The sequence below is a fragment of the Paenibacillus sp. sgz302190 genome, assembly GCF_059820445.1.
Map to the genome: position 1 here is coordinate 1 of NZ_JBZYAO010000018.1, position 57,671 is coordinate 57,671.

Annotated in this window: 46 protein-coding genes (1 of these 46 running past the window's edge); 26 read left to right on the forward strand and 20 right to left on the reverse strand. The window is 53.2% G+C overall.

Going from position 1 to position 57,671, the window contains the following annotated elements; genetic code table 11:
* Positions 1 to 507: 507 nt before the first annotated feature.
* Positions 508 to 1,458 carry a GDP-mannose pyrophosphatase NudK gene (nudK, locus tag AC6RNO_RS19920; protein ID WP_497106503.1) on the forward strand — a complete coding sequence of 317 codons (951 nt, stop codon included), beginning with the start codon at positions 508 to 510 and terminating at the stop codon, positions 1,456 to 1,458.
* Between the two features lie 118 nt (positions 1,459 to 1,576).
* On the forward strand, positions 1,577 to 2,695 hold the full coding sequence (locus tag AC6RNO_RS19925; RefSeq protein ID WP_474679609.1) for a GerAB/ArcD/ProY family transporter: 1,119 nt from the start codon (positions 1,577 to 1,579) through the stop codon (positions 2,693 to 2,695).
* Here the strand turns inward: AC6RNO_RS19925 and AC6RNO_RS19930 are convergent.
* The 4 genes from AC6RNO_RS19930 to AC6RNO_RS19945 form a co-directional block, all read right to left on the reverse strand.
* Positions 2,684 to 2,911 (reverse strand): hypothetical protein, encoded by a 228-nt coding sequence (locus tag AC6RNO_RS19930; RefSeq protein WP_488434939.1) that lies wholly within the window; start codon positions 2,909 to 2,911, stop codon positions 2,684 to 2,686. The two genes, AC6RNO_RS19925 and AC6RNO_RS19930, sit on opposite strands and share 12 nt — an antisense overlap.
* Positions 2,911 to 4,095 (reverse strand): Ger(x)C family spore germination protein, encoded by a 1,185-nt coding sequence (locus AC6RNO_RS19935; protein WP_497106504.1) that lies wholly within the window; start codon positions 4,093 to 4,095, stop codon positions 2,911 to 2,913. The genes AC6RNO_RS19930 and AC6RNO_RS19935 overlap by 1 nt, the downstream gene beginning before the upstream one ends.
* On the reverse strand, positions 4,092 to 5,642 hold the full coding sequence (locus AC6RNO_RS19940) for a spore germination protein (protein WP_497106505.1): 1,551 nt from the start codon (positions 5,640 to 5,642) through the stop codon (positions 4,092 to 4,094). Before AC6RNO_RS19940 ends, AC6RNO_RS19935 begins: the two co-directional genes overlap by 4 nt.
* Before the next feature lie 208 nt (positions 5,643 to 5,850).
* The gene (locus AC6RNO_RS19945; RefSeq protein WP_474679605.1) at positions 5,851 to 5,997 is read right to left on the reverse strand and encodes a sporulation protein YjcZ; all 147 of its coding nucleotides are present in this window, start codon (positions 5,995 to 5,997) and stop codon (positions 5,851 to 5,853) included.
* A gap of 347 nt (positions 5,998 to 6,344) precedes the next feature.
* Here AC6RNO_RS19945 and AC6RNO_RS19950 point away from each other — a divergent pair, with 347 nt between their 5' ends.
* The 8 genes from AC6RNO_RS19950 to AC6RNO_RS19985 all read left to right on the forward strand — a co-directional run bounded on the left by AC6RNO_RS19950 (position 6,345) and on the right by AC6RNO_RS19985 (position 17,435).
* Positions 6,345 to 7,460 (forward strand): glycoside hydrolase family 88/105 protein, encoded by a 1,116-nt coding sequence (locus AC6RNO_RS19950; RefSeq protein WP_488434935.1) that lies wholly within the window; start codon positions 6,345 to 6,347, stop codon positions 7,458 to 7,460.
* Positions 7,457 to 8,962 (forward strand): response regulator, encoded by a 1,506-nt coding sequence (locus tag AC6RNO_RS19955; protein WP_497106506.1) that lies wholly within the window; start codon positions 7,457 to 7,459, stop codon positions 8,960 to 8,962. The genes AC6RNO_RS19950 and AC6RNO_RS19955 overlap by 4 nt, the downstream gene beginning before the upstream one ends.
* Position 8,963: 1 nt before the next feature.
* The gene (locus tag AC6RNO_RS19960; protein ID WP_497106507.1) at positions 8,964 to 10,712 is read left to right on the forward strand and encodes a histidine kinase; all 1,749 of its coding nucleotides are present in this window, start codon (positions 8,964 to 8,966) and stop codon (positions 10,710 to 10,712) included.
* A 176-nt stretch (positions 10,713 to 10,888) separates the two neighbouring features.
* Positions 10,889 to 11,806, forward strand: coding sequence for an ABC transporter permease (locus tag AC6RNO_RS19965; protein WP_488434932.1), 918 nt, complete (start codon positions 10,889 to 10,891; stop codon positions 11,804 to 11,806).
* A 24-nt stretch (positions 11,807 to 11,830) separates the two neighbouring features.
* Positions 11,831 to 12,712, forward strand: a complete 882-nt coding sequence (locus AC6RNO_RS19970) for an ABC transporter permease subunit (protein ID WP_497106508.1) — start codon at positions 11,831 to 11,833, stop codon at positions 12,710 to 12,712.
* A gap of 64 nt (positions 12,713 to 12,776) precedes the next feature.
* Positions 12,777 to 14,384 (forward strand): extracellular solute-binding protein, encoded by a 1,608-nt coding sequence (locus AC6RNO_RS19975; protein ID WP_497106509.1) that lies wholly within the window; start codon positions 12,777 to 12,779, stop codon positions 14,382 to 14,384.
* A 103-nt stretch (positions 14,385 to 14,487) separates the two neighbouring features.
* A complete protein-coding gene (locus tag AC6RNO_RS19980) occupies positions 14,488 to 15,657 on the forward strand; it encodes a pectate lyase family protein (RefSeq protein ID WP_497106510.1) in 1,170 nt (389 codons plus the stop codon).
* A 251-nt stretch (positions 15,658 to 15,908) separates the two neighbouring features.
* Positions 15,909 to 17,435: an extracellular solute-binding protein gene (locus tag AC6RNO_RS19985; RefSeq protein ID WP_497106511.1), complete on the forward strand. Its 1,527-nt coding sequence runs from the start codon at positions 15,909 to 15,911 to the stop codon at positions 17,433 to 17,435.
* 164 nt (positions 17,436 to 17,599) lie between these two features.
* Here AC6RNO_RS19985 and AC6RNO_RS19990 read toward each other — a convergent pair whose 3' ends face one another.
* The 4 genes from AC6RNO_RS19990 to AC6RNO_RS20005 all read right to left on the reverse strand — a co-directional run bounded on the left by AC6RNO_RS19990 (position 17,600) and on the right by AC6RNO_RS20005 (position 23,576).
* Positions 17,600 to 19,516 (reverse strand): DUF2334 domain-containing protein, encoded by a 1,917-nt coding sequence (locus AC6RNO_RS19990; RefSeq protein ID WP_497106512.1) that lies wholly within the window; start codon positions 19,514 to 19,516, stop codon positions 17,600 to 17,602.
* Between the two features lie 1,671 nt (positions 19,517 to 21,187).
* Positions 21,188 to 21,868 carry an MBL fold metallo-hydrolase gene (locus AC6RNO_RS19995; protein WP_497106513.1) on the reverse strand — a complete coding sequence of 227 codons (681 nt, stop codon included), beginning with the start codon at positions 21,866 to 21,868 and terminating at the stop codon, positions 21,188 to 21,190.
* Positions 21,869 to 21,953: 85 nt separating this feature from the next.
* Complete coding sequence (locus AC6RNO_RS20000; RefSeq protein WP_497106514.1) at positions 21,954 to 22,556, reverse strand: AAA family ATPase; 603 nt, start codon at positions 22,554 to 22,556, stop codon at positions 21,954 to 21,956.
* Positions 22,557 to 22,691: 135 nt separating this feature from the next.
* Positions 22,692 to 23,576 (reverse strand): 3-hydroxyacyl-CoA dehydrogenase family protein, encoded by an 885-nt coding sequence (locus AC6RNO_RS20005; protein WP_488434926.1) that lies wholly within the window; start codon positions 23,574 to 23,576, stop codon positions 22,692 to 22,694.
* Positions 23,577 to 23,846: 270 nt separating this feature from the next.
* Between AC6RNO_RS20005 and AC6RNO_RS20010 the strand changes: the two genes are divergently transcribed.
* From AC6RNO_RS20010 to AC6RNO_RS20050, 9 genes are all read left to right on the forward strand, one after another.
* On the forward strand, positions 23,847 to 24,749 hold the full coding sequence (locus AC6RNO_RS20010) for a fumarylacetoacetate hydrolase family protein (protein ID WP_488434925.1): 903 nt from the start codon (positions 23,847 to 23,849) through the stop codon (positions 24,747 to 24,749).
* Between the two features lie 24 nt (positions 24,750 to 24,773).
* On the forward strand, positions 24,774 to 25,652 hold the full coding sequence (locus AC6RNO_RS20015) for an SMP-30/gluconolactonase/LRE family protein (protein ID WP_497106515.1): 879 nt from the start codon (positions 24,774 to 24,776) through the stop codon (positions 25,650 to 25,652).
* Positions 25,653 to 25,704: 52 nt separating this feature from the next.
* Positions 25,705 to 26,802: an alanine racemase gene (locus AC6RNO_RS20020; RefSeq protein WP_497106516.1), complete on the forward strand. Its 1,098-nt coding sequence runs from the start codon at positions 25,705 to 25,707 to the stop codon at positions 26,800 to 26,802.
* Between the two features lie 18 nt (positions 26,803 to 26,820).
* Positions 26,821 to 27,225, forward strand: coding sequence for a RidA family protein (locus tag AC6RNO_RS20025; RefSeq protein ID WP_474679589.1), 405 nt, complete (start codon positions 26,821 to 26,823; stop codon positions 27,223 to 27,225).
* 5 nt (positions 27,226 to 27,230) lie between these two features.
* Positions 27,231 to 28,556 carry a M20/M25/M40 family metallo-hydrolase gene (locus AC6RNO_RS20030; RefSeq protein WP_497106517.1) on the forward strand — a complete coding sequence of 442 codons (1,326 nt, stop codon included), beginning with the start codon at positions 27,231 to 27,233 and terminating at the stop codon, positions 28,554 to 28,556.
* The gene (locus tag AC6RNO_RS20035) at positions 28,556 to 30,046 is read left to right on the forward strand and encodes a M81 family metallopeptidase (protein ID WP_497106518.1); all 1,491 of its coding nucleotides are present in this window, start codon (positions 28,556 to 28,558) and stop codon (positions 30,044 to 30,046) included. Before AC6RNO_RS20030 ends, AC6RNO_RS20035 begins: the two co-directional genes overlap by 1 nt.
* A gap of 18 nt (positions 30,047 to 30,064) precedes the next feature.
* On the forward strand, positions 30,065 to 31,378 hold the full coding sequence (locus AC6RNO_RS20040; RefSeq protein WP_497106519.1) for an aminotransferase class III-fold pyridoxal phosphate-dependent enzyme: 1,314 nt from the start codon (positions 30,065 to 30,067) through the stop codon (positions 31,376 to 31,378).
* Between the two features lie 65 nt (positions 31,379 to 31,443).
* Positions 31,444 to 32,202, forward strand: a complete 759-nt coding sequence (locus AC6RNO_RS20045) for an SDR family NAD(P)-dependent oxidoreductase (protein WP_474679585.1) — start codon at positions 31,444 to 31,446, stop codon at positions 32,200 to 32,202.
* Positions 32,203 to 32,244: 42 nt separating this feature from the next.
* Positions 32,245 to 33,036 carry an IclR family transcriptional regulator gene (locus AC6RNO_RS20050; RefSeq protein WP_474679584.1) on the forward strand — a complete coding sequence of 264 codons (792 nt, stop codon included), beginning with the start codon at positions 32,245 to 32,247 and terminating at the stop codon, positions 33,034 to 33,036.
* A 116-nt stretch (positions 33,037 to 33,152) separates the two neighbouring features.
* Here AC6RNO_RS20050 and AC6RNO_RS20055 read toward each other — a convergent pair whose 3' ends face one another.
* On the reverse strand, positions 33,153 to 34,073 hold the full coding sequence (locus AC6RNO_RS20055; RefSeq protein WP_497106520.1) for a helix-turn-helix domain-containing protein: 921 nt from the start codon (positions 34,071 to 34,073) through the stop codon (positions 33,153 to 33,155).
* 124 nt (positions 34,074 to 34,197) lie between these two features.
* Here AC6RNO_RS20055 and AC6RNO_RS20060 point away from each other — a divergent pair, with 124 nt between their 5' ends.
* The 5 genes from AC6RNO_RS20060 to AC6RNO_RS20080 are packed head-to-tail and all read left to right on the forward strand — an operon-like array spanning position 34,198 to position 39,375.
* Complete coding sequence (locus AC6RNO_RS20060) at positions 34,198 to 35,046, forward strand: TIM barrel protein (protein ID WP_497106521.1); 849 nt, start codon at positions 34,198 to 34,200, stop codon at positions 35,044 to 35,046.
* On the forward strand, positions 35,046 to 36,068 hold the full coding sequence (locus tag AC6RNO_RS20065) for a Gfo/Idh/MocA family protein (RefSeq protein ID WP_474679581.1): 1,023 nt from the start codon (positions 35,046 to 35,048) through the stop codon (positions 36,066 to 36,068). The genes AC6RNO_RS20060 and AC6RNO_RS20065 overlap by 1 nt, the downstream gene beginning before the upstream one ends.
* A 46-nt stretch (positions 36,069 to 36,114) precedes the next feature.
* Positions 36,115 to 37,119, forward strand: coding sequence for a Gfo/Idh/MocA family protein (locus AC6RNO_RS20070; protein WP_474679580.1), 1,005 nt, complete (start codon positions 36,115 to 36,117; stop codon positions 37,117 to 37,119).
* Positions 37,116 to 38,417: an enolase C-terminal domain-like protein gene (locus tag AC6RNO_RS20075; protein ID WP_497106522.1), complete on the forward strand. Its 1,302-nt coding sequence runs from the start codon at positions 37,116 to 37,118 to the stop codon at positions 38,415 to 38,417. Before AC6RNO_RS20070 ends, AC6RNO_RS20075 begins: the two co-directional genes overlap by 4 nt.
* 31 nt (positions 38,418 to 38,448) lie before the next feature.
* Entirely contained in the window at positions 38,449 to 39,375 is a 927-nt protein-coding gene (locus AC6RNO_RS20080) for a Gfo/Idh/MocA family oxidoreductase (protein WP_497106523.1), read from the forward strand.
* A gap of 52 nt (positions 39,376 to 39,427) precedes the next feature.
* On the opposite strand, the gene AC6RNO_RS20085 is transcribed toward AC6RNO_RS20080, so the two are convergent.
* From AC6RNO_RS20085 to AC6RNO_RS20135, 11 genes are all read right to left on the reverse strand, one after another.
* On the reverse strand, positions 39,428 to 40,453 hold the full coding sequence (locus tag AC6RNO_RS20085; RefSeq protein WP_497106524.1) for a Gfo/Idh/MocA family protein: 1,026 nt from the start codon (positions 40,451 to 40,453) through the stop codon (positions 39,428 to 39,430).
* Positions 40,454 to 40,455: 2 nt separating this feature from the next.
* Entirely contained in the window at positions 40,456 to 41,478 is a 1,023-nt protein-coding gene (locus tag AC6RNO_RS20090; RefSeq protein ID WP_497106525.1) for a Gfo/Idh/MocA family protein, read from the reverse strand.
* Positions 41,475 to 42,653 carry an amidohydrolase family protein gene (locus AC6RNO_RS20095; protein WP_497106526.1) on the reverse strand — a complete coding sequence of 393 codons (1,179 nt, stop codon included), beginning with the start codon at positions 42,651 to 42,653 and terminating at the stop codon, positions 41,475 to 41,477. The genes AC6RNO_RS20090 and AC6RNO_RS20095 overlap by 4 nt, the downstream gene beginning before the upstream one ends.
* Positions 42,650 to 43,426, reverse strand: coding sequence for a 6-phosphogluconolactonase (locus AC6RNO_RS20100; protein WP_497106575.1), 777 nt, complete (start codon positions 43,424 to 43,426; stop codon positions 42,650 to 42,652). The genes AC6RNO_RS20095 and AC6RNO_RS20100 overlap by 4 nt, the downstream gene beginning before the upstream one ends.
* A gap of 57 nt (positions 43,427 to 43,483) precedes the next feature.
* Positions 43,484 to 44,605 carry a Gfo/Idh/MocA family protein gene (locus tag AC6RNO_RS20105; protein ID WP_488434911.1) on the reverse strand — a complete coding sequence of 374 codons (1,122 nt, stop codon included), beginning with the start codon at positions 44,603 to 44,605 and terminating at the stop codon, positions 43,484 to 43,486.
* A gap of 31 nt (positions 44,606 to 44,636) precedes the next feature.
* Positions 44,637 to 45,422 carry an alpha/beta hydrolase gene (locus AC6RNO_RS20110; RefSeq protein ID WP_488434910.1) on the reverse strand — a complete coding sequence of 262 codons (786 nt, stop codon included), beginning with the start codon at positions 45,420 to 45,422 and terminating at the stop codon, positions 44,637 to 44,639.
* A gap of 12 nt (positions 45,423 to 45,434) precedes the next feature.
* Positions 45,435 to 46,271 (reverse strand): carbohydrate ABC transporter permease, encoded by an 837-nt coding sequence (locus AC6RNO_RS20115; RefSeq protein ID WP_474679572.1) that lies wholly within the window; start codon positions 46,269 to 46,271, stop codon positions 45,435 to 45,437.
* 47 nt (positions 46,272 to 46,318) lie between these two features.
* Positions 46,319 to 47,272 carry a carbohydrate ABC transporter permease gene (locus tag AC6RNO_RS20120; RefSeq protein WP_474679571.1) on the reverse strand — a complete coding sequence of 318 codons (954 nt, stop codon included), beginning with the start codon at positions 47,270 to 47,272 and terminating at the stop codon, positions 46,319 to 46,321.
* Positions 47,273 to 47,362: 90 nt separating this feature from the next.
* The gene (locus AC6RNO_RS20125) at positions 47,363 to 48,835 is read right to left on the reverse strand and encodes a type 2 periplasmic-binding domain-containing protein (RefSeq protein WP_497106527.1); all 1,473 of its coding nucleotides are present in this window, start codon (positions 48,833 to 48,835) and stop codon (positions 47,363 to 47,365) included.
* Positions 48,836 to 48,855: 20 nt separating this feature from the next.
* On the reverse strand, positions 48,856 to 51,885 hold the full coding sequence (locus AC6RNO_RS20130) for a DUF4838 domain-containing protein (RefSeq protein WP_497106528.1): 3,030 nt from the start codon (positions 51,883 to 51,885) through the stop codon (positions 48,856 to 48,858).
* 307 nt (positions 51,886 to 52,192) lie between these two features.
* The gene (locus AC6RNO_RS20135; RefSeq protein WP_497106529.1) at positions 52,193 to 54,433 is read right to left on the reverse strand and encodes a helix-turn-helix domain-containing protein; all 2,241 of its coding nucleotides are present in this window, start codon (positions 54,431 to 54,433) and stop codon (positions 52,193 to 52,195) included.
* 179 nt (positions 54,434 to 54,612) lie between these two features.
* On the opposite strand from AC6RNO_RS20135, the gene AC6RNO_RS20140 reads away from it, so the two are divergent.
* Together AC6RNO_RS20140 and AC6RNO_RS20145 are read left to right on the forward strand one after the other, a co-directional pair.
* Positions 54,613 to 56,187: an extracellular solute-binding protein gene (locus tag AC6RNO_RS20140; protein ID WP_497106530.1), complete on the forward strand. Its 1,575-nt coding sequence runs from the start codon at positions 54,613 to 54,615 to the stop codon at positions 56,185 to 56,187.
* 290 nt (positions 56,188 to 56,477) lie between these two features.
* A protein-coding gene (locus AC6RNO_RS20145; protein ID WP_497106531.1) for a glycosyl hydrolase family 28-related protein crosses the window boundary here: on the forward strand, positions 56,478 to 57,671 show its 5' portion. Its footprint extends 192 nt past the window's final position; only the first 1,194 of its 1,386 coding nucleotides appear in the window; its start codon is at positions 56,478 to 56,480; its stop codon lies off the right edge, out of view.

Here is a 57,671-nt window from a genome sequence, read left to right on the forward strand (position 1 = left end):
TCGAAGTGAGGAGCCGTATGCGTGAATTGCGCACGTACGGATCTGAGAGGGGTATGGGGCACAATCCGAGAAGGAAAGGCCCCGCCTACTCGACCAGTTTTTTTGCTCCTTCATGCGCGTCCTTGGACAATTCCTGCAATTGTGCAGGCTTTTCCCCGCGTACAAGGGTACAGATTCATTTTGATCGGAAATTCCTGCGCAATCGCAGGTATTTCGCTGAACTGGACCATTATCGGAGAAAAAGCCTGCACTTTCGCAGGCTTTCGCCCGGTCTGGCCTGGTCCGGCCCGGTCCAGTCCCAGTCCCGCATAACCTGCCAAGCCGATTCATGACCGCCCGCTGTGCAGCATCCCGCCAGTTCGTCGGAACCCCCGCGGCTCCGGTCCCCTTCCCACTGCCCTGCGCCGGGAGAGGTAACTGCGGGAACAAGCGACTGCGCCTCAAATTAGGAGCCTCCCTTGTGGCGCGACTTTCTTTAGCAAGCTGAGAGGATAAGGAGACAACGTTATGAAACCGAACATCGAAATGGTGAAAGAAGAAGTTTTATCGAACAATTGGTACGTGTTAAAGAAGCTAACCTTCAATTATCAAAAGCGTGACGGCAGCTGGGAAACACAAGCCAGAGAAGCGTACGACCGCGGCAACGGCGCCGTGATTCTGCTGTATAATCGGGACAAGCAAACCGTCATTCTGACCAGGCAATTTCGAATGCCGACTTATATGAACGGAAATGAAACCGGGATGCTTATTGAGGCTTGCGCCGGGCTGTTGGATAATGATTCGCCGGAGGATTGCATTCGCCGTGAAGCGGAAGAGGAAACCGGCTACCGGGTGACCAACGTTCACAAGGTGGGAGAGGCGTATATGTCCCCGGGCTCGGTCACCGAAATCCTATATTTCTTCGTGGCGGAATATGCTTCGCATATGCATTCGGGTCAGGGCGGAGGCATAGAGGAAGAACAGGAAGAGATTGAAGTGCTGGAGCTGCCCTTCGGGCAGGCGCTGAATATGGTGGAGAACGGTGAAATCCGTGATGCAAAAACGATTATGCTGCTGCAATACGCCCAACTGCACGGGCTGCTTCAATCCGCGACCAAGCCTGAGCAAATCCTGATAGCGGGGCCTTACCGTTCCAACACGGGAGATGACCCGGCGCTCATCGAGGCCAATATGCGGCTGATGAATGAAACGGCCCTGCGCGTTTATGAGATAGGGCACATGCCGGTCCTCGGCGAATGGTACGCCCTGCCGCTAATGGCAACGGCCGGATCGCGCCGGATCGGAGATGAAATATTCGACCGTATGTTTCACCCGTCAGCCGTCCGGCTGTTATCCCATTGCGACGCGGTTCTTAGAATAGGAGGGCCGTCCAGGGGAGCCGATGAAATGGTGAGAACCGCTGAGGCCAAGGGCAAAAAAATATACCTCGACCTGAGTGATATTCCAGTTCTAATTTAGGTATATCTGCGAACAACCGCCGTCATGAGCCGCCGCCCGCGCCCGCAGCTGTTGCAACCCTGCCGTATTGGCATAAATCAGCTTTTCCAAGGGAATAATAGGAAAAGTCCATTAAGAAATGATGTGCTACACATACGTGCAAATAAATGAAAAAATATCCGGTTATCAGCTCAGCCTGCTTTTTTTTACCTTTATCGTCTCTACGCTCATTTTATCCGTTCCGGGGATTATGGTATCCTTCGCCAAGCAAAATGCCTGGATATCCATTATCCCTGCTTCCATTACCGGGATCGTTAACATCTACGCGCTGACCGCCCTGGCGGTTCGTTATCCCGGTCTGTCGATCATTCAGTACGCATCCGCGATTTGCGGCAAGTGGATAGGGAAACTTCTCGGGTTTTATTTTATGTACTATTTGTTTTTCTTCATTTCCAGTACTGTAAACGAACATGCCGGGTTTCTTAATACCGTTCTCTTGACGTATACACCTCCCCTAGTATTGATGGTCTCTTTGCTCGCGCTGTGCGGCCTTGCCGTGATCTCTGGGATAGAGTCCATTGCGAGGTGCAATGAGGTCATTTTTCTGATCATCCTGACCCTGCTTATCCCTGTCTTTATCTTCTCCTTCCGGGATGCGGATCCTGCCCGTTTGACCCCGGTTCTTGGGGACGGGGTGATTCCGGTTATTAAAGGGGCAATCGTCCCATCCGCTTGGATGAGCCAATTTTTCTTCCTCGGTTTCTTTCTGCCTTACTTGAATGAGAAGCCGCAAACCGTTCGCAAAACATTGATGGCATCGCTAGGCGGAGTCATTGTATTAATTATGGTCATCAACGTCATGACGGTCATGATATTGGGGCCGATCACCTCCCGATTGAAGTTTGCCTTTTTGAATGTGATCAAATACACAACGATCATTGGCCCCTTGGAAAGGCTTGAAGCCATTGCTGTATCCATTTGGATTCTTGGCATTTATGTCAAGGTTTGTATGCTGCTCTTCATGTTTTGTTTAAGTACGAGCCAATTGTTCGGTATTCGCAATTACCGGCAAACTGTCGTTCCGGTCACTTTGTTATCGGCTGTCGGCTCGCTTTGGATTTTCAAAAATGCGGCTGAATTTCAGTCCTGGATTACGTTTACATATCCGATACTGGCTCTCTTTACACAAAGTTTTCTGCCGATCGTACTGCTTGCCATAGATACGATAAAAGCAAAAGTCTCGAAGCTAGGGCGATAATATCGATTTGCCGATAGATTCAAAGACGATTTTGTAAGGAATTACAAAGCTTGGAACATCGATTCCAGCAATGAGAAGGGAGCCTACAATTGCGGAAATGGACATCAATAACGCATATACGACGGCTTCCCGTTTGTCGCCCCGGCTCCATAAACGGCGAATCTGATAAATCGTGAATCCGGCCGTACAAGCCACATATCCGGCCAAAATTAACATTATTTCACAATCTCCTGTTCTTTATGCTGCAGCGAAGGGCCAATTGCTCCAGTGTTTTTTATGGTGAGGTTTACGGATACGGATATATCTGCCGTTTCAAAATATCGATCCCATTGTTTTTCAACGGTGCGCCACTTTTTGGGGTTTTTCCTGTTTAATTGCAGCCCGAACCCTACGATATCTGTCTTGAACTGGGTTTGTATTTTGCGTAAAAACGCATTCATATTTGTTTGAATCCGCTTCTCCAGAGCCTGCTTGACCATATCGATATTTTTCGGCTCGCTAATATCAAGCGAGGTATTGTTTTCAATCACATCCCCCGATCCTTTTAGATCGATATGAAATTTTAAGGTTTCCCCGCTTGAGGCAGCATCGATTTTGATTTGGCTGTCTGTCATGATAAATCCGACATTTCCTGCGCCGTCAGGCAAATCAGCGGCAATTTTGTCCGTCTTTTTGTTTTTCTTAAACCAAAGAAATTCGTGCGTCTCGGCATTGTTCAAATATCCGACCAGTTTAGACGATTTAAATACGGCAGTTTCATTGATGCGGAACAGCTTGTCCTCTCCCGCCTGCCCTGATCTGTAAAAATGATCGGGCTCCAGAACCCCTACGGTCGGACTCATGCCTTCGCTTTCCGAAGCAATCATGTAATCGCGCATAGTGACAGCCGTCCCTTCTCCCCGCAGCAGTTCCATTTCCTTCAAGGCTTCGGCAGGCACCAATTCATACGGATATTTGACTTTGAGCAAATCCTCCGCATTTTTTCCTTTAACGACAAAGATATATACATTCAAACGGTTTCTCGGTTGGCGGGAAAACGCATCGAGAATGTCTCTAAGTCCCTGTCTGGCCAAGGATTCCCCAATCAAAATGACGCTTCGGTGCGCAAAGAACAAGGTGCGGGACATTTTTTGCTGAAGTTTCTGTTCCAGATCGGTTCCATTTTTGCCAACCGCCGAAATCAGAAAAAATCGGTCCGCTTCTTTCGAAACTCCGGCTCCCGATGTCTGGGAAGAGGGTGCGGGAACAGCGATCTGAATCGTTGTCTTGATTTTGCCGTTTTCCGTCAAGTCCATACCAGTTCCCATGACGAGCCCGAGATCATTGATTTCTTTTCGATCCCAGCATCCTGTATTCAGCAGTAAAAGCAGCAGCGCCCCGATCGCTATCCATGGCTTCACTTATTCTCACTTCCTTCCTGCCGCGCAGCTTCGACGGCCTTTTCGTGAGAAGGTGCGGAGATGCCGGTACCTTTGTTGTCGGGAGTCCGCAGCCAAACATCTTTAAAGGCTCTTAACGAAAATGGCGCGATCGGCATAAAGTAAGGAACGCCAAACGATTTCAATTGAACTACATAGAGCAAAATGCCCAAAAAACCGAGTGCTACGCCGTATAGGCCCAACGATCCCGCCAAAAGAATAATTGGAAATCTCAACAATCGGACCCCGTTTGAAAAAGAAAATCGGGGGATAAGAAGAGCGGCGATACCCGTTGTCGATACGACAATAACGATGGGCGCCGAAATAAAGCCCGCTTGCACGGCTGATTGCCCAATGACAAGACCGCCTACGATGCTTACTGTCTGGCCTATAGATTTTGGCAAATGGATGCCTGCCTCACGCAGCGCTTCGAACATAATTTCCATCAATAGAGCCTCAATCATAATGGGAAAAGGTACCGGCTCCCGTGCCGAAGCGATGCTTAGCAGCAAGCTTGTCGGGATCATTTCTTGGTGATAGGACGTTACCGCAACAAAGAGGGAAGGAGCAAAAATGGCGATAAATAGAAAAATAAAACGAATCCATCTTGAGAACGTAGCTATCGGGTAACGGAGGTAGTAATCATCGCTTGCCTGTAAACCGGTCCAGAACGTGATCGGTACGATCATAACGAAAGGCGTATTGTCGACCAGTATGGCAACCCTTTTTTCCAGCAAGCTGCCAGCCACGACATCCGGCCGTTCCGTGATGTGCACATGAGGGAAGATGGGGAATTTATCGCCTATAATAAGTTCCTCGATCGTACCGGATTCCAATACTCCGTCGATGCGAATGGATTTGATTTTATTCCGCACTTGACTTACGACAGAATCATCGGCGAGTCCTTCAATATAAGCAATCAGCACCTTTGTTTCCGTTAGTGCGCCTACGGTGAAAGCCTCCATTTTAAGACGCGGGGTTCGGATGATGTTGCGAAGCAGGCTCACATTGACAGATTGTCTCTCGATAAAGCCTTCTTTTGGCCCCCGAATAACAGGTTCGGATGTGGGCTCTTCAATGGATCTGTGGATGATTTTGTTTGTTGCAAAGCAGACAGCTTTAGCCTGACCGTCGGTAAACACGGCCGCATATCCGCGCAGGACGAGCCGGATAATATCCGGCCACTTCGAAGCCGCGATCTTAATATCTGTCTGAAAAGCATTTCCGTCGCCGAGTTCCGTTAGTGCCGCAATTGGATGATGATGTTCAATAACCAGGGGGTTGAAGATTTGTTCTTTCAATTTTGTGTCGTCAACTAACGATTCGAGATAAACAATGAATTGCTTTTGAGTCTCACCCGGATGTTGAATGTATTGACAAACCAGATCCGAACATTTTTGAAACTCTTTTTTTATGAAATATTCATTTCGGATAATGTCTGCATCTAATTCTTTCTCTTCGATTTCAAGATCGGGTTCAGTGATCATCGGGGACTTGCCGGCCAGCCATTTGCGCAGCCTAATCGTCATCGCTAGAATCCTCCGCCAAACACATTTGCGATTAGAATTTGTTGCTTGTTCAGGATTTATTCGTCAATTTGGAAAAAAAGGCCATGACAATGGATTGCTCGTACCAATGCCGCATCAAGCGCAAAAAGCAATCCTTGGCGGAATGCCGCCGGATTGCTTTTTGGCTGCCGGCTGCGACGCTGGGCCGCTGCCGGCTATTAACGCTTTTTTACCAGGAGAAAGTTGTCAATACGATAACCAGCAGAATGAACAGAACCAGAATCGCTGCTGTGCTAGTACCGACTCCGACTCCGCAGCAAGAAGATCCGTAACCGCCGCCGTAACCGCCATAACCGCCGTATCCCAAAAATGCCATATCCAGTCACCCCTTTTCAAAATGGTTTGATCGGTACATTTACGCAAAAAAGAATAAGGGGTGCGATGTCGTTAACCGTGTGTGTCCAGAACGTTATTTACGAATCACCCCTTATTAAATGTACCTTCGCAGTCATTATATGAACGCAGCATTCTGAATGCTTGGATTAATAACTATGCTTTTTTTGCAAATTTCCGTGAAAGAAAAGATAGAAACGGCTGCAGGGGCAAACGCAAAAAAGTGATACGTATCGAAGAAATATGGAATGTGCGAATAGGCGGATGTCTGCTACAATGGTTTGTACAGGCTGTGCAGAGAACAATTGACGAGAAAGGAAGATGTACCCGATGTCTCAAGCTTGGTCCATACGCATGACCGATTCATTCATACGGCAGTATCCGTTGGTATCCGATATGCCTTTTCAGAGGAGAAGATGCTGGAATTATGAAAACGGTTGCATGCTGACGGCGATCGAACGCGTCTGGCGGCAGACGAAGGATGACCGTTATTTCGACTATATCCGGACAAATATGGATTTATTTATCGGGCCGGACGGCCGCATCGACACGTATCGCCTGGAAGAATACAACGTAGATCAAATCAATCAAGGAAAAGCGCTGTTCGTGCTTGACGAGCAGACCGGCGATGCGCGGTACCGCCATGCGCTGGAGCTGCTGATGACGCAGATGAAAAGCCATCCGCGGACGAGCGGAGGCGGGCTGTGGCACAAAAAAATATACCCGTACCAAATGTGGCTGGACGGCGTGTACATGACCTCTCCGTTCCTTGCGCAGTATGCCAAGACGTTCGGCGCGGCCGAATGGTTTGACGATGTGGCGCACGAGATTTTGCTGATGGAACGGGTGGCGCGCGATTCGAAGAGCGGGCTGCTGTATCACGGCTGGGACGAAAGCGGGGAGCAGCGCTGGGCCGACAAGGAATCCGGCTGCTCGCCGCACTTTTGGAGCCGGGCCATTGGCTGGTACGTCATGGCGATTGTCGACGTTCTCGACTTTTTACCGGCCGATCATCCGAAGCGGGGCATCGTGATCGGGATATTTTACCGCTTGATGGAGGCGATTGTCCGGGTGCAGGATGAGGCGTCGGGATTGTGGTATCAAGTGGCGGATCACGGGGGCCGGGAAGGCAACTATTTGGAGGCTTCGGGATCTGCGATGTTCGTCTACGCCTTGGCGAAAGGCGCAAGAAAAGGATATTTAAGCGAATCCGCGTTTGCGGCTGCGGGCAAAGGGTTCCAGGGCTTGCTGGACCGCTGCGTCGAAGAAGATTCGGACGGCAGTCTGCATGTGAATCAAATATGCAGCGTCGCCGGGCTCGGCGGAACACCTTACCGGGACGGCTCGTACGCCTATTATATTAGCGAGCCCGTACGCCGGGACGATCCCAAAGGTTTCGCGCCTTTCGTCATGGCTTGCCTGGAAATGGAGCATCGGAGGGAGTGACGTTGTTTCACATTCTCATTGCAGACGACGAATACATCGAAAGAGAAGGCATCAAGCTGTTGATCAACAAATACAAGCTGCCGCTTGCGGTGACGGAAGCCGAGAACGGCGAAGAGGCGCTGGACATTTTAGCAGCCCGCCCCATCGATATTTTGTTCACGGATATCAAAATGCCGTTCATGGACGGCCTGGAATTATGCCGCAGAGCCAGAGAACGTTTTCCGGAGCTGAAAATAATGATTTTCAGCGCTTACGGCGAGTTCGAATACGCCCAGCGGGCCATTCATTACAACATTTTTTCTTATTTGCTCAAGCCGGTTGACGTTCACGATTTCGTCAGGGAGTTTACCCATGTCATCGATTTGTGCAAAAAAGAGCAGGAGCAGACCAAGGAAACCGTGCTGCTCGAAATGATCGACAGTAAGCGTGCATCCGCCCAGCTCGCCGAGCGGTTGGCGTACGCCGGAATGGATTTCAGCGATAAGCGGACGCAAATGATTCTTGTCGATTTTGACAATAACGTGTTTGACGTCAAGCATGACGACTTCCCGGAGCGGGTCCGGGATCTCATCGCCGCCCCGTTCGAATATGCGAACTTGAACGAGAGCCAAAGCTTGCTCTTCATTTTGCATGAGGAGGGCGAGCTGAACGGGGAAGAGCAGCATCTTCTGGGCGGCAGGCTGAAGCAGCGGATAACGGAATCGTACGGGGAGCGGGTCACGCTCGTCATGGGCAGTCCGGTACAAGAGGCGCCGCAGCTTGCGGAACAATTTGAACGCATGGAGCACTTGCTGGAATACAAGTTTTTCTTTCAGGAGAGCACGGTTCTGTACATGGATGAAACTCATGGGAAAGAAGAACTGACGGATGCGATTCCGAAGCTGATGGATACGATTTATTGGCATTTGGACGCAAAAGACGATTTCGGCTTTCGCAAAGGGGTCGAGCTTTTTTTCAAAACGGTTGACGGCAGCGGGCAGCATTCGGCCATTTACATTAAATACATGTGCGTCGAGTTGGCCAAAAAAATAATGGAGAGGGCAGGGGGAGCGGACAGCAGCGAGTTTCGTGCCTGCGTGGAGGACATATTCGGCTCCAGATCTTTGACCGAGGCGAGACAGCGGCTGCTGACCGTGATGGGCATGCTGAACCGCGTGTCTGACGAGCACGGCCCGGAATTTACCAAAAAAGTCATCAAAGACATATTGAAGCTGATTGAAGAAAATTATATGTTCGACATCAGTCTGAAGTGGATCGCCGACAAGGTGTATTTGACGCAGACGTATGTAAGCTATTTGTTCAGCAAGGAAGTCGGGCAGACGCTGATCAAATATATGACGCTCGTCCGCATGCAAAAGGCCGGGGAGCTGCTCAAAAGCTCGAATATGACGATTGCCGATATTAGCGCGCAGGTAGGCTTTATGAACGATTCGTACTTTTGCAAAATTTTCAAAAACCATTACGGCATCAGTCCGGCCAAATTCAGAGAGACGAAGAGCTGATATGAGCACATTTTTGACCTACTTTCAAAATCTCAGGTTCAAGCAGAAGCTGTTCATTTCCTATATGGTCGTGTCCATCATTCCGGTTATCGTGCTCGGCGCGTTTTCCTATTATCAGGCCAGCCGTCTCCTGCTTCAGCAGGCGAAGCAAAGTCTCGACGGTTCGGTCAGCCAGATTGCGGAGACGATCAATTACCGGACAAAGCAGCATGAGTCGATCATTAATTCAATCACGCAAAACATCGTGTTCAAGCAAATTTTTATCGATAATTACGGTGACTTTCCCGTTCTGTACCGTGATTACGTCGACCCCTTTTTCAGCAATATTCTTGATTTCAACAAAGATATTTTGCAGATTTCCGTGTTTACGGACAATCCGAATATTTTGCGCGGGGAATACATTTTGCCGCTTCAGCTGACGAATGATTTGCAGTGGGCGGCCCGTCAGGCCGGCAGCAAACAAACGCAGTGGAATATCGTGAACGGCAAGCTGTTTGCCACCCGCACGTTTGCCGGCGACAATGCGCCGTCCGGAGGGAAAGCTCCGGCCGTTCTGTTTCTCAGCATTGACGCAGCCAGCATGTTCAAAGATCTGGACGAGATCAAAGCGGATGCCTACGGCGTGCTCATTGCCGACAAGCAGGGGAAAGCGGTTTTGTCCAAAAGCAATCGCATGAGCCCGGGGGTGGACGAATCTTCCGTTTTGTCGCAAAATTTGCACGATAAAATCGGCTATTTTTCGCTGGACCGGACCGAATATATGTATATTGCCGAGGACATCCCGGAGCCGGGCTGGAAGCTCGTTTATTTTACGCCGAAGAACGGCATATCCGTCGATGCCAAAAGCATCGCGAGCGCTGCGGCGCTTACCGCCGTCATTTGTTTGGCCGTGCTGTTTTTCATTATTTGGATGTTTTCCAATACGTTTGTGAAACGGATTATTCATTTGAACAAGAAGATGCTTATCGTTGAGAACGGGAATTTGAAAATCGACGTGTCCAGCCGTTCGCGCGATGAAATCGGGCAGCTGACGAACCGGTTCGGCAAAATGCTGAACAACATCAATACGCTGATCGAAGAAGTGTATCAAAGCAAAATCACGCAAAAAGAAGCTGAATTGAAAGCGCTGCAAACGCAGATCAATCCTCATTTTTTGTACAACACGCTATCGATTATTAATTGGAAGGCGCTGCAAATCGACGCGATGGAAATCAGCCGGATTACGAATACCGTTTCCCGCTTTTACCGTACGGTGCTGAACAAAGGGCGCAGCTTCATTCCCGTGAAAAATGAAATCGACAATGCCAAGGATTATATGCACATTCAGTTGATTATGCATAACAACAATTTCGATTTCGTGTGCGATGTCGACGAGGCGCTGCTGCGGTACGACATGATCAATCTCGTGTTTCAGCCGATTCTCGAAAATGCGCTCGATCACGGGATCGACAAGCTGAGAAAAGGCAGCGCGAGAGGCCGCATTCTGCTTCGCGGATACGTGGCTGGCGATGATCTGGAATTCGCCATCGAGGATAACGGGCCGGGCATGAGCCCGGAGCTGGCGGGCGAAGTGCTGACGATGAATACGACCGGCTACGGGCTAAAAAACGTGCACGACCGGATCCAGATCCGCTTCGGCCAGCCGTACGGGCTGCGAATCGAAAGTGAAGCGGGCAAAGGAACTACAGTTTATGTTGCTTTTCCGAAATATATGGCTGCAGAGACGCCTCCGCCCGGAGGCCGCCTTTGAATGCGAAGACCCCCTGCCAGCCGGGACAAAACCCGGACAGCATAGGGGTCTTTTTGCTGCCGCTGCACTGCGAACATACGTAAAAAAGTGATACGTATCGAAAAAATGTTGGATTTTTGCCGGACCGGCCATTTGCTACAATTCAATCTGTAGGGTGCAGAAAGGAGCTGAACGCAATGGATAACGGGACAACGCCCCTCATCAAGCTGATCCGCAGGGATAAGCTGCTTATTTTGATGTTTTTGCCGGTGTTTCTTTATTACTTCATTTTTTGTTATTTGCCGTTGCCGGGCATTCTCATCGCTTTTAAAAATTTTACGCCCGGGCACGGAATATTCGGAGGGGAATGGGTCGGTTTCAAATGGCTGATCCAGTTCGTCAATTCGCGGTATTTTTGGCGGCTTATGCGCAACACCTTTTTGCTCGCTTTTTACCCGCTGATCTTCGGGTTCTCCATTCCGATTTTGTTTGCGATTTGCATTGTGGAAATCAAACAGGGCCTATTCAAACGTTTTGCCCAAACGGTCACTTATTTGCCGCATTTTATTTCTACGGTCGTCGTCGCGGGCATGATCATCAACTTCCTGTCGCCGACGGACGGCATCGTCAATACGATGCTTGTGAAGCTGGGCATGGAAAAAATCAATTTCATGATGGCTCCCGAATGGTTCCGCCCGATCTTTACGGTGTCCGGCATATGGCAAAGCTTCGGCTTCAGCTCGATCATTTACATTGCCGCGATCATGGGGATCGATCAGGACATGTACGATTCCGGCAAAATCGACGGCGTGAACAAATTTCAGGAAGTGTGGCACCTCACGCTTCCGAGCCTGAAGCCGACGATCGTCATCCTGCTGCTGCTGTCCATCGGCGGCATTATGAGCGTCAATTTCGAGAAAGTGTACCTGCTGTACAACGGGGCTACCTATGAAACGGGGGATGTGATCTCCACCTACGTGTACAGGCAGGGGATCGAGTCGCAAAACTTCGGGTTCGCCACGGCCGTAGGCTTGTTCAATTCGGTCGTCAGTTTTATACTCGTTTATTTCGCCAACCAGATGAGCCGTCGTGTGAACGATATGTCACTTTGGTAGGGTGTTCGCGGAAAGGAGGCCGTTATGGTTAAATCCTGGACGGACCGGAGCTTTTATGCGCTTGTCTACGGTATAGCCATTATCGCCGTTATCGTCACTTTGTACCCTTTTATTTATGTCGTCAGCATATCGATGAGCTCCGTGGAGGCGATCGACAACAAGCTGGTCACGCTGCTGCCCGTCGATCCCAGCTTTGACGGCTACCGCATGGTGCTCGGCTATTCGGAACTGTGGCGGTCTTATTACAACACGATCTGGTATACGGTCGTAGGGACGCTGTTCAACATCGTCGCGACTTGTCTTGCGGCTTACCCGCTGTCGCGCAGGAAGTTTTTTTTGCGGAGAAAGCTCAATTTTTACATCGCTTTTACGATGTATTTTTCCGGGGGACTCATCCCGCTCTATATGGTTATCACGGAGCTCGGGCTTTACAATACGCGCTGGGCGATGGTGCTTCCCGTCCTCGTCAGCACGTTCAACGTCATGATTTTACGCTCGGCTTTCGAGGGCATCCCGAATGAAATTTTTGAAAGCGCTAATATGGACGGGGCCAAAGATTTCACTCTGCTGTTCCGCATCGCGATACCGCTTGCCAAGCCGACGCTTGCCGTGCTTACGCTGTATTATGCGGTGGCGCATTGGAACGACTTTTTCAGCGCGCTGTTGTATCTGGGCAAGCAGGAGTTGCAGCCGCTGCAAATTTTTCTCCGCAGGGTGCTCATTATGGCTTCGCCGGAAATTATGCAGAAGATGGGCGGAGAAACGGCGGCCAAGGCGCTGGCGGTTTCGACGCTGCAAGTCCGGTACGTCTCGATTGTCGTCAGCATCGTGCCGATCATTGCGATTTATCCTTTCATTCAAAAATATTTTGTGCGCGGCATCACGTTAGGGGCAGTAAAAGGGTAGCAGTGCATCCTTGCCGTATAAAGCGCAAGCGTTAGGTTAGCCATCTTAAGGAGGGTCACGAAAGATGAGAAAAAGACTAAAGAGCGCAGCGAGTTTGACGCTGATCCCGGCGCTTGCCGCCGTTCTCGCCGCAGGCTGCACGGCAGGAGGCGCCGCGAAGCAGACGGATGCGGGGGCCAGCGCGTCTTCCGCAGCGTTCACTTATACCGGGAGCGGGCCTATTGCCGACAAGCCGGGCACGCTGAAAATTTTGGCGACGAACGCCTGGACGAACAACGTCGATCTGAAGCAGGCTCCCATCGTGCAGGAAATCGGCAAGCGGGCCGGCGTAACCGTCGATTGGGAACTGCTCCCGCCGTCCACGTACAACGACGCGATCAAGCCGCGGCTTGCCGCCGGCGCGGATTTGCCCGACATCGTGTACCAGCTCGATCAGGATCAGACGATGAAGAACATCCAGGGCGGTCTGTTCAAGCCGCTGAACGAATACATCGATAAATACGGCGTCAACATCAAGAAGCTGTTTGCGAAGTATCCGGCGCTAAAGGCGAGCCTGACGACGCCTGACGGGAAAATCTACTACATCCCGCAGCTCGCCGTGACCAAAAACTACATGCCGACGTTCATGGTCAACACGAGATGGCTGGATAAAGTCGGCTTGAAAGAGCCGGCAACGCTCGACGAATTCACCGACATGCTGCGCAAATTCAAGACCGGCGATCCGAACGGCAACGGCAAACAGGACGAAATTCCGTTCTCCGTTCAGCCGAACATGCTGGGGAATGCGTTCGGTCCGGCATTCGGCCTTGATTTGGCGAATAATTTTTACGCCGACAACAGCGGCAAGGTGCATTATTCCTATTATGAACCGGCTTATAAGGAATATTTGGCTTACCTGAACGGCCTCTATAAAGAAGGGCTGCTCGAATCCGATTTTGCCAGCACGACCTCCGACCAAATTACTTCGAAAATTTCGCAAAATTTGACGGGGGTGACCTTCAATTTCAGTTGGTATACGTCGATGGTATACAGTAAGCTGTTCAAGGACTATGACCCGAACACCCCGCTTATTAAAGGCATCGCGCCGCTGAAAGGGCCACACGGCGATCGATTCTATCTGGGCAGAAATCCGATTACGGGCATATTCGGCATTTCCAAAAACGCCAAGGACCCGGAGCTTGCGTTTAAATTTCTGGACTATGCGAGCAGCGACGAAGCCAAAGAAATTTATGCCTGGGGTCTCAAGGGGCAGACCTACGATATCGTCGACGGGAAAAAGCAATTTACCGAAAAAGGAAAAGACAACGATTTTATCCAGAAGTTCGGCATCAATCCGGTCAATTTGCCCATTGAGCAGTCGGTTGAGGCGACAGATGTTTTGGTAGCTCCCTGGCACGCCAAAATCGACAAGGAGATGGAGACATATATCAAAGCTCCGTTCCCGTTCGTTTACGCGCTGCAAGAAGAGGCCAACACCGAGAATATGGTAATGCCCGATGTCACAACGTATGTGAACGAAATGAACATCAAGTTCATTACCGGCAAGGAAAGTCTCGATCAATTCGATAAATACATCAAGACGCTGAAAAGCATGGGCGTCGAGGATGTCATCAAGGGGCGTCAGGCTCAATACGATCGCTATACGGCTGCTGCTGCGGTCGGGAAAAAGTAAGGTCCCGGATAACAAGACACCACGATTCTTTTTCAATGGCCCTGGCACTGCGGGGAGGATTCGTGGTGTTTTCGTTATAAAAAAATATCAAGGAGGGAATTTCATGCATTTGAAAAGATTGTCGGCAGTTGTTTTAACGATGGTGACGGTTTGTTTTGCTTTGCTGTCGTCGGTGTCGCTCCCGAATCTGGAAATACCGAAGGCGGAGGCGGCTTCGAACACGGGAGGGTATTCGACCGCGACGGGTTCCACGGAAGCCGCCGTTACGGTCAAGACGCTGGCGGAGCTGCAAAATGCTTTTAACAACAAAAAGCATCATATCATCATCTCCGGCAATATTTATGGCGGACCGAAGCTGACGACGCTGACCTTTGCGAGCACGGACTGGAACAATACGACGATCGAGGGCGCCAGCGGCGGCGGAGCCGTGCTGCAAAACATCCAGCTGAAATTCAGCGGCGAGCTGCTGCCCACAGGCACGAACATTGAAAATATCGTGATCAAAAACATTACGTTTTACGGCAACATCGCCGATCTTCAAAACTTGAGCGGATCGGAAATTGTGCCCGGCGGCGTCGGCACCAACTATTTGGGACTTTCGTTCCGCCGCACCACCAATGTGTGGGTCGATCACTGCACGATCTACAATACGAGCGACGACCTGATGGTCATTTCGCAAAAATCCGACAATGTCACAGTGTCTTACTGCCATTTCTATTTCACGGCGAGCTGGATGAACATGAATCCGAATCCGAAGTGGAGCTGGATTTCCGGCAGCTATCAGGATCTGGCGTCGGAGCGCATTGCGATGGTGATAGGCTCGAATGCCAGCGATTCCTATACGAACGGAGGCAACAAGCTGCACGTCACGATGCACCATAACTGGTTCGGGCCGTATATGAAAGGGCGCCCGCTCATGCGCGGATTTGTCCATCTGTACAACAATTACTTCGACAACAGTACGACGCCGAGCGGAACGAATTCGCAGGGCTCTTCGCAGGCACAGTACAACGCCAACCAGATCGGCAGCGGCAGCGTCATTTATTCGGAAAGCAATTATTTCTACAAAACGAATCAGAGCAATCAGATCGGCCTTGACAGCTCCTCCGATCCCTATAAGTTCTACGAGCGGAATAATACTTATAATGCGACCGCCGGCACTTCGGCAGCGGGCGCTTCGTTCCCGGGCTCGCTTCCGTTCTCATACAGCTACACGCCGGATTCGGCCGGCAGCGTGCCGAACCTCGTTCAAGCGAACGCCGGCCCGCATTGATGAGCAGCCGCAGCAGTCCCGTTACGGGGCCGCTGCGGTTTCCCTTGTTCCGATGGGGCGTGATGGCGGTTTCATAAAGCGCGGCCATGAGTTAGAATGGAGCTTGGAGTCTGTCCGATGAACCAGGTAGAAGGTATATGTATGCAAAATGACAATAACTCCGTCGGACAGACTCCTTGGAGACGATTAGGCGGGCAGCCTTGCAGCCATTTTGTGCAAACGGTTTCAAATAGGCGGAAGGAGAGACTCGGATGAAGAAAATCATGTATACTGCCCTTTTGTTAACGCTGGTTGCGGTTGCAGCCGCCGCCATAGTCCGCTATGCGCAAAGAGGCAGCGGCCAACCTCCTATGGAGCAGGCGTCGCCGGCCATGCAGCCGACTACGCTCAAACTGCTGCTGCCGCTTGAAAAGCCCGCCGCCCAGGACGAAGTGATGGAGGCGGTCGAACGGAAATTGGCCAAGGACGGCCTGCCTATCAAGCTGGAATTCACCTTTATCCCGTACGATCAATACTGGAATAAAGAATGGCTCATTGCGGCGAGCGGCGAACCGTACGATTTGGCTTTAACCGCCTATTCCAACATTTCCGATTTCGTTTCCAAAAAAGTGCTGGCTCCTTTGGACGGCGCCCTGGCTCATTATGGGCACGAAATTGTCCAAAACACGCCCGATTACGCTTTTCAAGGCGTTACGATCAACGGCCGCATTTACGGAATTCCAAGAGTGATGCCGATTTCCGAATTTCAAAGCTTTGTGCAAATCAGGGGCGATTTGCGAAAAAAATACGGCCTGCCCGAAATCAGGACGGCGGCGGATATGGATGCGTATTTGGAGACGATTGCCAAGAGCGAGCCGGGAATTACGCCCTACTTTTACGACACGGGGCGGTTTCTTCTGAGGGAATACGGCGATGTGGCTTTTTTTGCAGGCAGTTACCTCAATGCTCCCGTATATATCGACCCGGCGGATCCGCAGTTGAAGGTAAGAAACACGTATGAATCGGACTTTTTCCGCAGCATCATGGGCAAAATGCACGAATGGCAGCATAAGGGGTACATTCCTTACGGCCCATCCGACACTTCGCAGTACCCGGACCCCGAGGCGGCTTTTAACGGAGGGCATATCGCAACTACGTGGAGCGTCGTATTGAAGCAGACCGAGCGAATCGATGCTTTCAAAGCGGCGAACCCGGACGGCGAGCTGGAAAACGTGTATTTGCACCCGGAAAAGCCGAAATACATGTTCACTGGAGCGGATAACATTCTTTCCGTTTTTTCCACCAGCAGGCACGTGAACGAAGCGGTAGCTTTTGTCAACTGGATTAGGAGCAGCCAGGAAAACTACGACCTGTTCAGCTACGGAATCGAGGGCGTCAATTACCGGTTGAAAGACGGAGCCATCGACTATGACGGGATAGCCCCGGAGCACCGGTACAATCCGATCAGTTGGGCGTGGAACGATATCCGATTCGAGCGTTTCAGCAAATACATTTCGCCGGAATATGCCGGACAGCTGCGCAACTGGGATAAGGAAGCGGCGGCTTCCCCGACGCTGGGCTTCGTGCCGGATCTGGCGCCGATCAAATCCGAGATCGCCCAGCTGAACGTCATCATAGCGGAGTACTTGCCCCGGCTTTATGACGCGAATGTCGACTGGGACCCCACGATGGAAAAATTTAGAGCGAAGCTCAAAGACGCAGGCATCGAACACGTCATCACCGAGATTCAACGGCAGTTCGACGCCTACAGAGCCGATAAACGCGCGAAAGCGAAGTAGCTCCCGGCGCGCGGAGCGGTGCGTCGCAAGAGGGAGGGAGCCGTGCAGCTCCCGGCGCGCGGAGCGGCGTCGCAAGAGGGAGGGAGCACGCAACTCCCAGGCGCAGCTCCCGGCACATGGTGCGGCGTCGCATGACGGCGGTCGACCACATGCGGGCCGGGCCGTCATTGGTCTTTGCTTTGAAAGGACAAGGCTACGTCCATGAAGCCGTCTTTATTTCCGATGATCGCCACATCGGTTTTCCCGTTTTCATCAAAATCGGCGACAACCATGCGCCCGTCCGCTTTCCCCCAAGGCCCGAACGAGGATAAAAACTTATACTCATTATCGTCCGTCTGGAGGTACACGGCCGTTTTGAGGTGAGCCGGGTCCCACCGCAAAATATCCTCTTTGCCGTCCCCGTTGAAATCGCCGAATCGCAATTGACCGTAATCGGTCGGGATATTCAATTGCGTTTTTTTCGTTTTCCACTCCATGGCCGCCGGGTCAAAATCGATCTGTAATCCTTGTGAAGAATCTTTTTTTCCTATAAAAATGGACTGCCCTCCTGTTTTGTTCCCGTTTCTGACCAATAATTCCTTGGTTGAATCGGATTTGAACAGGTACGGTTTGATCGGTTTCACCGTTCCGTTGTGCACGTAAACCCCCAACAGCCGTTTTTGATCCTGAGACAGTCCGGCCAGCACGCAGTCGCCGCCCGGCATCCGCAGCTCGTTCAAAGCCGTCCAGCGTTCGGCCGGAATCGTCCATGTGCGGTTGAGAACGAATATCCCCCCGTCCGAAGCATAGCTTTCCAGCTTGCCGTTCGGATGAACGACCCACAGCCCTTTTTTCCTGACGCCGTTCGTGCCGTTAAGCGTCAATGCGGCGCCGTTCGCGTAAGCGATCGTCGCCCATGCTTGCGGCGCAGGTTGGACTGCGTTCCGCGCTGTATTAAACTGAGCACTCGTTACCATAACTTGGCCTGATTGCCGATTCCATGCAACGATATCCGCCTGGCCCCTTCCCGCGACATCCCCAATTTGCAAATTCGCCGGTTGGTCGTGCCCGACCTCGACGCGCTGTGCCGGAGTGAAGGGAACATAATCGTGAATGGAATAAAATTGATAATTTAAGGACGACAGTCGGACGAGCAGCTTTTGCAGCGTGCTTTTATTTTCCGCCGGGTATTTGTACTCGGGCAAGCCGTCCCGGATAACGGGCGATCCTTTGCCGTCGACAACCGGAACCAAATATTTGAATTCAAGAAAGGGATGATAAAAAAATGAATTGATCCGGTTCGTTTTACCTAATTGCTTTAAAATGACATTCTCGTTTTTATTGTCGGCAATATAGGTCATCGGTGTCGGGACGTGGACAGACCCCAGGGATGGAGCGCCGTATCCTGTGTTGGCATCGTTTTCGTATTGGGCGGCAGGAGGGTCGGGGTTGAGCTTCATGTCCGGCTGATAAAGCAGGCCGAAATAAGCCCGGAAAACCCGGTCCTGCTCCGGAACCGTATGATAATGGGGAGCCTCCCAAAATTCGGGAGCAAAGCCGGCACGCTGAAAAATGCGGAGACCTTCGTTCACGCGCTCTTCGGCGAATGCCGTTGTCGCCGTTTCCGGCAGCCCGGTTACGTTGAACTCGTTGCCGAGCCCCGAAGCGTGCTGACCGTCGTCCCGGCGCGTTTCGCCCGCCTGATGCGTATATCCGTGCATGCCCAGGGCTGCGCCGTTTCGAACCGCTTGTGACAGGAGCTTGTTGAAGGATTGTATATATGGCAGATCCATCTGATCCAAAGATCGGTCATAACGTGAGCCGTCCTGCGAAAAATTAAGCCACCTGGGGATAACCGCCAAGCTGTAATGAACGTGCTGCTGCTGCAAAAACTCCAAAACAGTCCTCAGCTTGCCCAAACCGTCCGGCGTTGCGTAGTAGCCCCCTGGACCGATATCTTCCAGCCGCATTAAAACAAAACGCGGGTTATATTCCGCTCCCTCGGCTGTAATCAATTGATACACCCCGATGAAAATGCATAGCGAAATCATCCCGGACAGCGCGTATCGAATCCACTGATTTTTGCTTATTAAAAACCTCATAAGGGGCTCCCTTCACGTTGCAAATCCAAGATCAATACTATATTAACAGAAAATTAGTTCTATGAGACTACTTCCCTCCGCAAATCTTGCGAAAAATTTAATAGGGCTGTCCCACCAGCAGCCCCTGACGTCAGACAAGCCGGCTTTATTGCAAAAAAGGCGGTGGAAGGCGGAGTAGAACGAGCATCGGGCGGGGGAAAAGCATTCAGCGTCCGGCTGCGTAATCATGTAAGGGGGGCGTGCTAGTGAGTGTCATGTAGGAAGCGTCGAGCGTGGAGTGTCGTGTAGGTAGCATGAGTGGTGGGGACATGCAGGGGGTGTAATGAGCGTCGAGCAGGTGGGCTGGGGAGTGTCATACAGGAAGCATCGAGTAGGGGGTGATTTGTAGGGCGACATGTAGGGGCGTTCAGGGAGTGTCATGCAGAAGCTTCGTGCGTGGAGTATCGCATAGGTAGCATCGAGTAGTAGGTGACATGCTGGGAGTGTCGATCAGGGTGGCGAGTAGGGGGGGCGTCGTGCAGGGAGTGTGGTGTAGGTAGAGCATCGAGTAGTGGGTGACATGCAGGGAGTGTCGATCAGGGTGGCGTGTAGGGGGCGTCGTGCAGGGAGTGTGGTGTAGGTAGAGCATCGAGTAGTGGGTGACATGCAGGGAGTGTCGATCAGGGTGGCGTGTAGGAGGGGCGTCGTGCAGGGAGTGTGGTGTAGGTAGAGCATCGAGTAGTGGGTGACATGCAGGGAGTGTCGATCAGGGTGGCGTGTAGGAGGGGCGTCGTGCAGGGAGTGTGGTGTAGGTAGAGCATCGAGTAGTGGGTGACATGCTGGGAGTGTCGATCAGGGGGGGGCGTGTAGGTAGAGCATCGAGTAGGAGGTAACATGCAAAGAGCGTCGTGTGGGGGGGCGAGTAGGGTGAGCAAGGGGTATCGAGTGCCGAGCTAAAGCACCTATCATCCCTGCGGAACACCGCGGGATGATTATTTTTGCCGCGCATAGACGGTGCGGCCGTTTGTGGAGCGGCTTGGCGCCCACAAAACCTGCAAAAGTGCAGGAATTTTCTAAGGTGGCGGCACTTTTGGAGGAAAAGCCTGCGAAAGTGCAGGAATTTCCGAGCACAAGGGGGTTTAGGCAGAAATTTGGCGAAAAAACCTGCACATTTGCAGGAATTGTTCGAAGCAGGGCCTTTCAAGCGCAAAAACCTGCACTTTTGCAGGCTTTCTGCGCGTAGCCGGTGATTTTTAGCGAGAGGGAGAGTGGAGAGTCGCCATGGTCCGTGTTGGTTGAGCGAGGGGCCGACCGACCCAACGGGTCGAGACGTTCGAGCAAGAGGCCGCGCGACCCCTGCGGGATGAGCCGGTCGAGTAAGAGGCCGCCGACCCCCACGTGCAGAGCCGGTCGAGCAAGAGGCCGCCGGCCCCCACGTGCAGAGCCGGTCGAGCAAGAGGCCGCCGGCCCCCGCGGGCCGAGCCGGTCGGGCAAGAGGCCGCCGGCCCCCATGGGCCGAGCCGGTCGAGCAAGAGGCCGCCTGCCCCCGCGGGTCGAGACGTTCGAGCAAGAGGCCGCGCGACCCCTGCGGCCCGCAGCGCAAGCTCGGGCGCACCACGGACGCTCCCGCAAAAAAAGACGCCGCAGTCCCGCTTGCGCAGTGGTACTGAAGGCGTCTTTTGTCGGCCGGGATTATTGGCCGGCTGCTCCGCTTGCAATTTCGGCGAGGCGTTCCTTGATCCGCTCCGTGCATACGCCGCCGTGGTAGGAGATCGTGGCTTCGATGTCGAAATCGAGCAGTTTCGCTACGGATTGCAGCGCGGTCTCCATGTCCGGCGTAAAGGCCTGGTTGGGCGGCATGAGCACACCGTCAAGCGATGTCAGCGCATCCCCGGTAATAAGCGTTTTGCTTGGTATATGGTACAAAGAGATATGATCCGGCGTATGGCCTGGTGTGAAAATGACTTGAATGCCGCCGCAATAAGGGAGCATGTCGCCGTCCTGTAAAGCGACATCAACTGTTGAAGGCGGCACGATGATTCCTCTCTTGATCAAAGGCTTTTCCCCCGACAAGAAAGGCTTCGCCAGCTCGTGCGCAAGCACTTCCACCCGTCCTTCCGCAGCCGCGATCAAATCGGGCAAGCTGCCGATATGGTCCAAATCGTGGTGGGTGATGATGATTTTCGTCAGTTTTTCGAAAGGGACGGATTCCTGCGCCAACGTACGGCGAATAAGGTCCAGTTGACCGGGAATGCCCGTGTCCACAAGGATCGTTTCGTTCTCGTCCCACAGCAAAGCCGCATGCACGACAAACGGATTCCCGCCGGCGTCCATCTCCAATTTTACCGCTTTAATTCCCGTATTTCCCGACAACCTCAACACCTCCGGCTTAATTTGAAAGATTCGTGAACGTCAAGACCTGCACTCTCTTTCATTATAAAGACCGGATCGCCGGTTATCAATTTGTCCCGTCTTCAGCGCCGTAAACAAACCGTTCGACTGCCGAAAGCTTGTCCGGGGACAGCGGTCCCGAATTATCGAAATAAAGAATGGAAGAGGCCGGCAGCTTCCACCGGATATCCCGGCGGACGAGAGAGCGGCTGAAATCGCTCCAGTTGTCCAGCTTCCACACGTCGATGACAAGCCCTCTTTCCTGAATGCGCCTGCGGTACGACTCTTCGTCGGGGAGAAAGACGAATACCGCTTTAGCGTCCGTATCGTCAGGCGACATTCCCGCTTGGGCGAGTTCGTTCGCCAGCCACAAGGGATCTTCCGTTTCCTTGGTGAAGGGCCCGACGACGAAAGCGTCCACGCCGAGCTGCACATTTTCCAGTGCGGCGTCCATCGTGATGCGGTAGCCCAAATCGCGGCAGTAGGTTTTGTAGACGGGAGAATCCCGGTCGTTCGGGTCCTGCCCCGACAAGGTCATGACCGTTTCCGCGGCAGGTCTGAGCAAGGTGTCCATATCGAAAAAAGCCGCGCGGCGCTTGGCCGCAAGCGCTTTGGCGAGCGTCGTTTTCCCCGCTCCGGCAGGGCCCAAAAAAAATACGATTTTGCGCATGTGCAGCCTCCATCGAATCCGGCGCCATTTGTGATGAATGGCGTTTTATGTCTAATTATAAACCGGCTTCAGCCACTGTCAAACGAAGCGCGATCACTATCGGTTTTGATTGAAGCTCCGGCCCTCATGTTTTTTTTATGGCTTGCGTACCTCAAGGATCTTGCCGAGCAATTGCTCCCTGGAGGGGGAAACTGTCGCGCTATCGTGGTGTTCGTAAAACCCTCGGCCGCTCTTGGCCCCCAGATTTCCGGCTTGAACGAGAGATTGCAAGAGAGCAGGCGGCTCCGATGCTTGAGACAGCACGGGGAATAACTGCTCCGTTACTTTCAGCCAAACATCGAGTCCGCCGTAATCCGTGATCTCGAAGGGACCGTTTATTGCCCAGCGAAGTCCAATCCCCTCTTTCACAGCGGTATCGATTTGATCGACGGTTGCAGCACCTGTCTGCAGCAGGTGGAGCGCTTCCCGGAGAAGTGCGGCTTGCAGCCTGTTGGCAATAAATCCGGGAATATCCGATTTCAGGATTATCGGAACTTTATTGCAGTCTCTTAGAAGGTCATACACTTCGCTCAGGAGACTTTCGCGGGTTTGGGGAAGCCCGACCAATTCCACCAACGGGATGACGGCAGCGGGATTGAAGAAATGCATGATCACCAGGCGATCGGCGAAAGGCACCTTGCCCGCCAAACTTTCCAAACTGAAGGACGATGTATTGGAGGCGACGATCGCGACCGGGTTGATGACGGAAGCAATCTGTTGATACATTGCGATTTTGAGCTCAAAATGCTCCGGGATGCATTCCACGATGAGATCCGCCCCGCGAACCGCTTCATTCAGGTTGGAGTTAAATTGGATATCGTGCTCTTCCGATGCAAGCCGAATTTTCTCTTGGGCGGCCAGAAGGGCAGAGGGGTAAGGGTCATGCAGGACAATCCGATGCCCGCAGTCTCCGAATACCTGTGCAATGCCGCATCCCATTGTTCCCGCGCCAAGAACGGTAATTTGCCAACGTTTTTTCATCGCTTTCCCTTCTTTTTCGTTAATATGGATGTAAAACACAATTGTAAGCAGTCATGATTCTTGAAGATTATTGTAAACGGTCTCATACTACTAGGTAAAATGCAAATATGGTATATCTATTATTTGATTTTGGAATAAATCGAAAGGGTTTGGTCGTAGAGGGGATGATTGGTCAGACGATTATCGAAAAGTGATTTACAAGATATTTCCTGTATGTTATGTTTGAAATGAAACATTGGTTTTATTCAATAAAACATGATGGGGGTCGTTATGAAGTTACTGACTTTTTTTAAGGACCGGGAACAGCATTTTGGTGTTCATACCGGAAAAGGCGTGCTCGATGTTTCGGGAGCGATCGAGATGGCTTCCCGGGATAACCTCGTCCCTCGGACGATCATGGAGGCGATCGAGGGCGGGGCGGAAGCGCTGGACAATCTCCGGCAGTTCGTCGAGCGGATTCTCATTGATGAGGAGCGATCCTCGCTGCTGCTTGACGAAGCCGATTTAACGATGGGACCTTGTGTGACGCATCCGGGTAAAATCATCTGCGTAGGTCTCAATTACCGGAAGCATGCGGAAGAATCGAAAATGGCGATCCCTCAGTACCCGATCCTGTTCAACAAGTTCAACAATTCGCTTACCGGTCACGGGGCTGATGTCGCGCTGCCCAAAGTGTCTGCCAAAGTGGATTACGAAGCGGAGCTCGCGATCGTCATCGGCAAAACAGCGAAATATGTGCCGAAGGAATCCGCGCTCGATCACGTTTTCGGTTACTGCTGCGTCAACGATTTGTCCGCACGCGATCTGCAAATGCGCACAAACCAGTGGCTCCTCGGGAAGTCGTGCGACGGATTCAGCCCGCTCGGGCCGTATCTCGTTACTGCCGATGAAGTCGGCAATCCGAACGACCTGGCGATCCGGAGCATCGTCAACGGTGAACTGCGGCAAAGCTCCAACACCTCCGATATGATCTTCTATTGTGACGAGATCGTCAGTTACATCTCGCAGCACATGACGCTTCTACCTGGCGATATTATCCTCACCGGAACGCCGGAAGGCGTCGTTCTCGGTTATCCGGAAGAGAAGCAGGTGTGGCTGAAAGACGGGGATACGGTGACCGTCGAAATCGAGAAGCTGGGCTCGCTGACGAACAGGATGGTTGCGGAAGCTTGATGAAGAACAGGGAGGAGAAGGATTTTGGATACTTGTCTGGAACTGGTTGCAGCCGGCAGAGCGATGCTCGGGGAAGGGCCTTGTTGGGATGCCGAAAACCGGATTCTGTATTGGGTCGATATTACGGGCAAAAAGCTTTTTACCTATGATCCGCTTACCGGTATCCGTCATGAAACCGAATTTGACCGCTTTATCGGGGCGGCCGTTCCGAGGACTAGCGGCGGGCTGATTTTGGCTATGCAAGATGGATTTCATGCGTTCGATCCGAAAAGCGGTGTCCTGACAAAGCTGTGCGATCCCGAAGCCCACTTGCCGGACAATCGCTTCAATGACGGGAAATGCGATGCCCTCGGAAGGTTTTGGGCTGGAACGATGAGTATGAAGGGCGAGAAGGAGTCCGGAACTTTATATTGTCTGGAGACAGATTTGAGCGTTAGAGCGGTCGTCGGCCAAGTCGGCATTTCCAACGGGATCGGCTGGAGCCCGGACAACACAATCATGTATTTTATCGATTCGGGGACGAAGCTGGTTTCGGCATTTGATTTTGATTTGCCTGCAGGAACGGTAAGCAACCGGCGGACGGTTGTGACGATTCCGGAGGGCGACGGACTACCGGACGGCATGACCGTCGATGCGGACGGAATGATATGGATCGCGCATTGGGGAGGGAGCAAAGTTTCCCGATGGAATCCTTACAACGGCGAGCTTCTGGAGACTGTCCCTGTACCGGCATCGCTCGTCACATCATGCGCGTTCGGCGGCGAGAAGCTGGATGAATTGTTTATCACGACGGCAACAGAAGGGCTGGATGATCAGACCTTGCGCGGGCAACCGCTTGCCGGAGGATTGTTCAGGCTTAGGACACATGTAAAAGGATTGCCGGCCAACCGTTTCGGAGGGTAATCACATAAGCAAGAGGACATGCAGGACATTCCGCTGCGGGAGGGGGATTACATTGTCATCGTTTCTACAGGATCTTGAGACGCCGGCCGTCGTGATCGATTTGAACCGGCTGGAGCATAACCTTCGCCGGACGGCCGAAATTGCGGCGAAAGCAGGCGTGAAGCTGAGACCCCATATCAAGACCCATAAAAGCGTCTGGATTGCCAAACGGCAGTTGGAGCTTGGCGCATGCGGCATTACCGTCGCCAAGCTTGGTGAGGCGGAAGTGATGGCGGACGCCGGTATTCATGACATTTTGGTCGCGTATCCGATCATCGGCAGGAGCAAGCTCGCGAGGCTGGCCTCGCTTATGGAGAAGGCGAAGGTGATCGTCAGCGCGGACAGTATCGAAGCGGCCGCCGGATTGTCCGGGCTCGGGCAATCGATGGGTGTGCGGATTCCGCTGTATCTCGATGTCAACTCCGGTCTGAACCGCTGCGGACGGGAGCCCGGCGCCGAGTCGGCAGAGCTTGCGCTGCGCATCGGGGAACTGCCCGGCATCGACCTTATCGGGCTGATGACGCATGCAGGACACGTTTACGGCAAACCGACGGCGGAAGACTGCCGGGAGATCGCGCATGCGGAAGCGCAGGCGCTGCTTATGACGCAGGAGCAGCTTCGGCTCCAAGGGGTGGAAGTGAAGGAGATCAGCGTCGGCTCTACTCCGACCAGCAAGTTTGCCGCGGAGCTTCAAGGCATAACGGAAATTCGTCCGGGCGCTTATGTGTTCGGCGACGGGTCGCAGCTGTATCCCGGCACGATTACGGAAGCGGAATGCGCGATGCGCATCTATGCCACCGTCGTCAGCACGCCGCGTCCCGGAACGGTCATCATCGACGCAGGCTCCAAGACGCTGACGACGGATATCAGCCTGCATCGTCCCGGGTATGGCTGCATCCCGGAGCATCCGTCCGCCGTCATCGAACGGCTCAGCGAGGAACACGGCATCGTCCGCACATCGGCCGATTGCCCGCTTCGGATCGGCGATGTCGTCTCGATCATCCCGAATCATTGCTGTACGGTCACCAATTTGCACGATCAATTGCTGGGTGTGCGGAACGGGAACTTCGAACGCCCGATATCCGTCGACGCGCGCGGCAAAATCAAATAAGCGAAGGAGTAAACGTCTATGTCTCAATGGATTCATTCCGATCAAGCCCCTGATTTCCCGCTCCCATTCTCGCAAGCGCTGCGGGCCGGAGATTTCGTCTATGTCTCCGGCCAGGTAGGCGTCGACCCGGAAACACGCCAATTGGTCGGCACTTCGATCGAAGCGCAGACCGAGCAGTGCCTGCGCAATATCGGGGCGATCCTGGCTGCGGCGGGCTTGACCCTCGACCATGTTGTGAAAGTGAACGCGTATCTTTCACGGCTGGAGGACTTCCCCGGCTACAACCGGGCGTATGAAAGCGTGATGAAGCGCCCGTTTCCGGCGCGCACCTCGGTGCAATGCGGCATCGGCGACTATTTGGTGGAAATCGACGCCGTCGCGTATGTCCATGCCGTGCGCGGTGGAACGCAAACGAAAGGGTGAAACGCGTGGAGCCTGAAACGTTATCCCGCCGTATCGGCCGGTGGGTTCAAACGCATCGCGAAGAAGCGGTCGAGCTGGCGAGCCGGTTGATCCGCATCGAAAGCGTGAATCATCCGCCCGGCGGAAACGAACTGGCCTTTCAACAGACGGTGGCCGATTGGCTGCGCACGGAAGGCGCGGAAGCGGATGTGTACGACATCCGCTCGGTGCCGGGGCTCGAAGCGCATCCCGCTTATATGCCGGGAAGGGATTACGCCGACAGGCCTAACGTCGTCGGACGATTCCGGGGGGAAGGCGGGGGAAGGTCGCTGTTGTTTTCGAGCCATGCGGATACCGTTAGTGAAGGAAGACGACCATGGCGTTTCCCTCCGTTTGGCGGCGTGATCGAGGACGGCAAGCTGTATGGACGCGGCGCATACGACATGAAAGGCGGCTTGGCTGCGTCGCTGATGGCGATTCGCTGCTTGCGCGATTTGGGCGTAAAGCTGAAGGGCGACGTCATCGCCGAAAGCGTCGTTGATGAAGAGTACGGCGGCTCCAACGGTGCGCTGGCCGCCCGTTTGCGCGGACCGGATGCGGACATGGCTATCATCCCGGAGCCGAGCAATTTGAAGTTGTATCCTGCGCACCTGGGAGGCGGTGCTTGGAAAGCAACGTTCACGGGCAAGAACGGCATCGTCTTCAACGGCGAACAGCTTGTAAACGCATTGGATGCCGCGGTCGACTTTGTCCGGTTATTGCGGGAGTTCGGGGATCATCTGCGAAACCGGTACCCTGCGCCCGATTTGTGGCGCCGCAGCAAGGAGGCGGAGGTCGTCGCGTTTCAGATCGCGACCGGGGATCCGAATCGCGAAGTGCCGGAAATGTCCGACACCGGAGAGGTGCGATTCTGGATCGAAGGATATCCGGGGATGACCGGAAGCGGGATCATCGGGGAGCTTTGGGCGTATTACGAATCCCGGCTGGACGCTTTTCCGATTCTTCGTTCGTGCCGGCCCGTCATTTCGCCGATGATCCGTTATCTCGAGGCGAGCGCTATGCCGGATGACGAGCGCTGCCGGACTTTTCTTGAAATCGCCGCATCGGCGGGGGAACGGTCGCACGGAAAAGCTTGCGGCGAACTCATGGGAGCGCCTTTTACCTGCGACGCCTTCATGTTCAATTTGCACAGCAGCACGCCCGCCCTCGTCCTTGGTCCGGCAGGCGGCAATGCGCATGCGCCCGACGAGTATTTGGAAATTGACAGCTACCTGAGCCTCATATGGTGGTATGCGGAGCTGACGGCGGATTGGTGCGGCGTGTGCTCAACGGATGAAGGAGGGGTTCGGTAATGGGAAAACAGGAGCCGGTTCGGATCGCCGTCGCGGGCATTTTGCATGAAACGAATACGTTTGCGCCCGGGCGGACGGAACTTACGCAATTCAAGGGAGAATGGGTCGCAGGGCGCGATGCATTTTACGATCGTTATAAGGGTACCCGTACTTCCATGGGCGGCGTCATCGACGCGGCTCTCAGGCATGGAGCCGAGCTGAAGCCGGGTTTGTATGCGGCGGCTACGCCCAGCGGGATGGTGAGCGGCGCAGCGGCGGATGAACTGATAGAGGCTGTTGCCGCATCGATCGATCCGGAAGCTTCCGGCCTCGTGCTCATCATGCACGGTGCGATGGCGTCCGAGCAGTATGACGATCTTGAAGGAGAATGTCTCCGGAGAATCCGCCAAAAGCGCGGCGCCGAATTTCCGATCGCCATGACGATCGACCTGCACGGCAATGTCAGTCCGGCGATGGTGCGTCTTGCGGATGCGATCGTCGGCTACGATACGTATCCGCACGTCGATATGCACGAGCGGGCGGAAGAGGCGTTCGATCTTCTGATACGCATCATTCGCAGGGAGATTTCGCCTGTGCGTGCTTATTCGCATACGGGCATGCTGGTAGTTCCTCAGGCGATGATGACCGATGAGGGGAGCATGCAAATGCTCATGGACCGGGCGTTTGACATGGAAACGGATCCCCGGGTGCTGAACGTGACGGTTGCCGGCGGATTCCCTTATTGCGATGTACCGGATGCGGGAATGTCGTTCGTCGTCACGACGAACGGCGATCAGGCGCTCGCCGACCGGTACGCCGCCGAGCTCGCGCAAATGGCGATCGACATGAAAGACCGGTTCGCGATCGATCAATTGCCGCCCGCCGTGGCGGTTTCCGCGGCGCTGGCCGAGCTGTCGGGCCCCGTCATTCTCGCCGAGGGCTCCGATAATGTCGGCGGCGGTGCGCCTGCCGATGCGACGCATGTGCTGTCTTGCTTGACGAACGTCCCGCAGAAGGCGCTAGTCGTCCTCAGGGACGAGGCGGCGGTGCGCCGGGCGTTCGAGATCGGCGTCGGCGCCGTCTTCGAAGGTCCGGTCGGAGGCAAGAGCGATCGGCTGCATGGCGAGCCGGTCATGGTGAAAGGCAAGGTGCGGCTCTTGTTCGACGGGAAATACCGGCATGTCGGATCGTATATGACCGGTCAGAGGGCGGACATGGGGAATACGGCAGTCGTCGAGTGCGGACATTTGACGCTGGTGCTAACGGAGAAGCGGGCGGCGCCCTGGGATTTGGGCCATGTCCGGAGCGTCGGCTTATGGCCGGATGACTTCCACATCATTGTCGTCAAATCGGCCATTGCCTGGCAAGCCGCGTTCGGACCGTTCGCCAAATGCGTCATTCACGTCGATTCGCCCGGATGCTGCAGCGCGAATTTGCGGCATTTCGAATATCGCCGGGTACGGAGACCGGCATATCCGCTCGATACAGAGCCGAACCCTACGTTCGGCTGATTAAAGGAGGGACAACAGATGTCCAAACAATATGAGACGTCCAAACGGCTGTTGGCCGAATCGCAACGTTATTTGGCCGGAGGAGTGGCATCCTCGCTGCGCAGCGCGATGAAGCCGACGCCGCTGTTTGCGGAGTCCGGCAGCGGACCGCGCGTCCGGGATGCGGACGGCAATGAATATATCGATTACCTGCTCGCCTACGGTCCGCTCATTCTCGGTCATGCCCATCCGTCTTTGACGGAGGGCGTGGGCGAAGCGCTGCGCAGCGGTGTCACGTATGGCTTGCAGCATAAAGGCGAGATCGAGCTCGCGAAGCTGTTGACGGAGCTGCTTCCCTGCGCCGACCGGGTCGCGCTCAGCGGCTCCGGAACGGAGGCCGTCATGCTGGCGCTCCGTCTTGCGCGGGCCTACACGGGCAAACGGAAAGTCGTCCGGTTTCACGGCCATTACCACGGCTGGTCGGATGCGATTTTCACCTCGTTTCCGAGCTCCGATATGCGGCAGTCCTCGGCAGCAGGCGCAGCGGACAGCCACGCGGCTCCCGGAACCGGCGGGCAAAGCGGGCTCAGTCTGCAGGACATCATCCTGCTGCCCTGGAACGATGCGGAGGCGCTGGAAGCGGTGCTGCGTCGGGACAAAGACGATATCGCCGCTGTCATCACCGAGCCCGTCATGTGCAACTCCGGATGCATTCATCCGAAGCCCGGCTATATGCAGCGGATGCGCGATTTGACCGACGAGCTCGGCATCGTCATGATCATGGATGAGGTGATAACCGGTTTCAGGCTCGGTCTAGGAGGAGCGCACGGCAAGTTCGGGCTGATGCCGGACCTGGTCACGATCGGCAAAGCGATGGGCGGGGGCATCGCGATCAGCGGCGTTGCCGGAAAGGCGGACATCATGGCGCTGATCGAAAACGGAGCCGTCAGCCATCTCGGCACGCTGAACGGCAACTGCGCGGCGACGGCGGCCGCCTTGGCAACGATTGGGGAACTGGGCAAAAACGGCGGAGCGGTGTACCGGCACATGGAGCAAACGGCCGACAAGCTGGTGCAGGGCATCCGGTCGCGGCTGGCCCGGCGAGGCATTCCCGGGTTGATCAACCAGGCGGGCCCCGTGTTCCACCTGATGTTCACGGATGAAACCGAAGTGGAGGATTTCGCCTCGTTCAACAAGCGGGATGCGGCCCGATACGGCAGGTTCGCCGAGCGGCTGCTTGAGGAAGGCGTGATCGTCCGGTCAAGCGGATTGTGGTATGTTTCGGCGGCGCATGGCGAACTGGAAGTCGAGTCTACGCTGGAGTCGGTCGATCGGGCGTTGGCAGGATTGTAATCGCCTGGTGTCCGGCAGGTCGGATTTTAGGCGTCATTCCAGCAATTGAAGAGAGGGTTAACGAGATGAGACTAAGCGGTAAAATCGCTTTGATAACGGGAGGCTCCGCGGGAATCGGCAAAGCGGTCGCCGTCCGGTTCGGAGCGGAGGGAGCCCGCATCGCCATAACGGGACGGGACAAGGAGACGTTGGAGCTGGCGGTTGCCGAAATCAAGGAACAAGGCGGGGACGCGATCGCGGTTTGCGGCGACGTGCAAAAGGCGGCCGATGTGGCTGCCATGGTCCGGACGGTTTTGGACGAGTGGGGGACGATTGACGTGCTGGTCAATAATGCGGGAATTTGCAGCACATCCCCTTTCCTGGAAATCAGCGAAGAGGATTGGGACCGGCACATTGCGATCAATTTGAAAGGTACGTTCCTCGTCGGTCAGGCGGTCGCGCGGGAGATGGCGAAGCGCGCTGGCGGCGGCTCGATTATCAACATGTCGAGCGTGAACGGTCTTGCGGCGGAAGCGGATCAGGCGCACTACAACGCGACCAAGGGCGGCATCAACATGCTCACCATGTCGATGGCGCTGGAGCTGGCGCCGCTCGGAATACGTGTCAATGCCTTGTGCCCGGGATTGATCGAGACGCGGCTGACCAAACCGCTGATCGATAACCCGGCCGCGATCGGACCGTACCTGCGCTCCATCCCGATGGGGCGCGTCGGACAGCCGGATGAGATCGCGGATGCGGCGCTGTTCCTCGCCTCCGGCGATTCGCGCTATATGACCGGCCATTGCCTGGTAGTTGATGGAGGGCAATACATTAAGCTATCTTAATAATGAACGGTCTGACTTAAGCGGCAAACGGAGGAACGAGCAATGAACAAGGAAGAGGAAGAGAAACAGGGACGCTATACGATCCAATCGATCGACAAAGCGCTGGATCTGATCGAGCTGCTGGCCGATCGCGGATCGCTCAGCCTGATCGAATTGACCGAACTGCTGGATCAGCCGAAATCGTCGACATACCGGATTGTGCTTACGCTTGAAAACCGGGGGTTCATCAGCCGCAGCGACGAGGACGGCAAGTATTGCCTCGGGTACAAGCAGTTGATGCTGACGCGCAACCTGCTGGAGCGGAATACGCTCCGCTCGGCGGCTTTGCAGGAAATGAAGCGGTTGTCCGAACGGTACGGAGATACGGTCAATTTGGGGGTTTTAGTGGAAGGCAGCGTTCTTTATGTGGAAATTATCGAAAGCACGCATGCGCTGCGCATGACGGATTCCATCGGATCCCGGTCGCCGTTTCACGCCACGGCGATCGGGAAGGCGATTGCGGCGCATTTGCCGCAGGACGCCGTTCATGAACTTGCGGTCCGCTACGGGTTGCCTGCCATCACGCCGAATACGATCGTATCGGAGGATCGGCTGTCCGCGGAGCTGGAACAAATCCGCAAGCAAGGCTATGCGCTTGACGACCAGGAAATCGTCGAGGGCGCCAGATGTCTAGCGGCTCCTGTGTTCGATCTGCATGGCAGGCCGCTCGGGGCGATCAGCCTTTCCGGCGCCATGCATCGCTTCGGAGCGGACAAGGTGCCGGATATCGCCGCGCATTTGCGGGAAGCGACTGCAGCCGCTTCCCGGAAGCTCGGATTTGTGCCGGGCACCTAAAGAAGTTCGGATCGATTTTTATCGCAGATAAGCTTATTTCGTGTTCCAAGCGCGGGGCACGGATTAAGCTTATTTGTCGTTCGGGAATGAGAAGCTCGCGATTCCGGCTTCAACGTTCACGAGAGCGGGGATTGAGTTCTGTTCGTTCGCGCTTTAGCCGAGCGGGCATATTCGGAAGGAGACATCCCTGTCGATTTCTTAAAATCCCTGGAAAAATAATGGATGCTGGCGTAGCCGAGCATGGCAGAGATTTCGGTAAAGTTGAACTGTTCTTCCCGAATGAGCGTCTTGGCTTCCTCGATTTTGAGCTGCTTAAAATATTCGAGTGCTCCTGTGCCGGTATGGGCCTGAAAAATTTCCTTCAGACGACTTTTGCCGAGATGCACTTCCTTTCCAAGGTCTTCCAGCGACAATGCGGCTGAAAGGCGGTTTTTCATATAAGCGATGATTTGCCGAACGATACGCTGTTCGGTCTTTTCCTGCTGCATCGAAGAAAGTCTCGGAGGTTCCTTGCTCAGGGCGGTATTCATCTGATGACGGATCAGACGGATCATAAGAATCTCCAAATACGATTTCATCTCCTGTTCGCTGGCGAACGGCGCATCGGAATTTCGCGAGAGAAGGTGAACGGCCGGGTCGTCGAATGGCGGATGAAATGCCAGAAACCCTTTTTGCAAAATCAACGAAAGCAGGTCGCGCTCCTCGTTGCCGAGCGTCATCACCTTGTTCTCCAAGCAAGCCATATGAGGGGATGAGCATTCGAACGAAATGACGATGAGATTCGGCGGCTTATGCTGCTGGCCGACTCGTACGGTGTGAAACTCTCCCGGCTTATGGAAAATGATCATGCCCTGCTTCAATTCGAGCGTGCGCTCGTCGGCGCGCACCTCTACTTCGCCTTTGTCCACATAGAGAAACTCCCAAAAATCATGCTGTTCGCCTGCAAACGAAAACCCTTTCGCATATTCAAAATAGTGAAAGGAAATCAGTTGGCGGATGGACAGCGATTCGGATAGCGACAGCCGCTTGAATTCCAAAAGGATCAGCCTTTCTGAAGAATACTCTTCTTCTATTATAACAGAAGTGCAAAGATATCGGCTTATTTGATAAATGCGGATCGTTGCTGCGAATTTATAATGAACCTATGAGGAGGAGATAGAAGTGAAAAAAGGGATCAACATTTGGTCGTTTCCCGGGGGCATGGATATTTCGGAATGTATACAGACAGCGAAGGATGCGGGCTTCGAAGGCATTGAGCTGGCGCTGAATGAAACCGGGCCGCTAAGCCTGGACAGCACGTTGGACGAAGTGCGCGCATACCGCAAGCTTGCCGATGATACCGGCATCGAACTGACAAGTCTGGCGAGCGGTTTGTACTGGAGCTATTCGCTCACAAGCAATCAGGCGAATGTTCGCGAAAAGGCGCAAGACATCGTGAAAAAGCAGCTGGAATTTGCCTCCGTTCTAAGCGTCGATACGATTCTCGTCGTTCCGGGAGCGGTAGGAGTCGACTTTATTCCGGATTCGGAGGTCGTTCCGTATGAAGCCGCTTACGAATATGCGTTGGAGGCTTTCTCGAAGCTGGCTAAAGAAGCGCAAGCGCGGCAAGTCGCGATCGGCATCGAGAATGTATGGAATAAGTTTTTGCTTTCCCCGCTTGAGATGAAGGGCTTTATTGACAGCATCGATTCGGGTTACGTCGGCGCTTATTTGGATGTCGGCAATGTCATTTATTCCGGGTATCCGGAGCATTGGATCCGCATTTTGAACAAAAGGATCAAGAAAGTTCACTTTAAGGATTACCGCCGCACAGCAGGAGGTCTGCACGGATTCGTGGACCTGCTGGCCGGCGACGTGAATTATCCCGAAGTTGTCAAAGCGCTGCAGGACGTCGGCTACGATGATTACGTGATTGCCGAGATGATCCCGCCGTATACGCATCACACAAAGCAAATTGTATACAATACTTCGGCTTCAATGGATGCCATTCTTGGAAGGACGGTGCGGTAATGCTCAAAATCGGAATCGTCGGTTTAGGATTTATGGGAAGAACGCATCTGGAAAATTATATTCGTCTGGAAAAGGAAGGCTTGCCGATTCGCGTCACAGCGCTTTGCGATATCGATGCTGCAAAGTTGGAAGGGCAATTTAGCGGAGGCAATATCGATTCAGGCTCATCGGAAATTGATTTCAACCGTTTTGCCACATACAGAGCGGTTGGTGAAATGCTGGAAAAGGAACAGCTGGATATGGTCGATATCACGCTGCCGACTTTTTTGCATAAGGACGTTTCCGTTCAATGCCTGAACAGCGGCGTACACGTATTATGCGAGAAGCCGATGGCGCTCAGGGCCGATGAATGCGAAGTGATGATCCGGGCAGCCGAGGCGAACGGGAAGCAGCTGATGATCGGACAATGCTTGCGGTTCTGGCCGGCGTACGAATATTTGAAAGAACTCGTGGACAAACGAACATTCGGCCTTGCGGTCAGCGGCTATTTTTATCGCTGCAGCAGCACGCCTACATGGGGCGCATGGCTCACGCAGAGGGAGAAGAGCGGCGGAGCCATGCTCGATATGCACGTTCACGACACCGATATGATCAACTGGCTGTTCGGCAAGCCGCTGGAGGTTTCCGCTCATGCGCGAAACAGGATCCCGGGCAGCGGATACGATATTGTTTCCACCCACTATAAGTATGAAGACGGTAAAGTGATTAACGCTCAGGCGGACTGGACTTTGCAGGGGGATTTCGGCTTTGAAATGGGCTTTCGAGTCAATTTCGAACACGGCAACGTTCTTTTTAACGGGGAAGGATTGAAGGTCAATCCGAATGATGCACCCGGTTTCCGCGCCGAACTTTCTTCGGATCTGGGCTACTATTTTCAACTCCGATATGTTGTCGAAGCCCTGTTGAATGAACGGCCTATGACGAAGGCAACGCCGCAAAGCACGATGGGCAGCATCGAGATTGTGGAAGCCGAAATCGAATCTGCCGACAAGAACGGCGCGTGGATGAAAGTGAAGCAATAAGGGAAGATGAATCTGCACGATTATTCTACATGGAAGGTGTGTCTATATGAAGAACTTTAAGGTTGGAATTATTGGCTGCGGCAATTTGGGGAAAATCCACGCGAAATGCGTGAAGGAACTGGAAGGGATGGAAACCGTAGCTTATTGCGACGTGTTTGAACAAAACGCTCAAGCGATGCTGGAAGAGTTTGGCGGTCATTTGGCGACGAGCGATACCGAGATTTTTTTTAACGACCCTGCAATCGATGTTATTTACATCACTACGCAGCATGATACGCATGCCGAGTACAGTATCCGGGCCTTGGAAGCGGGAAAGCACATTCTGGTCGAGAAGCCTTTGGCCATGAGCGTCGAAGACTGCATCCGAATCGGCGATGCGGTCAAAAAATCAGGCAAGAAGCTGTTTACAGCATTTAAAATGCGCTATTACGAAATGCTATTGAAAGCGAAGGAACTTATTCCTCAACCCGTTATGGTAACGATGCAAATGATGGACGACCGATGGGGGGATCTGATCTGGGCGAATGATCCGATTAAAGGCGGAGGCAATGTTATCAGTCAGGGATGTCACTCCGCTGATATCCTTCGTTTTGCAGCCGGGGGCGATCCCGTCGAAGTATACGCTGCCGGGGGGAATTATTACCAACCTTCGGGTGTTATTGATAACTTGACCGCCGTATTTCGTTTTGATAATGGAGCGGCCGGCAGCCTCGTTCAAGGGGATTGCGGTACGCCGCCCTTAGCAAGCAAGTTTTTCATGCAGTTGTTTGCCGAAAATAAATCCATTACCATTTCCGACCGCTTGACTACATTGACCTATCAAGAAGCAGGTAAGGAACCGCAAATTTTTAAAGGAACCGAATCAGGCTTTCTCGAAGAAAATCGCGCATTCCTAAAAAGTTTGCAAGAGGATACGGCGCCAACGATCGATCATGTGGACGGCTTGTACGCTACTCTCATGATTATTCAAGCGATTGCCTCATTGCAAAGCGGCAGACCGGAGCCGATCGCTTCCCTGGTTCATCAAAACCGGCAAGGCGCTTTAAAATGATAAAGCGAATTGAAGCAGCCAAACATGCTGTCGATCGGGAGCCGCTGCTGCTGCCATTCGGTTTTAAAGGGGAATACTTGACAGAGCTGTGGCAATCCATGGTTTATTTGCGTGATGCATCGGGAGCGTCCGGTATCGGGGTCGGAGTCCAAAGCATCTTATGGTCGGATGCCGATGTGCTTTCGGGTTTTGGGGAGCGAAAAGGAAATGAGATCATGAGCGCGATGACAAATTTTGCGCTAAAGAAGGCGAATACGATCTCCTTTGAGACGCCAATCGAACTCATGGAGCAGCTCCTGCCGGATGTCTATGAATACGGGAAGCAGATCAGCGGACTTCCACTGCTGCGGAAGACGTTTGCGCTTAATGCGCTTGTTGCTTTGGATCAAGCCGCTTGGGCATTGTATGCGCAGGAAAAAGGCAGTCCCCGTTTTATAGATTTAGTCCCGGAGACGTATCATCACACGCTGAATGCGAAACATACCCGTCTCGCCAGCATACCGCTAATCGGATACGCTCTTTCGGAGAGTGACATCACGAAGCTGCTTCAGGACGGACACTTTCTTCTGAAAATAAAAATCGGAGCCGATCCCGATAAAGACGATGATCCGGATAAAATGCTCGCATGGGATCAGCAGCGTTTGGAGACGATTCACAGGATTGCGGGCGACTACGGTTCCGAATATTCGGACAACGGAAAGATTTTATATTATTTGGATGCAAACGGGAGGTATAAAGAAAAAGATCGCCTGCTTCGCTTGCTTGAGCATGCGGACCGGATCGGCGCTCTCGATCAAATTGTGCTTTTTGAGGAGCCTTTCATGGAGGGTTATAAAATTGATGTATCCGACATTCCCGTTCGCTTTGCTGCCGATGAAAGCATACATAATGCCCAGGATGCCTTGGAAAGCATCGATTTGGGATATGGTGCATTTGCATTGAAGCCGGTTGCGAAAACGATGAGTATGAGTCTGCAAATTGCAAAGCTGGCCAGTGAGCGGGGAGTACCTTGTTTTTGCGCCGATCTGACCGCAAACCCGCTGCTCGTTGATTGGAACAAAAATTTGGCCGCACATCTGCCGTCCTTACCCGGTCTGAAAATCGGCGCCTTCGAAACGAATGGAAATCAGTATTATACGGGATGGGCCGAGCTGTTAAAGCGGCACTCCTGCAGCGGAGCATCCTGGATTGAGCCGAACCGCGGAATGTTTACGTTGGATGATGAATTTTACGAGAAAAATGGAGGAGCGCTTACCCGCAGCCCGTATTATGAATCAAGATTCGATAAGCAGCTCTAAACTTATCACATGAATGAAACGGAGACTGAATATGAAATCGTTGCGCATCGGATTGGTTGATCTGGATACCTCTCATCCCGGCAGTTTTGTACCTATCATTCGCTCGTTAGGCCATCAAGTAGTAGGTGTATGTGACAAAGGCTCGATTAATCCTCCTGGCTATGCGGAAAAGTTTGCCCTTGATCACGGGATTGATCGGGTATACGAGTCTTTGGAAGAGATGGCCGGACAAATCGATCTGGCATTTATTCACAGCTGCGATTGGGACGTTCATGTTGAAAGAGCGCTTCCGTTCGTAAAGGAGGGGAAAGCCGTCTTTATCGATAAACCGCTCGCCGGAAATGTTCGCGATCTTCGTCAACTTCAGCAGTGGATAAGGGAGGGGGCGGTCATCACGGGCGGTTCTGCTTTGCGGTACGCGCTCGAAGTACGGGAATGGGTAAACAAATCCATACCTCGGGAGCAATTCATCTATGCGCTCGCCGGCTGTGCCAATGACGAATACAATTATGGCATTCATGCTTTTTCCATGCTTCACGGGCTCTTGGGTCCGGGGATCAAAAGCGTGCGGCACTTGGGGAATTCCGGTCAAGATCAATACGAATTGTATTGGTCGGATGGGCGTCGGGGGATCGTTAACGTGGGTGCAACGGCCAAATACCATCCTTTTTATGCAACAGTAATTACACAAACCGATGTGGAGTTTATGAAGGTGGATAACAGTCAGCTTTACCGGACGCTGCTCGAGACGGTTTTACCGTACTTTAGCGGAGAAGCGCCGGCTCCTGTAGAAATCGAGACGCTGGTTGAAACCGAGTTAGCAGCTTTGGCCGGCAAACTGTCCAAAGAGCAAGGCGGACGGGCAGTTGAGCTGCAGGATGTTTCGCCGGATTACACCGGATATGATGGTGCGGCGTTCGCAGCATATTATCGGGGACTGAAATTTCCATCCAAATAAGTAAGCGCACAAAAGCCGTCATGGAAATTAATTTTCCGTGACGGCTTTTCATTCATAGCAGAACTTCTTTTCCGGTTTTGGAAGATTCGTATATGGCGGTAACCACTTTTACCGATTTGCGGGCTTCATGTCCGTTTATCATAGGTTCTCTGTCAAGTAGGATGGAATCAATCAAATCCTCGATCAGGATGGAATGGCCTTCGTGCGAAATTTGTTTAGGATCGGCTCCCGGCGCCATTTCTTTGGAGCCTGTGGGTTTTTCCGCATCTCCATGCATAAACTCCCAGGTTTGAATGCCTTTATCTCCCCAAATGATCGAGCCATTTTCACCGTGAATTTCAAATCTTGTTGCTTGTGCGGGATAAACGGAAGTCGCTCCTTGAATGACACCGTATGCCCCGCTTTTATACTTGACTACGGCTACTGCGGTGTCCTCCACCTCAATTTCCCGCACCAGCGCCGCCGAATAAGCAAAGACGGAAGTAATATCGCCCATGATCCATTGGATCAAATCGATCCCGTGCACGCCTTGGTTCATCAAAGCGCCTCCGCCGTCTAACGCCCAAGTGCCCCGCCATCCCGCACTTCGATAATATTCGGGACTGCGGTAATATTTCAGATAGGCATCGCCCAGCACCATGCGACCCAGTTTGTTTTCCTGCACCGCTTTGCGGGCGGCAATGGCCTCGGGCATCGTCCTGCGCTGATATGCACAGCCAAGCTTCACTCTATGTTTATCAACCGCATCGATAATCCGGTCAATTTTATCCAAGGTAATATCCAACGGTTTTTCGCAAAAAACATGTTTTCCCGCTTTTGCCGCCTCTACTGCAGCCCATTCATGGAGTCCGCTTGGCAAGCAAATACAAACCGCATCAAGACCAGGCAATTTGAGCATGTCGCTCAAATTGGAAAATATATGCTTCACGCCGTACTCCGCTGCTAAACCGGAAGCTGTTTCCTTCTTGTTGCCGCATACAGCGAACAACTCTGCTCTTGGGTTTTCCTGTATCGCTTTTGCATGAAAAGCGGAGATCGTCCCGGTTCCGATAATGCCGAATCGAATAATTTCGCTCATATTCATCGCCTTTCCAAGGACAAGATGAACCGCACCTGTTCGTCCGCATCAAGGGTTGCTTTTACGGCAGTTAAAATGTCTTCGCTTGTCAGAATCGAGGGGCTGCCTTCAATACGCTGCAAAAAATCTTCCGTAATGGTTGTCGGAGGCTCTTCGAGCTCCGCTTGAACCGGCGCTTCGGTATGTGTGGCGTGAAACAGCAGCGGACGATCTTGGTTGCCGTTTGCGAACGGATCCCCTGACAGCCGCAATTCGGCGCAACCATTCGTACCGGCCACGAAAATTCGTCCGTCGCCCCAAGTCCAGCTTCGGCCCGGCGTATGCCAATCGGCATATAATTGGGCGGTAATGCCACCTTCCATGATCACTTGCAAAGAGGCGGAATCATAGAATTCCGGATACTCCGGCAAAATATGCTTACCGACGAAGCCTTCCGAATGTCCGATCTCTCTGCCGGTCAGCCAGCGGAGCAAATCAAAATCATGGATGAGAAGATCGATGACAATTCCTCCGCACTGCTCCTTGGAGAAAAACCACTGCGGCCGCCGTTCCTGACGCAATAAGTGCGGTTTACGCATGCCTATGGATACCAGCTGTCCGAGTTCCCCTTGATCGATCAGCTTCTTCAAGGTATAGATCGCAGGGTGGAATCGTTCCGTCAGCAGCATGCCTACTTGAATGTTTCCTCTTTCCATGACCGCCTTCAAGCGTTCAAAGCCCCTTCTGTCCGTCACTGCGGGTTTATCAACCATAATGTGCTTTCTTTGCTGCTCGCATCGCTCAATGATATCGATTTTTTCGTTATTTATGGCAGAACTGCCGATAAGGTCGACATCCTCCGCCAGCAGTCTTTCGTGGTCGCGCAATAGAGGAACTTGATATTTGTGCGAAATCTCAGACGCAAGTCCGATATTGTTAGGCTCGTAAATACCGGCGCATTCATGGCCCAATGCAAGCATTTCCTTGATGAAAATCTCGATATGAGCGTGTTCGCAGCCCATAATGCCAAACACTGTCTTCTTCATGCATGGTTCTCCTTTCCAACTAAACGGCCGCTTTTATATACACGGCATATGTCCAACTTGTTCTGAGCCCAGGTACATGTGATCAAATCCCCGGGAGCGCCGATCGACAATCCTTGGTGCGAAGGAAGCTTCATACATGCCGCTGGTCGAACGGAAGCCATTTCCCAGCCTATTGGCAAGGAGCAAATCCCCGATTTCACCAATTGTTCGATGCCTGACCGGAGCATCTTGACGGAACCTGCCAACAAATCGGGGTTATCCGCAAGATGCAGCCTTCCGGTCTCCGTCAACACCACGCGTCCTCCGATGTGCGTTGTGTACTCACCCGGTTCCATTCCGCTTAAATAGACGGCATCGCTTACCAGTATGAGCTGCTCGCTCTTAGCCTTCATAAAAACCTTCAAAACAGAGGGCGGGAGATGGAATCCGTCGGCAATAACGCACGGCGACAGCCGGTCTTCCGCCAATTGATCCCATATATAGTTCGGATGCCTGGGCAGAAGGGGATGCGATCCGTTTCCGAGGTGAGTCGACATAGTTGCTCCTGCTTGAACCGCTCGCTCGATTTGTTCGGAATTTGCGGCAGTATGTCCGATCGAAGCAACGACACCGGACCGGACGCACTTTTGGATAAAATCCGGCGCCTCATCATACTCGGGCGACAAGGTCACGATTTGGATGGAGCCGTTTGCCGCCTCCTGCCACTTTTGGAAAGCCTCCCAGTCGGGAGGTTTAACAAATTGTTTCTTATGCGCGCCCCTGGGACCGTCAAGCGGAGATATGAAAGGACCTTCCAGATGAATGCCTGCAATGCTTCCGGCTGTCAGAGGATCGGTCATACATGCCTTTGAAATGGCGCGAACACTATCCGCTATGTACTCGTCGCCATGGGTAATCACAGTCGGAAAATAAGTTGTGACGCCTTGTCCCCATAATTTTTCGGTGATGTGACGAACATCTTCATCCTTGATCGGAGGACTATTAAAATCGATTCCAGCAAATCCGTTGATTTGCAGATCGACGAATCCGGGACCGACCCATGGAAGCATAGAAGGGCTTTCTCCAGGTTTTTGCGTTATCGACTCTATGTTTTCAATCAGCCCGTCGCTCATCCATATCCGAATCGCTTCGCCGGTTTGAAAGTGCAAGCCTTCCACAACGGAACGATCTTTCATTCGTCAAGCTCCCCGTAAGAGTCCGAGTCCACATACAAGGTACAATCAGCGTGCGTTCGCAGCACGGAGGCAGGGCACGCAGTAGTGATCGGGCCGGATAAAGTCTTTTTCACGGCTTCCCGCTTTGTCGGCCCCGGGACCATACAGAACAGATGACTTCCGGACATCAAAGCCGGAATGGTCAACGTTAAAGCATGTGTCGGAACTGAGGCAAAATCAGGAAAACAACCGTCATTAACCTGCTGCTGCCGGCAAGCTTCATCCAACTCGACCGGTTTGACCCAGGCTTTATCGGAAAAATCGGCTACCGGCGGGTCGTTAAAGGCGATATGCCCGTTTTCCCCAATGCCCAAACATACAATGTCAATGGGAGCTTGAATCAGCAATTGTTCATATCGGACGCACTCTTGTGCGATCGAATTGCTGCTGTCGATCAGATGAAGCTCTCCGGGCTTGACGATATCGAACAAACGTTCTTGTAAAAATTTGCTGAATCGTTGCGGCGAATCGCTGGAAAGACCAATATACTCATCCATATGAAATGCGGTTACCCTGGACCAATCGATATCCTTATCGGCAGTCAAAAATTGCAAAAATTCGTTCTGCGACGGAGCGGCGGCGAATACCATCCGAATCCGCTTCTTCTCAAGCAGCAAATGCTTCATTTTTTCGGCGACGTCTAATGAGGCCGACATTCCCAGTCTTTCGCGATTTTCGTAAACATGTACTTTCAGCTTATCCGCTTCAAATGTTTGAATTGGGCCAGTTTTGATTTCCAAGGTTTCTCGTCACCTCATCATTTAATTGAAACCTGCGGCTGCCAAGGTTCCTTATCCCCATTCCACCGTCCGGAATGTACCGGTTTGTGCCGACTCCTGCGCCTTCAAGCACAGAAGCGCGCTTGATAGCCCGCCTTCCAATGGCGTCAGCGACGCGGATGAGCCGCGCATCAGGCCGATAAAGCTTTGCGCAAGCGCGGTATCGCCGCCGAAATGGCCTTCTCCGGCTTCGAGCTGATACGTTTCCACACGGTCGGTATGATGCATGAAGACTTGCACCCGTCCGGTCATAAAGTCGAATTCCAGCGTTCCTTTGTAGCCAAGGAACCGCGCGCCGCGGGTGCCGGCTTTGCGCCGCACAAAGAAATTTTGCGAATACGACGCGTGCATTCCGCTCTCATAACGGATTAGCGCGCTTCCGGAATCTTCATTGCCCGTATCTTCGGCGAAGCAGCAATACGGCCAGGCCTCCGCATAGGGCAATGAGACGGTGCTCTCCGGACACGTCCGGTTCTCTTCGCAATCTGCGCATTTCAGGCCGGCCGGTTTCGAGCCTTTGAAGACTTGCTTCGATGTCATCGCGCAGACGCTGACCGGCCTCTGGCCGATGACGTAGGTCAAATAATCGAAATCGTGGGTCGCTTTTTGCAGAAAAAGTCCGCCTGTTTCGCGCTCGTCACGGTACCAGCTGTGAAAATAAACGCCGCCGTACGGTACGTTATTGACGGCTTGAACATGCTCGATCGTACCGATTTTCCCGGAATCGATGATTTCCTTCACCAACTGCACGATGGAAGTGACGCGAAGCGGGAACGAAACGAGGACCGGAGGCCGATCATTCGTCTCATAGCCATGCTTCAGCCGGAGCAAATCGTTCATCGTCGTCGCCACCGGCTTCTCCAGAAAAAGGGGAATGCCGCTGGGGAACACTTTCAGCGCCATTTCCGTATGCAGCGAGCAGCGAGTGCCGATCAGGATGCCGTCCGGGCGGACGGACCGGATCATTTCCTCGGGCGTGTCGAAGAGCGGGATGTCGTTTCCGTTCCGATCCGTTCGCGGGATATCCTTGCGAATCTCGACGATGCCGGCCACCTGGCAGCCGGATTCGGCTTTTTCGATTTCTTTGACCACAGCGCGCATTCGCGAGCCGTATCCGATGACACCTATTCTCATGGTGAGTTTCCTCCAAATTACGGACTAATGTTTATTCATAAGATGCGAGAAACGGTTCCAGCACGGCGAGCGCTTCTCGCTGGAGCGGACCTTCCACGCCGTAGAAAAAGCCGTGTTCCGCTGCGGGAAAGAGCGTCACTTCGGACCGTTTGCCGTACATCTTCAGCTTTTCGCTCATCTCGTAAATGAACGGATGAGGGAAGAACTGTTCCTTGCCCGCGATCAGGAACAGGAAATCCGACGCGTTGTCATCGACCCGGGCGATGGGGGACGCCTGCCGGAACAGGTCGGCTTCCTCCCCATAGGACGCGCCGATCACGTCTTCAATATCTTTTTGGATCCCCTCGTGCATCGGCTCCCACGGCTCCAGCTTGCCTGGTCCATTGATCGATACGCAGGCGGCCGGCTTCCGCCAGTCCTTGGGCTCGGCAGCTCCTGTCCACTCGCTCGGGGAAGTAAGCGCCAGCAGAGAGGCGAGATGCGCGCCTGCCGAGCTTCCGAGTACGGCGAACATGTCGACGGCCGGCCATTGTTCGCGGACATAGGCGACAAATTCCTCATAGCCGGCGATGATGTCGCGCATTTGCTCGGGAAGCTTGAACTCCGGCGAAAGCCGATAGCCTGCCGATGCGCAAACGTATCCTTTGCGGGTGAAATGCTGCAGATGCAAATGGAAAGCATCCCTTGCGCCGGCGCGCCAACCGCCGCCGTGGATATAGAAGAGGGCCGTGCGGCGGTTAACTGCCGCCGGGCGCGCAATATCGACGGCTCTTCTCAGAACGATGTTGTCATCATAGTAATGCGTGATTACATCCACTTTCGGGTCCCCCTATCCTTTTACTGCGCCGAGCGTCGCGCCCTCCATGATCCACCGCTGAAAGAACACGAACATGATGACGGAAGGAACCAGGGCGATCGTGACCCCGGCAAACATGGTCACCCAATCCGACGAGTACTGCATCATCTGATTGGCGTGGTACATATTGACGCCGATCGTATATTTTTTTTGATCGCTCAAATAGATGAACGGCGTGAGAAAGCTGTTATACAAGCCTAAAAATTTGAAAATCGCCACCGTCACGATACCCGGTACGGCCAGAGGCACCATAATGCGTCCGAATACTTGAAAGAGCGATGCGCCGTCCATAAACGCGCTTTCCTCAAGCTCCTTCGGCAGCGACTTCATGAAGCCGGCCAGCAGCATCAGGAAAAAGACGTTTTCGCCCAAGCTTTCGAGGATAATAAGCCCTGTCAGGCTGTTCGTCAGATGCAAGTCGCGCATCAGCACATACTGCGGGATCAGCGCGTTAATTCCAGGCAGGAACAACGAAATCATGATCGTTCCCCAAATAAACGTTCTGCCTTTGAATTCGATTCTCGTCAGCGCATAGGCGTTGACAGTTGTCAGCAGCGTGCCGACGATAAGACTCACGCCGACATAATACAATGTGTTGAGCATCGCTTCGCCGATTCCGAATTTCACCCATGCTTGTTTGTAATTGACCCATTTCATAACCTCTGGCAGCTTCCAGACGTCCATGAAAAATTCCTGGTTCGTTTTAAGCGATTCATAAAAAATCCAAAGCAGTGGAAACAATATGGTCATTGACCAGACGATCAGCAAAATCCACCATAGCAAATCGACGGCCGTGCGTTTTTCGTTCACAATCCCTCATCCTTTCCAAACATGCCCCCGGCAGCGTCCGTCACGACTCAATATTCAACAGTCCGTTCGGGTAAATATTTGTCCATCAGCAGCTTCGCTATCACGAGAATGACAAACAGAAACATGCCGACGGCCGAGGCATACCCGTAATTGTGGGACTCATCCCCGAACGCAAGATTGAAAATGTAAAGCCCGATCACGTTCGTCGATCCGGCCGGACCGCCGTTTGTCAAAATCAGCTGCTTTTCGAATCCCTTCAGTGACCCCAGAACGAGAAATAATGCGCTGACGCGAACGATCGGCATGATCAGCGGCATCGTAATCCGGAACAGCCTTGTCATATGGCCGGCTCCGTCCAGCAGGGCCGATTCGTAGAGCGACTTCGGGATCGTCGTCATGGCGTTTATGAAGATGATGACGTACAGGCCGACGCCGCCCCATACATATGGCGGAACGATCGCCGCGAGCGCTGTTCGCGTCTCCCCGAGCCAGTAGTAATTTCCGATCGGAACGCCGATCAGCCGCAGCAAACCGTTCAGCAGCCCGAACGATCCGTCGTAAATGAAAGCCCAGAGAAGGGCGATGACGACCGTCGGCAGCACGTTCGGGAAGAAGAAAAGCACTTTGAAGAACGAGGTTCCTTTGAATCCTTTGTTCACCAGCAGATAGGCCAGCAAGAGCGAAATCAGGATGACGGAAACCGGAATGACGGCCATATAAAACAAATTATGAAGCAGAGCGTTCCATACGTTTTTGTCCTGGAACAAGGCGACGTAATTGTCGAGTCCGACAAATTTCGGCTCGGAAATGCCGTTCCAGTTCAGCAGGGAGTAGTAGATCGACAACAGGTTGGGATACAGCGTGAACAGCAAGTACCCGCCGTAGGCCGGCGCAATAGCGAGCAGAAGAAAAATAAGCTTCTGAGAGCCGGCTTTTTGCAGCCGCTTTTTCGCTTTACCGGTATACGCGGACGCGCTAACGGTCGATGTTGTATCGTTCAATGCGGCAGCTCCTTTCAAAACGGTCTGAATTTTCAAAAAAAGGAACAAGGGAGAGGGCTTCGCACTGGCTTAGCGCCCCCCCTTGCGGTTTTATTTCTTTTGCGCTTCGATCGCTTTTTGCATCAGTTTTTCCGCTTCCTCGAGCACCGGCTTCGGATCTTTTTTACCGGACGTAATCTCGGTCGTGTTATCCAGAATCAGCTTCATGGATTGCTGGTAACTCGGGTCGGACAGGGTGCTGTTACGGGTGCTGCCCGACATCTTCGTTTTGTTGATCTTCATGAATTCGAGCATCGCCTTCGGGGCTTTCTGCAGCTTGGCCGCGCGCGCAGCGTCATCCGAGAAATCTTTGCGCACAGGGAGCTGGCCGCCTTTTTCGGCGATGAATGCCTGAACGTCCAAATTCCACATCCAGACGTTGAACTCTTTGGCCCATTTTTTGTTCAAATCCGGCTTGGCCGCCCAAATGAAATGGCCGTTTGCGGCTGCGGAGCGAATCCACATCGTACTGTCGGGCTTATCGCTCATCGGCACGGACATGAAGCCCCATACGAAATCTTTCGGGATGGAATCCTTCATTTCATTCTCCACATAAACGCCGGTCGAAACCATCGCGGCTTGCCCCTGGATCATTTGCATTTGCGATTGCGTATGGGTCAAAGCCGCCACGCCCTCCGGAAAATACCCTTTCTTGCCGAGCTCGTAAATACGGTTCCAAAGCTCCAAGCTTTCGGGGGCCGTATGCTGCGGCAGCTTGAAGTTGGTGTAGTCGTCCTGGTACTTGCTGCCGTTCAGTTCGGCCAGTTCGAACATTTTAACGGGACCGAACGCATTTTCGATGTAGCCCGGGTATTTGCCAGGATACGTGATCGGAATCATGCCCTTGGCCTTGATATCCCCAAGCAGCTTGGCGAATTCGCTCCACGTCTTCGGATTTTGATTCCAACCGTTCTTCTCGAACAGCGTTTTGTTGAAAAACAATCCGGAGCCGCTGCCGGCTGAGGGAAGTGCATACAATTTCCCCGAAAACCGGTAGGCCGCCGATTCGGGTACTCCGTCGAGCGCCATTTCCTTTACCGTTTTCCCGCTCATGTCATACAGCTTATGATTCCACAAATCGTCCTGCGGTTCGAGCTTGCCTGCGGCTACGAGAGGGATGAGCGCGTCGCCGCCGCCGGGAAGGTTGCCGTTGAACATGTCGAACATGTCTGCGTCATTGCCCGCGGATATTTTCGTGTTGACGACTTCGCCGATTTTCGGCGAATAGACGACTTCGAAGCTGACGTTCGGAAATCTTTTCTTGAACGTATCCATAGCGTAATCGATATATTCCCTGCCCATGCCGCCTTCGAAAAAGCCGAATTTCAGCGTAACCTTCTGATCCTTCGGCAGTCCGTTTTCCGGGTAAACGTCACCGCTCTGCGTGCCTGCGGCCGGCGAAGCCGACGATTTGCCGTCGCCGGTATTCCCGGCTTCCTTACTGCTGCACGCCAGCGCGGAGATGGAGAGCATCGCAATCGTAAGACCGACGGAAAGCGTTTTGTAAAGTCTGTTTTTGTTCACGGCAAATCCCCCTGTTTATGTTATGGAGTTTTGTAAGCTAGCGTATAATCGTCAAGATAAATGCCGCCTGTCGTAAAGCCGTCGACGATGGCTACCATTTGTACCGTAACGGCATTATTCGGTATTTGTCCGGTGAATTCGATGTCCGCCCATGTTCCCGAGGTGGCGGCGATCGGCTTCGCAACGGATTTCAGGGTCGCAATGTTTTTGTTGTTCGCATCCAGCATATTGAAGGACAACTGGATCGTCCCGGTCGTCGCGGTTCCCGGCGGCGTGTAATAGTAAACCCGGGAAGTGACGGTGCCGGCCTGATCGACAGCCACATTTTGCACGGGGCCGCCCCGTGCCATATTGCTCAAGAGCAGGCTTGCCGTTCCCGTTCGGGAAACGCCTTGGACGCGCTTGATCGTTCCCGTCGACGCTACCCAAGACTTCCAAGGGGGAGCATCTGTCGTTCCGGACTCGAACGATGCGTTGTCGTTCAACTGCGGCACTCCCGAAACGACTTGCTTCGCCTCGAAGTCGTCGAGATACAATTCGCCGCCTTCCTGAAATCCGTTGACGGTGACTTCGATTTTCACATTCCGGACGGCGTTGCCGTTAACCGCTGCCGGTATATTGTTAAGCAGTCTGATTTCCGACCACTTGCCGAGCGATCCGGAAAACGGCGCCTGCGGGCTTTGCAGCGACGAAAGCACGCTGCCGTCTGCGCCCAGCAGATGGAAGGACAGAAAAATCGTACCGACCGATTGCGTCTCCGGGGTTACATAGTAGCGCAAGCGCGCGGCCATCGGCCCCGGTTGGGCGGGAACGGTCTGGCTCAGCCCTCCGTAATAGAAGTTGTGCACGTATATGCTGGCGTTGCCCGAATACGCGAACCCTTCCTTACGCTCGAACTTGCCGTATTTGACGATCGACGGCGTCCAGTTCGAGGCTGTGTCGGTCCCTTGCTCGAACGATGAATTTGCAACCAGTGAAGGCGCTGTTTCCAAGGAGCTTAGCAGCCGGGCGTAATCGCGCAGGGCGGAGGGCTCCGGAAGATTGGCCAGCGCTGCCACCCGTTGCCGAACCGGTCCTCCCGCAGGTTCCTGCGTTTTCATGTAATCGGCTAACTGCCAGAACGGATTCTCGTTCCAACCGCTCCAGACGAGCTTGTATACGGTCGGATCGATCGGGTGGTAAAGCAGCAGGTCGGTCTTGAATTCTTTAACCAATTCAAGACGTTTGTTCGCCAGCCGGATGTTTTCCTCCATCGTTGCTTCGACCCGATCCAGCATTTGCAGCGCTTCCGTTTCGCTCTTCGGCGGCTCGGTTTGTTTCGGATAGCTGAGCGCGGAAGCCTCATAGTATTCGAATGCGCGCAGCAGCATGCGAGCTCTCGCTTTCTGCGGGTCCGTCACCGCTTTGGCCAGCACGGATTCCAGCAGTTGACGGCTTTGGGCAATCATATTATCCGTCACCGCATTCAAATACAGCGGGGAATTGAACCAAAGAAATGTCGTTCCTTTACGGCTTTGAAACCAGGGAGTGCCGAGTACGTCCACTGTCCAAAACTTTTCCCAGATCGCATAATAGGCAGCCAAATCGGAGGCGGCCGCAGGTCCGACGGCTCTCACGTACCATTCGTTCAGAAGCGCATCCACATCCTGATACGGGTTCCACTGCAGACGGGCGCTAACCCAGGGCTTCGGTCCTTCGCCCCAATTGGTATACAGCTCCGCGTACTGGGCAACCGTCCCGTGTTCCTTAGCATAGCGGTAATTGTCAGCCATCAGGTGGGGATAATTTCGCGGCACCAAATAAGGCGTTCCGTATATATAATCGTACCAGCCGATGCTGGCCGCCTTGGTATTCCACTGTTCATGCGTTTGCTTGCCCTTCTGGCTGACCGCGCTGTCGGCCCAGGCCATCCGGTCTTTGGTAAGGAACGGGACAACCCGCGGATTGAGCGGGAAGGACGGAGGATCGTTCACTTCCTGATAGGCGAGTACGCCGAACCACTTGTCGGGATATACCGCCAGAACTTGCTCGACAACCTGATTGACCCACCCGTAATAAATATCGGACATATCCGGAATGCCGAGCGAATTGTTCCGGTGCGGGTTAGCGGGGTGGTTCGGTTCCGCTTCGCAGAAACCGCCTCCGTCGTTTACCCCGAGCGAGTACGACGTCTCGTTCGGATTGTTCCGGAAGTACTCGACAATAGTGTACACCGCCGCCTGCACCGTGCCCGGCTCCGTAAAGCAGGGCTGCCAACCGGTCGAAACGCCCTTGGCCGGAATATACCTTTGGCCGTTCCGCAGCGGATAAAACTCGGGATGCGAGCTTCCGTAAGTCTCGGACGGGAACAGGTTGTAAAGATTGTGGTGAAAATTGATGCGGGTTTGCAGCCGGTTGCGTTCCGACCATGTCCGCTCTTCCGGTTTCGCGTAGGACAAGGACAGCGGGCTGAACGTCCGCGAAAGGAAGGCCGGTTCTTCCCGTATATCGGTTCTCGGCACCGCAAGATCGGTCCGCTGCGGCACATCTTCGCCGTCCGGTCCGGGCATGAGCCATCTCACGCCGACATAACGCTCGAGAAAATCATAGACGCCGTTTTTCGTCCCCCCGCTGCTCGGCCCGATAATGGTCAGGCTGTTGCCGTGCGGATGGATGACAAAGCCGTCGCTGCCGAGACCCGCCAATGACGCCGTCACATGCGAATCGCCCCCGGAGGCTGTAGTCCCGACGTATATGTGCAAATATCCGTTCATCGGCCCGCCGCCGGCATGCAGCTCCGCTTCGGTCATTACCGCAAGCGAGGCCCCTGTCGATTTGCCGACATATTCGGCAAGCGTATCGGCCGCCGCTTTTGTCCCCTCGTCCGCATCGGCGGCGATCAGGATGACGGCACGCGCTTGTCCGCCCCTGACAACTTCCAGCGGATGCTGACCCTGCAGCCCTAGCTGATCTAGCTGATCCTGTTGGTCCTGCCCAAAAGCGGAAATCGGCATAAAGGTAAACAGCAGCACGATGACAATGAATAACGAAATTCGTTTTGTTACCCGCATCCCCCATCTTCCCTCCTCTTCATAACTTCATACGTACAAACCGGTCTCCAAATGACCAAACCCCCGTGCTGCGTTCCGTATCCTGTGCTTGCGTCCAACACATCCCCCCGAATTGATTTTGGGTCTTTCGGCATTAACGATAGCACCGCCGATGCAAGCCGTATATATAAGTTTTTTTACCGGATAGACGAAAATTAAAATGGCCGGTGCAAATAAAAAAATGCCCGGGCCGGTATTGTCGGTGCATACCGGCCGCAGGCCTTGTCTGATGATTTTTTCAGCTGCGACTTTTTTTAAAATCTCTTAGTCAGACCGGGCCCTTACGGAAATTTCCCGGCGTGCTGCCCGTATATTTCTTGAACGCCCGGATAAACGTAATCCCGTGCAGATAGCCTACCTGTTCCGCAATTTCCTGCACGGTCTTGTCCGGGAATTCCTTGAGCAGGACGATCGACTTTTCCATCCGGGTCTGCGTGACATAGTCGATAAATTTGACGCCGAATTCTTCTTTGAACAGCCGGCTCAAATAGCTGGGGGATAAGCCGAACTCGCTTTCCAGATGCGCATGGGACAAGTCGGGATCGCTGTAATGATCCAGAATGTACTGTTTGACATCGAAAATGAGCTGATGATTATGCTTGTTGGCGCGCACCAGCCGCATCTGTTCCGCCGTTTGCTCGAGAATGCCATGAAACTCGCGAACCATCGCTTCGGCCGTCTCGCGCTGCCGCAGGGTGTCGTTAAGCCGCTGATGCGGGCCATCGTTCCATACAGCCTGCAGTTCGTCGGGAAGCTCCGCGATTTCTTTATGCAGATGATCGAGAAGATAGTGCAGCAAGCTGTTCAGCTCGCTTTTGGAAAACAGCTTCAGGCGCAGCGTCTCGTCCAATTCGTGATAATGCGTCTTCCACGCCGGGTCTCCCGACCGGAAAGCCTGGCAAAGCGAGCGAATGACCTGCAGCTGCCGGAATGTTTCGCCCTGCGGCTTCGTGGAGAGATCGGAAGACATGATCAGACGGTTGGTCCCCAGCGACGATTTGTAGGCCAGCGCTTTAGCCGCACTTTGGTACGATTTGGCGGCATACGCGATGTCCGTCTGTGCGGTTCCGATGCCGATCGTAACGGTAAAAGCTATGTTCGTCTCCACCCAAGAGCGCAGCTTCTCGACCGTCGCGATCGCGGCTTGCTCGGTTTGTTCCGGCGACCGGAGCAGGTAAAGCACCCCCATCCGCCGCTCGCCGATCCACTCCGACCAAACGGATAATCCGTCCGCTTCGACAATTTCTTGATAGGCCATCTGGATGACCTGCTTGAGCAAATATTGGTCGGGGCGGCTGAATTGCTTGCCGAATTCGCTGAACTCGTCGATCTCGACCAGAGCGATGAAGAAAAGGCGGCAATCGAGATCGATCCCGACTTGCTCCGATTCCGTCTTCAAGCCGGCAAATGTACCTTCCAAAAGCTGCAGGAACAGATGCCTTTTCCGGTAACGCATGTTTTTCTTGTTTTGCTCCTCAAGCAGCCCCGATTGAGCGAGCAGTTCTTCGATGGCCGTCTCGATATATTTGAATTCGTCGCCCTTCGGCTCAAGCAGCAGAGCCTGCTGCTTCTGCACGGAATATTGAAAGATCCGGTTCGTTATCGTCCGAATCGGCATATAATTCCGTCTCGTCACATAGACGAGCCAAACGATGCCTGAGGCAATAACCGCAAATCCGAATGCAACCCACAGGTAGAACAGCGAGCTGACCCATTCCGCAATGCTGGCGCCATAGATGCCGCTGCGAATCGTCCATCCCGTATAGTCGGATTGTACATGCGACCATTCCTTGCGGTTTTTGGCGCCTGAAGCGGCTGACGGTTCCTGCAAACCGTCCGAATCCTTGGCGGCGAAGACGGTTCCCTTGGAATCGATCAGTTCCAGATAATTGAGCCTGGAATCGGTCATGCTGCGGATCAAACCGCTTAAATGATTCGTGCTGACATTGACGACGATCAGGCTGCGGCTGGAAAGGTCGGCGAACTTGACGAGACTGACAACCTGACGCGGTGAGGGGTCATTGAGCAGCTCGCTGAATGCTCTTCCGTCGGTCCAGCGGAAAGGCAGCAAGCTCGATACATTACTGCCGACAAATTGCTTGTCTCCGAAATCGTCCAATTTAACGAACGTGTTCGGTGTAAGAATCATGTTATCTTCGGAGCGGTAAAAGTAGATGGAGTCGATCAGCCGATTGTTCTCCATCATTTGGCGCAATACGGCGGCCGTCTGATAATCCGTATATGTGCGGGTTTGCGAAGCAGCCGATTTGAAAAAATCTTTCAGGGGTTCATTGTCAAGAATTTGCTGAACGAGGTACTCGTCAAGACCGCCAAGCGCGCTGTCGATCGATTGCATGACATGATGGGACAGCACTTCGTTTGCTTTTAATGCGGAGTTTTTTGACATTTCGCTGATAGTCAAATAGGCGATCAACAAGAGGGACAAGCTGATGACGAAAAAAACAGGCAAATACGAGAGCAGCATCCGATAAAACAAATTTTTCCGCATAAGCGCCTCCTTCCGGTTTCCTCATCTGCATCATAATGAAATCCGATCCTAAATGGCAAGAGCGAATTTTCCAGGGAAAGCTATTTCAATTCGCGGCAAATCGTATTAACATAATATCAACATAAGTATCAACATAGACATGATACTGTGATTATTCGGCATTGGACGGAGGGGAAATTGTGAAGCGGGCAATGATCGGAGCGATTGCGTCGACAGTAATTTTGGCCGGAGTAACGGCTGCATTTTTGATGAAACATGATTCTTTTGCCGGACGTAGCGACGATTCACGGCAGTCCAATCCGGATGGACGGTTATCTTTGCATATCCTTGTAACCAGACCGGATTCCGCTTCTCTGCCTGTGCCGTCGCTCGATTTCGTCCGGCAGGCGATCGAAACGAAGTTTCGCGTCCAATTAAAAGTGACGGCGATGACAGAAGACGACTACAAGACTCGGCTGGCCGCTTTGCTTGCCGCAAACGACCCGCCCGATATGTGGCTTGGGCTCGGTTCGGACGGAGGCGCGTCCTATGCGTTGGACAACGCCCTTGCGGACATGACGCTGTTCGTATCGCCGACAACGATGCCGAACTATTTCAAATATTGGATGAAGGAAGAAGAGCTGCGCCAGTACCAGTTTCACAACAAGTTCATGCGCGCTCCGGTCCCTTACGACAAACAGGCGTACAGGGCTTACTATATCCGCAAAGACTGGCTGGACCGTCTCGGACTGCCGGTTCCCGATACTTACGATGCCTACGTACGGACGCTTCAAGCGTTCACTTTCGACGATCCGGACGGCAATGGGAAAAACGATACGTACGGCTTCACCGCCTCCGGCGGCGGTGTGAGCTTGTCTACGGATTGGCCGGAATACGTCAAGAACGGGCTGCTGTATCCAGCATACTACGACGGGAAAAGACTCGTCGATATGCAGATGGACGAACGTGTCGGCCATGTCGTGGACGACATCTTGAAAGTGATAAATGCCGGAGTTGTGGAGCCGGACTGGTTTTTGAACAAACGAAACGATACTGTCGATAAAGCGGTTCGCGGCAAGGTCGGCGTCGTGTTGGGGAGTACAACGGACTTTGCCTACGACTCCAACCCGAATAGTCTCCAAACCCGCAGCAAAGCCATCGATCCGCATGCGGACTGGGTCCCGTTCAATCCGTTCGGCCATGAACCGCTGCAGGCTGCCGTCATGCCGGGTTCGCCGTTCGTGTTCTCGAATAATGCCGCCGGCCTGAATCCGGACAAACTGAAGCGGCTTGCCGAGATTCTGGATTGGCTGTGCGGGGAAGAAGGATTTTTGCTCACTCATTATGGACTTGAGGGGAAACATTATACGCGCCAGGGGAATACGATTACACTGATTCCATCCGCGATCGAGAACGATATCGTCAAGAAAGGCAATTTTCTCAACATTTGGGACTTTTTCACGCCGAATGCTCCTCAGGCTTTGGGCCTTACGGTGAACGATCCGCGGATGACGGCAAGGGACGCAGCGATTTCCCGGACGCTCGCCGGCATTCCCGTACACGAAGGCATAGGAACAACGTTGACGCCGCCGCTCGGAGTAAGCGCCGAAACGATGCGCGGCAAGCAGAACGAACTGCAGGTGAGAATGCTTTTTACGGATAAATCGGGGAAAAATTGGCCGGCCTACCGCAAGGAAATCATGCAAAACTACAACGGCAACGAGATATTCAGTCAATATGACATCAAAATCCGTGCGGCCCGCGAAGGCAAATAACGTTTTGACGAAGATAACGGTGGACAACGGTCGCCGATATCGGAGTCAGAACGTTTTTTTTCTGCGGTGGACAAAGCTTATTTTAGAAAAAGTCTATATGAGTTAAAAATAGTCGCACGTTTTGCGCGGTTATTTTGATTTTTGCTCATGTTTTCAAAAATGTTATATATACTGCGGCGGCATGTCATGGTACGTTAATTGGCGTAATCGATTCAAAAAGGATTGCGATTCGGCCGGCCGATGATCGATCCCCGCTAATCACTACTCGATGCATTGAGGGAGGGATTGGGATGAGTGTTGAAGAAACGGACAACAAAGGGATGAGCAGAAGGAAGGTGCTTGCCGCTATAGGGGCGGCAGGACTGGGCGCGCTGGCGGGCAGCGCGCTGCTGGGAGTGCAGCCCGCGTATGCTTCGACGGTCGGTTGGATGAATGTTAAGGATTACGGTGCGGTTGGAAATGGCAGCACGGACGACACTTCAGCCATTCAAACGGCGGTTAATGCGTGCGTGACAGCCGGCGGGGGAGTCGTCTATTTTCCGCCGGGAGACTACAAAATCACGGCAGCCATTCAACTTTCCGGTCTTCAGCTCGTCACCAATTTGACAGGCGCCAAATTCCTTACGTTGAAGGGGGAAGGGGAGAACTCCCGGATCGTCGCCAGCGGCATTTCTTACATGGTCACCGCCAGCGGTACGAGCAATATCGAGGGAGTCCGGTTCGAAAGTTTATCGTTTTACAGCCCGAATCGAAGCGCTTCCGCCATCGACTGCTCGAAATTTTTGCGTTGGTCCGCAGAAGACTGTTTTTTCATCTATCTCAATAACGGCATTCGATCCACGAATGCGTCCTCCATCTGGGTATGCCGCCTGCAGAACAATCGCTTCGAGAGCTGCAGCAGCTTTGCCATCGACATTCTCCAATGCTACGATTTCACGATTGCCGACAACATCATCGAGAATTGCTGGGGAGGCATTAAGATCGGCGCGCCGAGTACAGGGCAAAGTTTTGCCGGTAACACCATCCGAATCGAGAATAACGTCATCGAAGGCATATCGATCAACCCCGCTATCCAAACTTCTACTTTGATTGCTTCGAAAATAAGCGGGAACTATTTCGAGGCCAATTCCGGCGGAGATATCGAAGTTCATGACGGTCCTCAATTAGGTTTGATCATTGAAGCGAACAGCTTTTCCCCTACTTCAACGCAAAAAAGCCAAACGCCAACGTATTATCCCGTCAAACTATCGCTGCCTAACGGCGTTCACGTGATTAGCAATTTCAGTACCTATTGCCTGGTCGGTGCGGTCGATTCCGGTTTCAATACAAACTCATGCATCTTTTACCACGGCAACGTCATTTCTACAGGGTCCACATACATGGAGAACGCTATCGTCGCAAACTTAGCCAAGCTCTCGCACGTCCAAGCCAATCAAGAGTTCGGCTTGTCCGCGACGAAAGGATTTTACCGGAACCATCCCTCT

Excerpts from the sequence above, each read along its gene's own strand:
- nudK (WP_497106503.1), top strand. The coding sequence starts at position 508 with ATGAAACCGAACATCGAAATGGTGAAAGAAGAAGTTTTATCGAACAAT.
- AC6RNO_RS19925 (WP_474679609.1), top strand. The coding sequence starts at position 1,577 with ATGATGTGCTACACATACGTGCAAATAAATGAAAAAATATCCGGTTAT.
- AC6RNO_RS19930 (WP_488434939.1), bottom strand. The coding sequence starts at position 2,911 with ATGTTAATTTTGGCCGGATATGTGGCTTGTACGGCCGGATTCACGATT.
- AC6RNO_RS19940 (WP_497106505.1), bottom strand. The coding sequence starts at position 5,642 with ATGACGATTAGGCTGCGCAAATGGCTGGCCGGCAAGTCCCCGATGATC.
- AC6RNO_RS19945 (WP_474679605.1), bottom strand. The coding sequence starts at position 5,997 with ATGGCATTTTTGGGATACGGCGGTTATGGCGGTTACGGCGGCGGTTAC.
- AC6RNO_RS19950 (WP_488434935.1), top strand. The coding sequence starts at position 6,345 with ATGTCTCAAGCTTGGTCCATACGCATGACCGATTCATTCATACGGCAG.
- AC6RNO_RS19960 (WP_497106507.1), top strand. The coding sequence starts at position 8,964 with ATGAGCACATTTTTGACCTACTTTCAAAATCTCAGGTTCAAGCAGAAG.
- AC6RNO_RS19965 (WP_488434932.1), top strand. The coding sequence starts at position 10,889 with ATGGATAACGGGACAACGCCCCTCATCAAGCTGATCCGCAGGGATAAG.
- AC6RNO_RS19970 (WP_497106508.1), top strand. The coding sequence starts at position 11,831 with ATGGTTAAATCCTGGACGGACCGGAGCTTTTATGCGCTTGTCTACGGT.
- AC6RNO_RS19975 (WP_497106509.1), top strand. The coding sequence starts at position 12,777 with ATGAGAAAAAGACTAAAGAGCGCAGCGAGTTTGACGCTGATCCCGGCG.
- AC6RNO_RS19980 (WP_497106510.1), top strand. The coding sequence starts at position 14,488 with ATGCATTTGAAAAGATTGTCGGCAGTTGTTTTAACGATGGTGACGGTT.
- AC6RNO_RS19985 (WP_497106511.1), top strand. The coding sequence starts at position 15,909 with ATGAAGAAAATCATGTATACTGCCCTTTTGTTAACGCTGGTTGCGGTT.
- AC6RNO_RS19990 (WP_497106512.1), bottom strand. The coding sequence starts at position 19,516 with ATGAGGTTTTTAATAAGCAAAAATCAGTGGATTCGATACGCGCTGTCC.
- AC6RNO_RS20000 (WP_497106514.1), bottom strand. The coding sequence starts at position 22,556 with ATGCGCAAAATCGTATTTTTTTTGGGCCCTGCCGGAGCGGGGAAAACG.
- AC6RNO_RS20005 (WP_488434926.1), bottom strand. The coding sequence starts at position 23,576 with ATGAAAAAACGTTGGCAAATTACCGTTCTTGGCGCGGGAACAATGGGA.
- AC6RNO_RS20010 (WP_488434925.1), top strand. The coding sequence starts at position 23,847 with ATGAAGTTACTGACTTTTTTTAAGGACCGGGAACAGCATTTTGGTGTT.
- AC6RNO_RS20025 (WP_474679589.1), top strand. The coding sequence starts at position 26,821 with ATGTCTCAATGGATTCATTCCGATCAAGCCCCTGATTTCCCGCTCCCA.
- AC6RNO_RS20035 (WP_497106518.1), top strand. The coding sequence starts at position 28,556 with ATGGGAAAACAGGAGCCGGTTCGGATCGCCGTCGCGGGCATTTTGCAT.
- AC6RNO_RS20040 (WP_497106519.1), top strand. The coding sequence starts at position 30,065 with ATGTCCAAACAATATGAGACGTCCAAACGGCTGTTGGCCGAATCGCAA.
- AC6RNO_RS20045 (WP_474679585.1), top strand. The coding sequence starts at position 31,444 with ATGAGACTAAGCGGTAAAATCGCTTTGATAACGGGAGGCTCCGCGGGA.
- AC6RNO_RS20050 (WP_474679584.1), top strand. The coding sequence starts at position 32,245 with ATGAACAAGGAAGAGGAAGAGAAACAGGGACGCTATACGATCCAATCG.
- AC6RNO_RS20065 (WP_474679581.1), top strand. The coding sequence starts at position 35,046 with ATGCTCAAAATCGGAATCGTCGGTTTAGGATTTATGGGAAGAACGCAT.
- AC6RNO_RS20070 (WP_474679580.1), top strand. The coding sequence starts at position 36,115 with ATGAAGAACTTTAAGGTTGGAATTATTGGCTGCGGCAATTTGGGGAAA.
- AC6RNO_RS20075 (WP_497106522.1), top strand. The coding sequence starts at position 37,116 with ATGATAAAGCGAATTGAAGCAGCCAAACATGCTGTCGATCGGGAGCCG.
- AC6RNO_RS20080 (WP_497106523.1), top strand. The coding sequence starts at position 38,449 with ATGAAATCGTTGCGCATCGGATTGGTTGATCTGGATACCTCTCATCCC.
- AC6RNO_RS20085 (WP_497106524.1), bottom strand. The coding sequence starts at position 40,453 with ATGAGCGAAATTATTCGATTCGGCATTATCGGAACCGGGACGATCTCC.
- AC6RNO_RS20090 (WP_497106525.1), bottom strand. The coding sequence starts at position 41,478 with ATGAAGAAGACAGTGTTTGGCATTATGGGCTGCGAACACGCTCATATC.
- AC6RNO_RS20095 (WP_497106526.1), bottom strand. The coding sequence starts at position 42,653 with ATGAAAGATCGTTCCGTTGTGGAAGGCTTGCACTTTCAAACCGGCGAA.
- AC6RNO_RS20105 (WP_488434911.1), bottom strand. The coding sequence starts at position 44,605 with ATGAGAATAGGTGTCATCGGATACGGCTCGCGAATGCGCGCTGTGGTC.
- AC6RNO_RS20130 (WP_497106528.1), bottom strand. The coding sequence starts at position 51,885 with ATGCGGGTAACAAAACGAATTTCGTTATTCATTGTCATCGTGCTGCTG.
- AC6RNO_RS20135 (WP_497106529.1), bottom strand. The coding sequence starts at position 54,433 with ATGCGGAAAAATTTGTTTTATCGGATGCTGCTCTCGTATTTGCCTGTT.